We start from the raw sequence: 56212 nt of genomic DNA, 5'->3' as shown, positions 1-56212 counted from the left end.
AGGGCCGCTGGGACAAGACGACGTACGGCAAGGCCGAGGGCCTGCTCGGCTCCACCCTGGGCATCGTCGGGCTCGGCTCGATCGGCTTCCTGGTCGCGGAGCGGGCCGCGGCGTTCGGCATCCGGCTCCAGTCGGTCGCCCGCGAGGGACGCTCGGCGGCCTCCCTCGCCCGGGCCGAGGAGCTCGGCATCACGATGTGCGACTCGCTCGAGGAGCTCGCGGCCACCTCCGACATCGTCTCGCTGCACGTGCCCTCCAACGCGGGCACGAAGCACCTGGTCGACGAGGCCTTCCTGGCACGGATGCGCCGGGGCGCGATCCTCCTGAACACCTCGCGCGGCGACGTCGTCGACGAGGACGCCCTGCTGGCAGCCCTCGACGAGGGCCGGGTGCGGGCGGGGCTCGACGTGTTCGAGGACGAGCCCGGCTCGGGCCGTGCGGAGTGGAGCTCCCCGCTCGCCCAGCACCCGGCGGTCGTCGCGACCCACCACATCGGTGCGTCCACCACCCAGGCCCAGATGGCCATCGCTCGGGGCGTCACCGAGATCGTCGACGCGTTCACCGCGGGCGAGGCGCGGCACTGCGTCAACCTCGACCCCGACCGCCTCGGCTCGCACGCGATCAAGGTCCGTCACCTCGACCGGGTGGGCGTGCTCGCCCGGGTGCTCGACCGGCTCAGCAACGCCGGGCTCAACGTGCAGCACATGACCAACCGCGTCTTCCGCGGCGGCGAGGCGGCCGTCGCGTCCATCGACGTCGAGGGAGACGTCTCGGCGGAGCTGCTCGACTCGCTCGCCAGGACGCCGCACGTGCTGGGCGTCGCGGTGGTGACGATGGACGACGGCGCCGGGACGTCCCCGTGAGCGACGTCCGACCGTTCCCCGCGCACGTCGTCCGTCAGGCCTCAGCCCGGCGCACCGTCACCGCGATGACCGAGTCGCAGGACGACTCCGGAGTCGACCTCTACGGCGTCGCGCCCGACCTCCAGCACTACGACGCGGCTCCACCCGCGCTCTACGTGTACCGCCAGACGCGGGCGGACGGCGAGGCCTACACGGGGGTCGTCTGCGACGTCGCCGTCCACGCGATCGCCGCGGGACGGGTGCGCGCCCACGAGGCCGTGGATCCGATGCGGCTCGAGGCGCTGCTGTGGCACCACGCCCGCAGCAAGGCCGCTCCCGCCCTCGTGATGCTCCTGCACCGCGCGGGCCCGGTGTACGCGCAGGCCGTCGCCGAGACCCAGACCGGCGAGCCGGTCGTGGACTTCGACGGTCCGGGCGGCTACTGGCAGACGGTGTGGCGCGTCCCCGACTCGTGGACAGCGGCCCTGGCCGACGAGCTCGGCGGGACCGAGCTCTACATCGCCGACGGACACCACCGCACCGCCGCGGCGCTCGAGGAGTGGCGTCGCGCGGGTGAGCCGCCGTCGGCCGGGCTGCTCTGCCTGGTGCACCCCATCGACGGGCTCAGCCTGTCGGCGTTCCACCGCCGGATCTCGGGCCCGATCGAGCCCGAGCAGCTGCTCGGGCTGCTCGACGGCCGGTTGGCCGTGCGCCTGGCGTCGGGGCCGTCGTCGCTGCCGGTCGGCTCGATGAACCTCTACGTCGGGTCGCGCTGGTACGACGTCGACCTCCCGGCCGACCGCCCGCCCGGCGTCGCCGGCCTCGACGTGTCGATCCTCCAGTCGGTCGTGCTCGACCGGCTCCCGCCGGCACCGCCCGGCCGGATCCGCACCGTCGACACGGTCCCCGCCGCCGAGCCGCTGGACGTCCTGGTCACGCGGTGCGACATCGACCGGGGAGCGCTCTTCACGCTGGCGCCCCCGCCGCCGGAGGCGCTGTTCGAGATCTCCGACGCCGGCGAGGTCACCCCGCCGAAGGCGACGTACTTCGAGCCGAAGCCCGCCGCCGGCATCTTCCTGCGGCGCTGAGCGAGCCACGACGTCGTCCGGGGGGCGTCCGATGCCGCGGCGTTCCCGAGTCGCCTCAGCCGTCGTCGTGCTCGCTCATGACTGCAGGAACGCGCCGATACCGTCGAGGACCCGGTCCACGTCGTCGTCGTCGACATAGGGCGCGAGGCCGAGCCGCAGGCCGTTCTCGTCGTCGAGGCCGAGGCGGCGGAAGGGCTCGTAGGCGTAGAAGCTGCCGGCCGGGGCGAGCACGTCGCGGGCGGCGAGGAACGCGTAGGCGTCCCAGGTCTTGCGCCCGGGCATCGTGAGCAGCAGCGTGGGCGTGCGGTCCGCGGCGCGCGAGTGCAGCACCACCCGGTCGCCGAGTGCGGCCAGCCCGTCCTCGATGCGGCGCCGCAGCCGCTGCTCGTGCTCGTCGACGGCGTGCAGCCCGGCCCGCAGCCGCTCGCGGCGGTCGCCGCCCGCTGACCCCGCGATGCCGGCGAGGAAGTCCACGGCCGCCGCGGCGCCGGCGAGCGCCTCGTAGGGCAGCGTCCCGAGCTCGAACCGCTCGGGCACCACCTCGGTGGACGGCAGGAGCTTGTCGGGATGGAGGGTCTCGAGCAGCTCGGGCGAGGCGCCGAGCACGCCGCAGTGCGGGCCGAGGAACTTGTACGGCGAGCACACGAACAGGTCAGCGCCCAGCGCCTCGAGGTCGACCAGCTCGTGAGCCGCGTAGTGGACGCCGTCGACCCACACGAGCGCACCGACGGCGTGGGCCGCGTCGGCGATGCGGCGGACCGGCGGCTTGGTGCCGAGCAGGTTCGAGGCGCCGGTGACCGCGACGAGCCGGGTGCGGGGGGTGATCGCTGCCTCGACGCTCTCCCACAGCGCCTCGGAGGTCGCGGGGTCGAAGTCGATCCAGCGCACCGCGAGGCCGTGCGCCTCGGCCGCCTGCACCCAGGGCCGCACGTTGCAGTCGTGGTCGAGCCGGCTCACGACCACCTCGTCACCGGCCCGCCAGGTCTTGGCCAGGGCCCGGGAGAAGTCGTAGGTGAGCTGGGTGGCGCTGCGGCCGTGCACGACGCCGGTCGGCGGGACGCCGAGCAGGTCGGCGTACGCCGAGCGGAAGGCCGCGATCGCCTCCTCCGCCGCCCGCTCCGAGGCCACGGCCGCCCCGCCGAGGTTGGACAGCGGGCCGGTGAGCGTGGCGGCCATCGCCTGCCCGACCTCGCGCGGCGTCTGGGTGCCGCCGGGGCCGTCGAAGTGGGCGATGCCCGAGCGCAGCGACGGGAAGTGGCTGCGCAGGGCGGCGACGTCGTAGGTCATCGGCCGATCCTGTCGCCCGGACCGGCCGGATTCAACCGTGTCGGCGCGCCGCGGGAGGATGAGCGGGTGACTCGGGGGACGGACGCGACGGAGACCGGCTTCCGGCTGCGCGACATCGCGCTGCCCGCCTACGGCCCCACGGTGGTCAACTGCATCGGTCAGGGCGCGGTGCTGCCGGTCCTCGCGATCCGGGCCGTCGACCTCGGCGCGGACGCCAGCACGGCGGCGCTGGTGGTCGCGGTGCTGGGCGTCGGCACCCTGCTCGCGTCGCTGCCCGCGGGCGCCGCCGTGGCGCGGGTGGGCGAGCGGCGGGCGCTCTTCGTCGCCGGACTGGTCGAGGCCACGGCCCTGGTCGCGTCGGCGGCGACCGACTCGGTGGTCGGCCTCGCGCTGGCGACCGCGACGGCCGGCGCGGCGTGGGCTGTCTTCCTGATCGCCCGGCAGGCCTTCATCATCGACGCGGTGCCGCCCGCCTACCGGGCCCGCGCCCTGTCGACCCTCGGCGGCAGCGCCCGGGTCGGGGTGTTCGTGGGGCCGATCGTCGGTGCGGGGCTGATCCACCTCAGCGGGCTGCCGGCGGTCTTCGTGCTGGCCGCCGGGTGCTCGGTCGCCTCGGCCCTCCTCGCCCTGGCGATGCCCGACCTCTCCTCGGAGTCCCGCCTCGAGCAGGGCCGCGCCGGGCACGCGTCGGTGTGGTCGGTGCTGGGCCGGCACCGGCGTACGCTCCTCACGCTCGGCACCGCCGTCGTGGTGATCAGCGGGTCACGGTCGGTCCGCGTCGGCCTGCTGCCGCTCTGGGCCCACCACGTGGGCCTCTCGGCGAGCACGACCTCGCTGATCTTCGGTCTGGCGGCCGCCATCGAGATCGTCTTCTTCTACCCCGGCGGCTGGCTGATGGACCACCACGGACGGGCGCTCGTCGCCGTACCGGTGGTGCTCGCGGTGGCGGTCGGCTGCCTGGTGCTGCCACTGACCTCCTCCGCCGTCGGCGTCGCCGGCGTGATGGCGCTGATCGCGATCGGCAACGGCCTGGGGGCAGGGATCGTGATGACGCTCGGCGCCGACACCGCGCCGAGCGTGGGCCGCGCCCAGTACCTCGGCGGCTGGCGGCTGTGCGGGGACGTCGGCGGGACCAGCGGTCCGCTGCTGGTGGGAGCCCTGGCCGCCGCAGCGCCGCTCGCGGTCGCGAGCGTGGTGGTCGGCGTGCTCGGCCTGTTCGGCTCGGCGTGGGTCGGCCTGTGGACCCACCGCCTCGACGTCGCCCGCGCCCGGTCCCTCAGCCGACGGTGACGCGGACGGCGTTCGAGGCCAGGTCGGTGTCGGTGTCGACGACGCGGAACTTGTTCACGCCCGTCTGACCGGTCTGGATGTAGGTCGAGAAGGTCTGGTTGCTGACGTTCGCGGTGATCTGGGCGAAGTCGACCCACTGCCCGCCGGTGAAGCGCTCCACGCGCAGGATCGCGCCCTCGCCGCCGGGGTAGGTGCCGGTGAGGTCGATCTGCTCCATCGGCGCCACCGCGGTCTGCGAGGCGGAGAGCGAGATCTTGGACTCCGGCTTCTTGTCCTTGGTGGTCTCCTCCTCCGACGGCTCGACGGTCTCGCCGTCAGTCGGGGTCGGCTCCTGGGCCAGGGTCAGCAGCGGTCCGCTCTCGGCCGTGGTCTTGTGGAACTTGGGGATGTAGAGGGTCCCGTCGGCCGTGTTCTCCGCCGTGGCGGCGTCGCCGTCGAGGCCGAGCACCCGGGTGGCGCCGAGCACCGTGAGACCCGCGATCAGGCCGACCACCAGGCCGACGCCGACGAGCGCGATCAGGCCGGCGGCGATGGGGTGGTCCTCACCCGTGAGCTGCTCGCGGTCGGGCACGGGCGGTGCACCCCCTCGGTCGGTGACATGCCGGAATGCCGCCATTGTTCACGACGGCCGCCGGGATCCCCAATCCGGCTCGGCGTGCGTCTATCGCGGCGACAGGACCACGACCGGGATCTCGCGGTCGGTCCAGCGCGCGTAGTTGGCGAAGTCGGCGTAGAGGTCGACCAGCAGGGGCCACAACCGGGCCCGCTCCTCGGGCGAGGCGGTCCGGGCGTGGACCTCGCGCACCTCCGAGCGGATCTGCACCCGCGTGTCGGGGTGGGCCTGCAGGTTGCGGTACCACTGCGGGTCGTGCGGCAGCCCGCCCTGCGAGGCGACGACCACGACGTCGGGGCCGTCGAGCAGGTAGAGCAGCGGGGTGGTGTAGAGCCGGCCCGACGTGCGGCCCACGTGGTCGAGGAGCAGGGTCGGCACCGGGTCGAACAGCGCCGAGCCGATCCGCCACCGGCCGCCGATGCGACCCCCGGTGCGGCGGTAGGCCCACACGTGGGCCCTCGCGGCGTGCTTCATCACCTTCGGCACCAGCGGGGAGTCGAGGCCCTGCGGCCGCTCCTTGACCTTCACGCGCTGCGCCATCACAGGCCCCGCTTCCAGACCAGCTCCTCGACGAGACGCCGGCTCCGCCAGCCGTCGGGGGTGCGCACCAGGTCGTGGTGGTAGACGCCGCCGATCTCCACGATCAGCTCGCCGTCGGGGGTCGCCATCACCATCGGGTTGTCGAAGTACGCCGCGACGCGCGCGGCGTCGTCCCCCTCCCACGCGATCTCGACCTGGCCGAGCAGGTGCATGCGCCGCGGGAAGAGCGGGAGCATCTCGGCCAGCCAGGCCTTGACCTCGGGGAAGGTGCCCTCGACGCCGCCGGACTGCGTGTAGTCGATCGCGGCGTCCGGGGTGAAGACGGTGTCGAGCCGGTCCCAGTCGCCGGTGTCGATGGCGCGGGTGTAGCGGATGAGCACGTCCTCGATCTCGAGGCGGTCGGAGATCTGCTGGAGGTCCACGGGCGCACTCTTCCACAGAACTGAAACACGTTCTAGTCTGTCCGCCATGAGGTTCACCTACGCCGAGGCGATGACGCGCGCGACCTACTACGCGCCGCTCGCCCAGGCCGCCGAGGCGGCCGGCTACACGAGCATGACCGTGGCCGACAGCCTCATCTACCCGCAGGAGTCCGACTCGAAGTACCCCTACACCGACACCGGTGACCGGGAGTTCCTCGAGGACAAGGAGTTCATCGAGACGATGGTGCTCACCGCGCACCTCGCCGCGGTGACGCGGACGCTGCGGTTCACGCCGTTCGTGCTCAAGCTGCCGGTGCGCCCGCCGGTGCTCGTGGCCAAGCAGGCGTCCTCGATCGCCTACCTCAGCGGCAACCGGCTCGGGCTCGGCGTCGGGCTGTCGCCGTGGCCCGAGGACTTCGCGGCGCTCGGCGTCCCGTGGCAGCGCCGCGGCAAGCGGATGGACGAGTGCATGGACATCCTGCGCGGGCTGACGTCCGGCGACTTCTTCGGGTACGACGGGGAGTTCTACTCCTTCGAGCCGCTCAAGCAGTGCCCGGCCCCGACCGAGCCGATCCCCCTGCTCGTGGGCGGTCACAGCGACGCGGCGCTGCGGCGCGCGGTGCTCAAGGGCGACGGCTGGATGCACGCCGGCGGTGACGGCGAGGAGCTCGACCGGCTCCTCGCGCGGCTCGCCGAGATCCGCCAGGCCGAGGGCGACGACCGCGACGACTTCGAGGTGCACGTCATCTCCTACGACGCCTACGACCCCGACGGCGTGCAGCGGCTCGCCGACAAGGGGGTCACCGACTGCATCGTCGGCTTCCGCGTGCCCTACATCGTCGGCCCCGACACCGAGCCGCTGGAGAAGAAGGTCGAGCACCTCGAGCGCTACGCCGAGAGCGTGATCAGCAAGGTCTCCGCGTGACCACCGAGGCCTTCCAGAAGGCGGTGGCGGAGGCGGAGGAGATGATCCGCAACCCGCCCTTCGAGATCTCGGACCAGGACCTCGCCGAGGGCCTCGACTACCTCGCCGGGTCGATCCGGTCCGCGCTGCAGATGGCCTTCGACTACGACCTCGAGCACCCGGTGCTGATCAACCCGACGCACCAGTACGCCCGCCAGGGCCTCGACAACCCCGACGCCGTCTACTTCAACGCCTACCTCACCGAGGGGGCGTCGTACCTCGTGTCCGGCAGGCGGGGCACCACCGTGGACCTCTCCTTCCAGATCATGGACGGCACCTACTCCGACGCCGGGGCGCCGAACACCCTGGCGGCCTTCGACGACCGGGAGCTCGACGTCGCAGTGGACGGCACGTTCGAGTGGCGCTTCGGCCCGGAGCTGGGGCTGCGCAAGGGCAGCACGCTCATCGTCCGCGAGGTGTACGACGACTGGAACGCCGAGGAGCGTGGCACCCTGCGGATCCAGCGGCTCGACACCGCCGGGCGACCCCGCCCGGCGGTGACTCCGGAGCGGGTCGAGAAGCGGTTCGGCGTCGCGGCGAAGATGCTGACGGGCCGGATCCGGACCTGGTTCGCCTTCCCCGAGTGGTTCACCTACAAGGAACCGGTCAACACCCTGACGGTGCCCGCCTCGACGCCCGGCGGCCTGGCGTCGCAGTTCTCCTCGATCGGGCACTACTCGCTCGGCGACGACGAGGCGCTGGTCGTGACCGTGCCGGTGTGCGACGCGGCGCCGTACCAGGCCATCCAGATCGGCAGCCGGTGGTACGTCTCGACGGACTACGAGCACCACCAGACGTCGCTCACGCGGGCACAGTCGGTCGCCGATCCCGACGGCTTCCTGCGCTACATCGTCAGCGAGCGCGACCCGGGCGTGGCCAACTGGCTCGAGACCTGCGGCCACCCGCAGGGCGTGATGATGCTGCGCTGGCAGCGCGTCTCGCGCGACCTGGGTGAGGCCGACGGGCCGCGCGTCGAGGTCGTGCCCGTGGACGACCTGCCCGCCCGCCTGCCGTTCCACGCCGACAACCAGCTCACCCCGTCCGCCCGCGCGGACCGCATCGAAGCCCGCCAGGTCGGCGTGGCCAGAAGGATGATCTCGTGACCGTTCCGCTGCTGCAGGACAAGGTGGTCGTGCTCTCCGGGGTCGGGCCCGGGCTCGGGCGCGCGCTCGGCGAGGAGGCCGCGAGGATGGGCGCGGACCTCGTGCTCGTCTCCCGCACCGAGCGTCGGCTGGAGAAGATGGCCGAGGTCGTGCGGTCGCACGGGCGGCGTGCGCTCGTCGTCCCGACCGACATCACCGACGAGGACGCCCGGGTGCGCCTCCTGGAGCGGTCGCTCGAGGAGTTCGGGCGGGTCGACTGCCTGCTCAACAACGCCTTCGGCATCCCGCCGATGGACCCGCTCACGACCCTCGACCTCGAGGGACTGCGCACCGCCAACGAGACCAACGTGTTCGCGCCGCTGCGGCTGACCGCGCTGTTCGCCGACGCGCTCGCCGCGACGCCCGGGAGGCCCGGCGGCTCGGTGATCATGCTCAACTCCTGCGTGCTCTACAGCTCGCAGCCGGAGTACGCCGGCTACAAGCTCTCCAAGGGCGCGCTCGCCCACCTCGCCTCCTCGCTCGCGACCGAGCTCGGGCCGCGCGGGATCCGCGTCAACAGCGTGGCGCCGTCGTACATCTACGAGGACGTGAACAAGGCCTACTTCGACTGGCTGGCCTCGGAGAAGGGCGTCACCCACGAGGACATCTACCGCGAGAAGGCTGCCCCGACCGACCTCAAGCGGCTGGCCACGCCCGACGAGGTGGCGCGGGCGACGCTGTTCCTCGCCAGCGACCTGGCCTCCGCGGTGACCGGGCAGGTGCTCAACGTCGACTGCGGGGAGTTCCACGCCCGATGACACGCCCCCGCGACGACCTCGGGTCGTACGACGACATCGCCGCGGCCGCCGTACGGACGACCGGGCTCGACGACTTCGGCGGCACCGCCCACGAGGAGGGGCTGCGGCTCCTGGTCGACGACCTCGCCTCGCCCGAGGCCGGTCTGACGCCGCTGGGCAACGGCTTCCACCGGCGCGAGGTGAAGAGCGCGCTGGTCGGGCGGCTGCTCACGCAGCTGCGCTTCGCCGAGCACCCGGAGCACGTCGACGTGCCGGTCGAGCGACCGATCTTCGTGGTCGGGCTGCCGCGGACCGGCACCACCGCGCTGCACCGGCTGCTGCACGCCGACCCGGCGCACCAGGGGCTCGAGCTGTGGCTCACGGAGTTCCCGCAGCCGCGCCCGCCGCGCGAGGCCTGGGAGAGCGACCCGGTCTTCTCCGCGATGCAGGCCGCCTTCAGCGAGCACCACGTCGAGTTCCCCGAGTTCATGGGGATCCACTACATGGACGCCACCTCGGTCGAGGAGTGCTGGCGGCTGCTGCGGCAGACCGGCAAGTCGATCAGCTACGAGTCGCTGGCGAACGTGCCCCGCTACTCCGCGTGGCTGGCCGGCCAGGACTGGACCGACGCCTACCAGCGGCACCGCGAGAACCTCCAGCTGATCGGGCTCCACGACGCCGACAAGCGCTGGGTGCTGAAGAACCCCTCGCACCTCTACGCGCTCGACGCCCTGATGACCGTCTACCCCGACGCGCTGGTCGTGTGCACCCACCGCGACCCGGTCACCTCGGTCGCGTCGGCGTGCTCGCTCTCGGCCGAGGCCACCGCCGGCACCTCGACCACCTTCGTCGGCGAGACCGTCGGCCGCACGCAGCTCGACATGCTGGCCCGCTCGTGGCAGCGGTTCGTCGCCGCCCGCCCGTCGTACGACCCGGCGCAGTTCGTCGACGTCGAGTACGACGCGTTCGTCACCGACCCGGTCGGCACGACCCGCCGCATCTACGCGTCGTTCGGGCTCGACTGGACGCCGGCCGCAGCAGCCGCCATCGGCGAGATCGACGCCGAGTCGCGCCGGGGCGGCAAGCGCCCCTCGCACCGCTACTCCCTCGACGACTACGGGCTGACCGAGGACGAGGTGCGCGCGGCCTTCGCCTGAGCTGCGCCGGGGGTGGTCACGGTCCGTGCGCGCCCGGGATCGCCATGCTGACCACGGGTGAGACCGTGATGCCCACCGCCGCGCGACCGACCGAGGAGAGGTCGGGCCCGAGCATCGTCTCCATCACGGCACGGAAGTCCGACTCGGTCCGCCACGCCGACGTGCACCGGAAGCCGGTCTCGGTGGGCATCGTGGCGAAGAACATGCAGCCGACGTACGGGGGGCGTCCCGCGGCCTCGCCGCGGGCCCGGGTCAGAGCCTCGACCGCGTAGGCCTGCTCGAGGGTGGCCTCGGGCACCTCGAACTCCACGATCACCGCCATGGCGAACCCCCTGTCCTGGTGTGGTTGCTGGTCCCGGCAGTGCCCCGGTGCGGGCGTGAGATCAGGGTCGCGCGAACGACCACACCGGACTCGTCGCGGCCCGGACGCATCCTCCCGGACACCCGACCCTTCACGCACCGGATTTCGGTGGGGGCCTGCCCACTACGTCGGCACCACCGATGTCGAAGAGCCGTGGCCGGCTGCGTCTCCGGGGTGGAGGTGCCGAGAATGGGCACCACGCACACCGAGGAGATGACCGATGGCGAAGTACCTGCTGCTGAAGCACTACCGGGGCGGCCCCGAGCCGATGCCGGGCTCCCGGACACCGATGGACCAGTGGACGCCGGAGGAGATCTCGGCGCACATGGCGTTCATGGACCACGTGGCCGACACGCTCCGCGAGCGCGGTGAGTACGTGCGCGGGGAGGCGGTGTCGCCCGAGGGCACGTTCGTGCGGTTCGACGGCGACGGCCGGCCGCCGGTGACGGACGGTCCGTTCGCGGAGACCAAGGACCTGATCGCCGGCTGGATGATCATCGACGTCGACTCGGTCGAGCGCGCGCACGAGGCGGCCGCGCTGCTGTCGTCGGCCCCCGGCGCCGGCGGCCGGCCGCTGCAGGAGTGGATCGAGGTCCGCGAGTTCCTCGAGTACGAGCCCTCGGCCTCGGAGTGACCCCGGAGTGACTCCCGAGCAGCCGGCGCCGCTCGAGGCGGCGGTGCGCGACGTCGCACCGCAGGTGCTCGGCATCCTCGTCCGCCGCGGAGCCGACTTCGCGGCGGCCGAGGACGCCGTCCAGGAGGCGCTGGTCGAGGCGGTACGGCGCTGGCCCGACGACCCGCCCGACGACCCGAAGCCGTGGCTGGTGACGGTCGCCTGGCGCAAGCTGGTCGACGACGCACGACGCGACAGGGCGCGCCGCAACCGCGAGGTACGGCTCGAGGAGCAGCCCGAGCCCGGCCCGGCCGAGGAGCACGACGACACGCTGCTGCTGCTCTTCCTGTGCTGCCACCCCGCGCTGACGCCGTCCTCGGCGGTCGCGCTCACCCTCCGCGCGGTGGGCGGGCTGACGACGCGCCAGATCGCCGACGCCTACCTCGTGCCCGAGTCGACCATGGGCCAGCGGATCAGCCGCGCGAAGCGCACGGTGAAGGAGGCGGGCGTCGGCGAGCCCGGCGACCTGCGGCGCGTGCTGACCGTGCTCTACCTCGTCTTCAACGAGGGCTACTCCGGCGACGTCGACCTGTCGGCCGAGGCGATCCGGCTCACCCGGATGCTGCGGCGGGCCAGTGACGAGCCCGAGGTCGACGGGCTGCTCGCGCTGATGCTGCTCCACCACGCCCGCCGGGCAGCGCGCTGGTCGGCGGACGGGTCGCTGGTCGCCCTGCCCGAGCAGGACCGGTCGCGCTGGGACACCGCCCTGATCACCGAGGGCGTCGACGTGCTGCAGGGCGCGCTGGCCCGCGACCGGATCGGCGAGTACCAGTGCCAGGCCGCGATCGCCGCCCTCCACTGCGACGCCCCGTCGGCCGACGAGACCGACTGGCCGCAGGTCCTCGAGTGGTACGACGAGCTGCTGCGGCTCACCGGCTCACCGGTCGTCGCGCTCAACCGGGTCGTGGCGCTGGCCGAGGTCGACGGCCCGCTCGTCGGGCTGCGCGCGCTCGACGCCGTGCCAGCGCAGGTGCCCCGGCGTACCGCCGTGGCGGCCTGGCTGCACGAGCAGGCCGGCGACACCGCGACCGCCCGGACGCTGTACGTCGAGGCAGCCGCGGCCGCCGGCAACCTCGCCGAGCGCGACCACCTCACCCGCCAGGCCGCCCGGCTCGGCGCGGCCGACGGGTCCCGTGGTCGGGATCAGCCGGGCGAGGCGTAGGCCGCCACGCCGGTGTCGAGGATGACGCAGGGCTCGTCGCCGAGCGTCCAGGCGTCGTGCCCGGGCGCGAGGTCGACGACGTCGCCGGGTCCGACGGTCATCTCCTCGCCGTCGTCGTACCTCACCGTCATCGAGCCCGAGAGGCAGATCCCGGTGTGGTGGGTCTGGCAGGAGTCGGTGCCGGCGATCGGCTTCACGTCCTCGGACCAGCGCCAGCCGGGCTCGAAGACCCCGCGGCCGAGGGTGAAGTCGCCGACGGTGACCACGTCCAAGTGGCCGTGCGCCCGGAACGGGCGCCGTTCGTGCGGTGTGTCGATGCTGTGCTTCCCACTCATGGTGTCACCCCTTGTCCTCCCCGCGCACCCACCACCGTGCGCCTCGATCCGCCCCACGGCAATGGCCCGCCGAGACGGTCTGGGCCGGCCCCGGGCGGGCCCGCCTCATCCGCGGCGGACCATGTGGCGCACGACCGCCGGGCCCTAGGTTGCGCGCATGGTCGACATCCTCCTGGGCCTGCTCGCGATCCTCGCCGGCGGCTTCATGCTCATCGCGGGCCGGTTCGTGCTGCGGTTCGCCCTCGTCATCTGGGGCTTCTTCGCCGGGTTCGCCTTCGGCGCCGGGCTGGTCTCCAACCTCGCGGACGAGAGGTTCCTCGGCACGGTGCTCGGCTGGGCACTGGGGCTGCTCTTCGCCCTGGTCTTCGCGATCTTCGCCTACCTCTACTACGCGGTCGCCGTGATCCTGGTGATGGCGGCGTTCGGCTTCGCGATCGGCTCGGGCCTGGTGGTCGCGCTCGGCATCGACTGGAACTGGCTGGCGATCCTCGTCGGCGTGGTGGTCGGGGCGGCCGTGGGCGTGCTCTCCGTGCTCGGCAACATGCCGATGGCGGTGCTGATCTTCCTCGGCTCCGTCGCCGGGGCGCTCAGCGTGGTCGGTGGCCTGATGCTGGTCTTCGGCTCGCTGAACTCGGCCGACTTCACCCGCGGTGACGTCTCCACGGCCATCGACGACAGCTGGTTCTGGTGGCTGCTCGCGGTGGCGCTGACCGTGTTCGGCATCGTCGTCCAGGCGGCCGGTGCTGCGGCCTCGCGCCGCAGCGTCCGGGCAGCCTGGTACGCCGAGCCGGTCTCGCCCTCCTGATCCCTCCGACGCCCTGCCCGGCCGGGTAGTACGTCACGAAACGCCCCGTTCCCCTCATGGGAGTGGGGCGTTTCGTGACGTACTACCCGACACGGTCAGTCGGAGACCTCGCCGAACTGGGCGCGGGCCTCGCGTTCGGCGACGGCGTGCACGTCGGTGCGGTCGTCGTAGGACCAGAAGTCGTGGAGCCAGGCGGCGGTCATCGCGACGCCGGCGACGCACGCGAAGCCGCCGCTGACGATCGAGGCGCGCACCCCCCACACGTCGGCGGTGATGCCGGCGCGGACCTGGCCGGCGAGCGGGCCGACGGAGTACGACAGCATCTCGATGCCGGCGAGGCGGCCGCGCATGTTCTCGGGGATGGTCTGGTTCCACACCGTGCCGCGGAAGATGCCGGAGATCATGTCGGCCGAGCCGGAGAGCATGAAGAAGAGGAGCACCAGCCAGATGTTGGGCATCAGGCCGGCGACGCCGACGCAGGCGCCGTACGCCATCGCCGCGATCACGATCGCCCGGCCGTGGTGGTGGACGCGCGCGGTCCAGCCGCTGAGCGCGGTGGCGATCAGCGCACCGACCGTCTCGGCGGAGTAGAGCAGGCCCAGCAGCTGCGGCTGCCCGAAGACCTGCTCGGCCAGCGCGGGGAAGACCACGACCGGCATCGCCAGCATCATCGCGGCGATGTCGACGAGGTAGGTGCCGAGCAGGTCGCGGCGCCGGAAGGCGTAGCGCAGGCCCTCGCCGATGCCGGCCAGGCTCGGCGGGGTCGTCTCGGCGCGGTGCGGGTAGGGCCGCATCGCGACGTACATGAGCGTGGCGATGGCGAGGCCCGTGACGTCGACGACGAAGCACCAGCCGATGCCGACGTAGGCGACCATCAGGCCGCCGATGAGCGGGCCCCCGAGCACACCGATCTGCATGCCGAGGCTGGTCAGCCCCTGGCCGGCCATCAGCTTGTCGTGGGGCACCGTGCGCGGCATCAGCGCCTCCCGCGAGGGCCGTTGCAGCGATGAGGTCGCGGCCAGCAGGCCGGCGAGCACGAAGACCACCCACACGTCGGGGTCGTCGCGGAACGCGTTGAGCGCGAGCGCCACCGTGACCGCAGCCTGCGCGACACCGGTGAGGATCAGCAGCTTGCGCCGGTCGACGTGGTCGGCCAGCGCGCCACCGTAGAGGCCGAAGACGACGAGGGGCACGAGCTCGACGAGACCGATCGCGCCGACCGCGAAGTTGGAGCCGGTCAGCGTGTAGATCTGGTAGGGGATCGCGACGTAGCTGACCATGCCGCCGAGGTAGAACACGGTGCCGGCCACGAAGAGCAGCCGGAAGTCTCGGTAGCGCAGCGGGCTGGTGTCGATGCGCAGCGCCCGCAGTCGTTCACGCCAGGTCACAAGCGCAGATCGTGACACGCGCGCGAGCCGGCGCACCACGCATTTCTGCGTGGTCGTGCGGACCGCTCAGCGGCGGGTGACCCGCACCCGCGAGCCGTGCCGCGGCACGCTGGTGATGTTGCGGACCTGCGGCTCGTCGTCGCCCACGGCCTCGACGTCGTACGACGTGAGCACCTCGCGGAGCACCGCGACGCCCTCCATCAGCGAGAAGCCGGCGCCGATGCAGCGGCGCACGCCGCCGCCGAACGGGATCCAGGTGTTGGGTGCGGGGTTCTGGCCCACGAAGCGCTCGGGCCGGAACGCCCCGGCCTGCGGGAAGTTCTCCTCACGGGCGTGGGACAGGAGGATCGACGGCGCCACCGTGACGCCCGCGGGCAGGTCCCAGCCGCCCACCGTGGTGGGCCTCATCAGCGTGCGCACCACCATCGGGATGATCGGGTGCAGCCGCATCGACTCCTTGAGCACGGCCTCCAGCCAGGCGTCGCCGTCGGCGTCGCCCGCGTCGGCGGCGGCCAGCGCGCGCCGGCGCTGCCCGGGGTCGCGGCCGATCTCGTGCAGGGCCCACGCCAGCGCGGACGCCGTGGTCTCGTGGCCGGCCAGCAGCAGCGTCACCAGCTGGTCGCGGAGCTCCTCGTCGCGCAACGGCTCGTGCTCGGCGTCCCCGGGCGTGCGGATCAGCCGCGAGAGGACGTCGGTGCGCTGCGCGAGGTCGGGAGCGGTACGGCGCTCGGCGATCTCGGCGTAGATCAGCCGGTCGAGCTCGCGCTGGTTCTCGACGGTGCGCTTCCACGGGCCGAACCGCTGCAGGCGCGGCCAGCCCCAGCCGAGCAGGATCGCCGGGCTGATCTCGACCGTGGCCGTCACCCGCGGACGCAGCGCCGCGAGCCGCGCCTCGTCGGTGACGCCGAACACGACGCGCAGGATCACCTCGAGCGTGAGCGCGTTCATCCGTTGCAGCGCCCGGAACTCCTCGCCGTCGCGCCACCGGTCCACCTCGGCACGGGCCACCTCGGCGACGAGACCCTCGTAGCTGCGCAGGGCCGCGCCGTTGAAGGCCGGCATCAGCAGCTTGCGGGCGCGCTGGTGCTCGGCGCCGTCCTGGAGGAGGAGCGAGTGCTCGCCCATGACCGGTCCGAGGATGCCGTTGCCCTTGCCCGCGTGGAAGAACTCGGGGTCACCGGCGAAGATCTCGCGCGCGTGCTCGGGCCGGGTGAACAGCACCAGCGGCCGGCCCTCGGGGATCAGGTGGATGGTGAAGACGTCGCCGTAGCGGCGGTGCAGCCACGGCACGAACGAGTGCCGCAGGCGCATCAGCGCCGCGCTCTGCACGATCGCCGGCCAGTGCGGCCCCGGCGGGAGCCCGCGCGTGTCGATCTTCGGCAGCCGCTGCCCCGAGCGGGGCCGCATCCGCGCGAAGCGCTGCTCGGTGAGCTGGGCCGTGCGGTCGTCGGTCGTCGTCATCGGGGTCCTCACGCCGGGAGGGCTCCCATACTAGGAGTACGGCGACGGCCCGCCCAGACCAGTCGGCCCACGCCCGCCCCGGGCCGGGCGTACTGTCGCGAGCAGACCCACCGACCCCTGGAGCACGCGTTGTCCTCTCCGCAGCCCGACCGTCCCTCCCGCCGCGCGCTCCACCGCCGGCTCCGTCGCCCGATCCGTGGCTGGGTGCCGGTCGTGGCGACGCTCGGGCTCACGGCAGCGCTGCTGCCCGCCGCCGGACCGGCCGCGGCCACGCTGGGCGACACGCTCTTCCCCGGACAGGGCAACGCCGGCTACGAGGTGCGCCACTACGACGTGGACCTCACCTACGCCCCCGACACCAACCACCTCGACGCGGTGACCCACCTCCGGGCCCGGGCCTTCACCGAGCTCGCGTCGTTCCACCTCGACCTCGAGGGGCTGACCGTCGAGGCCGTCACGGTGGACGGCACCGACGCGACGTGGACCCGCCAGGGCCACGAGCTGGTCGTCACCCCGGCGACCGCGGTGGCCCGGGGCCGCTTCGACGTCACGGTCACCTACTCCGGCACGCCGCTCGAGCACACCGACCCCGACGGGTCGACCGAGGGGTGGGTGCGCTCCGACACCGGGGACGGCGCCACGGCCCTCGGCGAGCCGGTCGGCACCATGACCTGGGTGCCGTCGGACAACACCCCCGGCGACAAGGCGACCTGGACCTTCGACATCACCGTGCCCGACGGCACCGAGGCCGCGGCCAACGGCGACCTGGTCAGCCACGACAGCGACGGGGCGAGCACCACGTGGACGTGGGTGCAGGACGTCCCGATGGCGACCTACCTCGCCACGGTCGCGATCGGGCAGTTCGACATGGCCGAGACGACGATGACGTCGATCAGGGGAGGCGAGATCCCGATCTGGTCGTTCGTCGACCCGACCGTCGGCTCCACGGCGGACGCCCAGGCGCTGCTGCCGAAGGTGATCCGCTTCGAGGAGCGCAGGTTCGGCCCCTACCCCGGCACCTCCGCGGGCATGATCGTCGACGACGTGGACGTCGGCTACGCGCTCGAGACGCAGGACCGACCGTTCTACCCCTACGGCCTCGGCACCGGCGCGCTCGTGCACGAGACCGCGCACCAGTGGTACGGCGACTCGGTCACGCTGACCGACTGGCACGACATCTGGCTGGCCGAGGGCTTCGCGACGTACGCCCAGTGGCTGTGGGACTCCGCGCACGGCGGCGCCAGCCCGGCGGCACGGTTCCGCGCGCTCTACGCCAAGCCCGCGAGCTCGAGCCTGTGGCACCCCGCACCCGTGAAGTTCACCGACCCCGCGGACCTCTTCGGCGCGCCGAGCTACCAGCGCGGCGCGATGACGCTGCAGGCCCTGCGCGCGCGCGTGGGCGGCGAGGACTTCTCCCGGATCCTGCGGCGCTGGGCCACCGAGCACCGCGACGGCAACGTCCGCACGCACCAGTTCGAGGCGCTGGCCGAGCAGGTGTCGGGACGTCGCCACCTCGACGGTCTCTTCGACGACTGGCTGCGCCTGGACGGCAAGCCGCGGGGCTACTGAGGCAGCAGCCGCACCGACTCCAGCCGGTGCTCCGGCGCGGCGTTCTCGCGCACGGCCCGGCAGGTCAGCAGGTGGCGCTCCTCGCCGGGGCGCGTGTCGACCACGACCTCCCACTCCTGCGCGGCGACCCGGAGCACCGCACGGGTCCGGGAGCCCTCGACGCGCGCGCCGACGAGACGGACCGCGTCGAGCCGGGTCTCACCGAGCTCGCGGCGCAGCGCGACCTCGGCGTACTGCACCGGCATCGCCCAGCCGCTGCGGCCGCGCAGGTGGTCGAGGTCGACCTGCCCGGCGAGGTGCGCGCCCGCGGCGGTGAGCGCCGCGACCCGGTCGAGGCGGCCGAAGTAGAGGCCGTGCGGCAGCACGAGCAGGTTGCCGGCGAACCGGTCTCCTCCGATGTGCGAGACCTCCCAGGTCTGCTCGGGGTGGGCGGCGGTCAGCGCCGCGGCGACCGGGCGGCCGGTCTCGGCGCAGCAGGCGTCGTGGCGGCCGTGGGTGCACACCGCCAGCACCGGGCCGGCGGCCTCGGGCCAGCCCAGGGTGCCCTCGGCGCGCAGCGCGGCGAGGTCCACGTCGAGGAGCGCGCGCACGTCGTCGAGCGTGGTCGCCTCGAGCCGCGGGCGGTGCGGGTGGGCGTGGGCGGCGAACACCCGGGTGCCGCCCTCCCCGGGATCGGCGCTGCGCCGGCCGTGGCGCCGCACCAGCAGCACCCGCACCCCGCCGGCCCGCGACCGCTCGCGCAGCGCGGCGCCGAGGCCGTCGGGCAGCCGGGCGTCCCGGAGGGCGTCCACGCCCCAGGGCCCGGCGTGCTCCACGAGCAGGAAGGCGCGCACGGTCGATGCGGTCCCGGCGAGCACGTCGTCGCGGAGGCCGCTCGCGACCGCGCAGCGGTACGGCGCGTCGGGCGCGGGGCCCGCCGTCACCGCACCACCTCGAGCAGGCCCTCGCGGACCAGGCGGCGGCAGAGCACCAGGCGGCTCTGCGGGTCCAGCAGGTCGGCGAGGTCGGCCGGGCGCAGGTCCGGGCGGCGGCGTACCTCCTCGAGCGCCGGGCGCAGCCGCGCCGGCACGTCGAGCGACCGGTCGCCGAGCAGCACCTCGAGCCGCTCGCCGCGGTCGAGCAGCACGCAGGGGTGACCCGCGCGCCGCCGCAGCACGGTGTCGTCGTCGACCTCGGGCAGGGCGAGCACGTCGTGCAGGCCACCCGGCAGCCGCGGGCTGCGGGAGGTGAGGAAGCGGCGCACCTCGGCCTCGACGGCCGCGTCGGTGTCGAGCTCGCGCAGCCGGTCGGCCAGCGCCGTGAGGTGCTCGGCCAGCCCGGCCGCCAGCGGGGCGCGGTCGTCGAGGTAGCCGGCGGGGAGGTGGGAGTCGGGCACCTCGGCGAGGGCCGCGCGCACGGTCCGCTCGACGAGGCCGCGCCAGGTGAGCTGGTTGATGCCGACGGTGACGTGCAGCGACACCGTCTCCTGTGCACGGGCCGCGTGCGGGGTGCCGGCGGGCAGGTACATCGAGAGGCCGGGCTCGAGCAGCACCTGCTCGACGCCGTCCTGGCCGTGCACCTCCCACTGCTTGGTGCCGGCGGTCTGGAAGACGAAGACGTCGTGGCTGTCACGGTGCACCGCGAAGCCCTGCGACCCCGGCGGGGTCAGGTAGGCGTTGGCCTGGCACGGGTGGCCCAGCTCGAGCTCGAGCTCCGCGACCAGCCGGGTCAGCGGCGGCCAGGAGCGGTGCAGGCCCTGGAAGACCACCGTCGCGCCTTCGGCGAACGCCGCCAGCGCCTTGCGGGCGTCGACGAGACCGCTCAGCGGCTGGCCGGCCAGCGTCGCGCTGCGCGTGAAGGACGACGACGGGAGCACCGCGCCGTCGCGGGCGAGCCGGATCGACGGCGTGCGGATCGCGCTGCCGGTCAGCAGCAGGTCGGCGTCGTCGAGGGAGAGCAACCCCACCAGGGCGGCCGGGTCGGTGCGGTGGAGGTGCGTGCGGGACGCCCAGACCTTGTCCCGGAAGGTCTGGGCGTCACCGCTCAGCAGGTCGAGCGCCACGTCGGCCTCGGCTCAGGACGCGTCGCCGTCGGTGGTGTCGGTGGCGTCACCGTCGGCGCCGTCGGCGTCCGTCCCGTCGGCGTCGTGGCTGTCGCTGTCGGCGGTGTCGGTGGCGTCGCCGTCGGTGCCGTCCGCGTCGGTGCCGTCCGCGTCGGTGCCGTCCGCGTCCCCCCCGTCCGTGCCGTCGGCGTCGCCGCCGTCCGTGCCGTCCGCGTCCGCAGGCGACGGCGTCGAGCTCGCGGTCGGGGTGGTGGTCATGTCGTCGTCGTCGAGCGGCTCGTCGGCCATCGGGTCCTCCTGGGTGAGAGTCACGGGCGGAAACGCACGGGTGACCGGCGGCCGGTCACCCGTCAGACGGTACCCACGGCGTCCACCCGGTACGCCGGCGTCGGCTTCGCCGGGCCGTCACCGCAGCTCTGCCGGCGCGCCCGCCCGCCCTCGCGGACGACGACCGCCCGCCAGGCGCGGCCGTCGGCCTCGAGCAGCACGTCGTCGCCGTCGTGACCGGCCACCCGCACCTCGTCGAGCCCGGTCAGCCCGAGCGCCCGGCGCAGGTGGAGCTCGGCGACCTGGGCGCGGGGGTCGAGGCCGCTGCGGCCGCGGACGTGGTCGAGCGGCACCCGGCCCTCGACCAGCGCGCGGCACGAGGCGACCGCCGTCTCGGCGTCGAGGCGCCCGAGGGTGATGCCGGTGGGCAGGGCGACCAGGGTGCCGGCGAACCGGTGCCCCCCGAGGTGGGTGGTCTCCCAGGTGGCACCGGGCCAGCTGGCGGCGAGCGCCGCGGCGACCGGGCGGCCGAGCTCGGCGCAGCAGCGGTCGCGACGGCCGTTGGTGCACACCAGCCACAGCGGCCCGACGTACGGCGCCCAGTCGCGCGGTCGCAGGGCCGGCAGGTCGTCGGGACGGGCGAGCACGGCGGTGCGCAGCTCGCCGGTCTCCGGGCGCGCCGAGAACACGCGGATGCCCGGGCCGTCGGGGGCGCCCCCGTGCCGGCGCACCAGGTGCACGCGGGTGTCGGGGAGGCCGGCGAGGTGCTCGCGCACGGCCGGGGGCAGCGTGCTGTCGGCGACCGCGTCGCGCCCCCACGGCCCGGGGTGCTCGACGAGGAGGTACGACGCGTCGGTCGGCGCCGTCCCGGCCATCGGCTCGCCGTCGGTCAGGCTGGCGGCGGAGCAGCGGAACGAGTCGGTCACGCGGAGGATTGTCGCGGGCCCACGCGCGGCACCCGGCAGGGGGTCGGCCGGGTGGCCCTCAGTCGAGGAGCCCCCGGCGCCGCGCGATCGCGGCCGCCTCGGTGCGCCCGGCGGCGTCGAGCTTGCCGAGGATGTTGGAGACGTGGACGCTCACGGTCTTGGCCGAGATGAACAGCTGCCGGCCGATCTCGCCGTTGGACCGGCCCTCGGCGACCAGCGCCAGGATCTCGCGCTCGCGCGGTGTCAGCGCGTCGGGCGCGGTGGCCGTGGCGCGGACGGGCGTGCTGCCGAGCTCGCGCAGCGTCGCGAGCAGCGGCTCGGCGCCGAGCCGGTGGGCGGCCTCGCGGGCCAGGTCGCCCTGGGCGCGGGCGCCGGCCGTGTCGCCGGCCGCGCGCAGGATCGAGGCGAGCGCCGCGCGGACGCGGGCCAGCTCGTGCACGTGCCCGAAGTCCTCGAAGAGCTGGACCGCCTCGTGCCACACCGCGAGCAGGTCGTCGAGCCCGGGGGCGTCGACGCCGGCGAGCCAGCGGGCCCGCACGGTCTCGGCGTCGAGGCGCTTGACCCACGCCTGGCCCTCGGGACCCCAGTGGCCGGAGGGGTGGTGGTAGCGCTCCAGCACGTGCAGGCCCTCGGCGTGCAGGCGGTCGACCTCGGCGGCCAGCGCGATCCGCTCCGCGGAGGGCTGCTTGGCCAGGCCGTCGGCCACGACCGCGGCGGTCACCGCGGCCAGCCGGATCTTGGCGCTGAAGTGGGGGTGCCAGATGCGGGAGAGCTCGGTGACGACCTCGTCGTAGAGACGCACCGCGCCACGCAGGTCGCCCGCGCGGCCGGCCGCGACGATCTCGACCTCGGCGGAGTGGATCGCCACCACGCCCTCGCGGGCCCAGAACTTGCGCAGCGCCCGGGCCTTGAGGCCCACGTCGGCGCCGCGGCCCTGCTCGACCAGCAGGCGCACCGAGGCCAGCATCGCGCCCGGGACCGGCGGGGCGGGGCCGTCGACGGTGGTGAGCTCGAGTGCGGTGTCCCAGTCGCCGCGGACGTGCTCGACCCACGCCAGCTGCCAGCGCGCCTCGAAGGCGTACGGCGCCCACGGGATGCCGGCCTCGGCACCCCGGGCGATCGCGCTGCGGAACCAGCGCTCGGCCTCGGCGAAGTCGACGTGGTCCTGGTAGGAACGGCCGAGGAAGAACCGCCCGCGCAGCTCGGCCTGGAGCGACCCGGTCTCCTCGGCGCGCTCGACGGCCTCGACCAGGGCGGCCCGCAGGCCGTCGAGCGGCCCGGACTGCTTGAGGTTGCTGAGCGTGGTGATGACCTCGGCGGCGAGCTGCTGGAGGTCGAGCCGCTCGGCGAGGGCGAGCGCGTCGAGGCCGACGCCCTCCGCCTCGGAGTACTGGCCCCACGAGGCGAGGATCCGGGCGTGGTTGGCGAGGATCCGCGCGCGCAGCGGGGTGTCGCCGGTGGGCGCGAGCGCGACCGCCTCGGCGGAGACGGCGACGGGGTCGTCCTCGGTCTCGATGATGATCAGCACGCTCGCGAGCGCCGAGAGCAGCCGGGCGCGGGAGGTGTCGGGGGCGTCGGCCGGCAGGCGGTCGAGCTGCTCGCGCATCACCGCGGCCGCGCGCTGCACCTCGCCCGCCGCGGTGAGCGCCTCGCCGGCGCTGACCGCGACCTTGGAGACCTCGACGTCGGGCTGGGGGCTGCGGCGGGGGTCGGCGAGCAGCTCGAGGGCCTGCTGGAAGTGGTAGGCGGCCTCGTCGGGACCGCCGACGTTGCTGGCCTCCTGGCCCGCGCGCACGCTGGCGGTCAGGGCGGTGTCGAGGTCGTTGGCCAGCCGGGCGTGGCGGGCGAGCTCGGCCGCCGTGCCGGTGGCGCGGCCGTCGCGCAGCGCCGCGACGTACGCCGCGTGCAGCCGGACCCGCTCGCCGGGCAGGAGGTCGTCGTAGACCGCCTCGCCGAGCAGGGCGTGGCGGAAGCGGTAGTGGCGCTCGTGCGCGACGAGGACGTTGCGCTCGACGGCGCCCCGCACGCCCTCCTCGAGGCGGGCCTCGGGGAGACCGGCGACCTCGTGGAGCAGCTCGTGGGAGACGCGGCGCCCGGCCACGCTGGCCGCGCGGACGACCTGGCGGGCGTCGTCGCCGAGCTGGTCGAGGCGGACGAGCAGCACGTCGGCGAGCTCCTCGGGCACCCAGCGGCCGGGGCCCGACGCGGCGCCCACGAGCTCCTCGACGAAGAACGCGTTGCCCTCGGCGCGGTCGACGATGCCGGTGACCTCGCGCTCGGGCAGGGGCTCGGGGTGGAGCTCGTGGATCAGGCTCCGGACGTCGGGCGCCGACAGAGGCTGGAGCTGGAGGCGCTCGACGCCCTGGAGCCTGGCCCACTCCGCGACCTGGGTGCGGAGGGGGTGCCGTCGGTGCAGGTCGTCGGAGCGGTACGACGCGACGACGGCGACCGGCCCGAGGAAGGGCCGGGTGAACAGGAAGGAGAGGAGGTCACGGGTCGACTGGTCGGCCCAGTGGGTGTCCTCGACGACGACGAGGAGCGGCCCCTTCTCGGCCGCGGCGTCGAGGAGCGCGTGCACCGCCTCGAAGAGGTCGGCCCGCTCGAGCGTGGAGCCGTCGACGCTCGCGGTGTCGGTGGGCAGGCCGCCGCCCTGCGGGGCGGAGGCGAGGACCCGGCGTCCCGGCTGGAGGCGGGCCAGGGCGGGGTGGCGACCGGCGACGGTGTCGACGACGTCGGGCAGCTCGGTGGCGAGGCGGCCGAGCACCTCGGAGAAGGGGAGGTAGGGCAGCGCGCTGTCGCCGAAGTCGAGACAGTGGCCGGCGACGACCTGCCAGCCGTCCGCGACGGCGACGTCGCGCAGCTCGGTGAGCAGCCGGGTCTTCCCGACGCCGGCGTCGCCGGCGAGCAGGACCGCCGAGCCGGTCGTGCCGGTCGGGTCGGGCGTGACACCGAGGAGCGAGGCGAGCTCGCGGAGCTCGGCGTCACGCCCGACGAGGGTCCGGCTGGTGGGGGTGGCCACGACGTCCATCATGTCGTGGACCGCCGACAGGGTGCTCACTGTCTTGTCGACCGGTGTGTGCGTGGTCGAGGCGGGCGCGCCGGCGGTCAGCGGCTGGAGGTGGGGGTCTCGCGGCGTACCAGGCTGCGGCGCCGGCGTGCCTTGGCGTGGCGGCGGGCGACACCCGCGCGGATGCGCTCCTGGCGGTAGTCGATCTCGGACTGCAGGTAGGGGGTGGTGGTCTCGTACATGGTGGGTGCTCCTCAGACGGTTCCTGTGCTGTTCGACGAGGACGACTGTGCTCGTCTGAGGTACCTGCGCACATCGGGAGAGTGCCCTATCTGAGGTGCCGGCGACCCTGAGGTGGCCCGGTCGATCTGAGGCGGGGTGGGTGCCTCCTGAGTCACAGGGGCCCCTCTGGCCACTCAATTCACGGGGCAACCCGCGAATTGGTCACTGCCGGACCGAAATGACCGTCCGACCAGGCGCACTCCGGTCCGGGAGTCCGACCAGTGGGGCTGGTGTGACTCGCCTGCGCCACCTCCTCAGACCGGCCGGCCGCCCTGCCAGACCCCGGCGACGAGCGGCACGCCGGGCCGGTAGGCCAGGTGGAGGTACGACGGCGCGTCGAGCAGCACCAGGTCGGCCCGCGCCCCGACCGTCAGCCGCCCCACGTCGGTCAGCCCGAGGGCTGCGGCGCCGCCGGCCGTGGCGGCGTGGAGCGCCTCGGCCGGGGTCATCCCCATCTCGCGCACGGCCAGCGCGATGCACAGCGGCAGCGAGCTGGTGAAGCACGACCCGGGGTTGCAGTCGCTCGCCAGCGCCACGCGCACGCCGGCGTCGAGCAGCGCCCGCGCGTCGGGGTAGGGCTGCCGCGTCGAGAACTCCACGCCCGGCAGCAGGGTCGCGATCGTCCCCGAGTCGCGCAGCGCGGCCACGTCGTCGTCGGAGAGGTAGGTGCAGTGGTCGACGGCGAGCAGCCCGAGCTCGCAGGCCAGCGCGACGCCCGGCCCCGGCCCGAGCTGGTTGGCGTGCAGCCGCCCGCGCAGGCCGGCCGCGGCTCCCGCCGTCAGCACCGCCCGCGCCTGGTCGGCGTCGAAGGCCCCGCGCTCGCAGAAGGCGTCGACCCACCGGGCGTGCGGCGCGCAGGCCTCGAGCATCGGGCCCGTCACCAGGTCGACGTACGCCGCGGCGTCCGTGTCGGCCGGCACCACGTGGGCGCCCAGGAAGGTCGTCTCCTCGGTGAACTGCCGCGCCACCGCCAGGCTCCGCGCCTCGTCGTGGACGCTGAGCCCGTAGCCGCTCTTGATCTCGACGGTCGTCGTGCCCTGCCGCAGCATCTCCGCGACCAGCCGCGCCACGTGGCTGGTGAGCTGCTCGTCGGTGGCGGCCCGCGTCGCGGCGACGGTCGTCCGGATCCCGCCGGCGGCGTACGGCGTGCCGGCCATCCGCGCCGCGAACTCCTCGGCCCGGTCACCCGCGAACACCAGGTGCGAGTGGCTGTCCACGAACCCGGGGACCACCGCCCGTCCTCCGGCGTCGACGACCTCGTCGGCGGCGGGCGCCGACGCCGCCGGCCCGATCCACGCGACGCGCGACCCCTCGACCACCAGGGCCGCGTCGCGGCGTACGCCCAGCGGGTCGTCGGACCGCTCGTCGGGCCGGTCGTTGGTCACCAGCTCACCGATGCCGGTCAGCAGGGTGCTGGTCACGACGGCGTCACCTCCACAGCCCTCCGATCACCGCGTCGAGCTCGCGCCCGACCTCCGCGCGGTCACCCTCCCGCACCACGACCCGGCCGTCGACCACGACCCGCACGACGTCCTCGGCCGTCGCCGCGAACACCGCCGTGTGCTCGTCGGCCCCGGTCCCCGCCGTGCGCACCGAGCGGGTGTCGACGGTGACCAGGTCGGCACGCTGCCCGACCGCGATCCCGCCGACGTCGGGCAGGCCGAGGCTGGCGTGGCCGACGTGCGTGCCCGCGTCGAGCAGCTCGGCCGCCGTCCAGTGGCCGCGCGCCAGCGAGGCGAGCCGCTCGTCGAGCTCGACGGCCCGCATCTCCTCGAAGAGGTCGACCACCGCGTGGCTGTCGCTGCCCAGCGTCAGGGGCGATCCGGCCGCCAGCAGCTCGCGCGAGGGGCCGATGCCGTCGCCGAGGTCGCGCTCGGTCGTCGGGCAGAAGCAGGCGTGCGTGCCGCTCGACCCCAGGTGCCCGAGGTCGTCGGCGGTCAGGTGGGTCGCGTGCACGGCCGTGGTGGCCGGTCCGAGCAGGCCGTGGTCGGCGAGGAGCTGCGCGGGGGTGGCGCCGTACGCCGCGACGCAGGCGTCGTTCTCGGCCGGCTGCTCCGAGAGGTGCACGTGCAGCGGCCGGCCGGCCGCCGCGTCGCGGACCACCCCGAGCTGGTCGTCGGGCACCGCCCGCACGGAGTGCACCGCGGCGCCGTGCCCGGGCGGCAGGTCGGCGACCCGGCCGGCCCAGGCCTCGGCGTCGCGATCGGCGTAGCGCACCTGCACGCCCTCCGGCGGCTCCCCGAAGCCCGAGCTGAGGTAGCAGGTGTCGAGCAGGACCACCCGGATCCCCGCCTCGCGGCCCGCCTCGAGCAGGGCCAGCCCCATCGCGTTGGGCTCGTCGTACGGCGTGCCGTCGGGCTGGTGGTGCAGGTAGTGGAACTCCCCGACGGTCGTGATCCCGGTAGCGACCATCTCGCGGTAGACCGCCCGCGCCAGCGCGCCGTAGGAGTCGGGGTCGAGCCGCGCGGCCACGCCGTACATCTGCTCGCGCCAGGTCCAGAACGTCCCGCGCTCGCGCTGGGTGCGCCCCCGCAGGGCGCGGTGGAAGGCGTGGCTGTGGCAGTTCGCCAGGCCGGGCAGCGTGAGGCCGGCGACCCGCTCGTGAGCTTCACCGCCCAGGCGGTGAAACTCACGGTTCTGTCGCGAAGCTTCGCTCGCAGACCGAGAGTTTCCTCCCTCCGGTGTGACGGAAGTGAACCGACCGTCGGCGATCTCGACCAGCACGTCGTCGCGGACGGCGCCGTCGACCCAGGCGCGCTCGAGGAGGTACGACGTCGGGCCGCTCACCCGGCCAGCCTCGCGAGGGTGTCGGCGAGGGCGGAGACACCGACCAGGCAGTCGGGGAGCTCGGCGTGCTCGTCGGGCGAGTGCGAGATGCCGGTCGGGTTGCGCACGAAGATCATCGCGGTCGGGACCCCGGCCGTCGCCAGGATGCCGGCGTCGTGACCCGCCTGGGTGGGCAGCAGCGGCCAGTCGCCGCCCTCGTGGTCGGTGGCGACCCGGGCGGCCAGGGCCGGGTCGAAGTCGACCGCGCCCGACACCGACTCCGGAGTCACCGTCAGCGAGGTGCCGTCACGACCGGCCCGCTCGGTGCCGAGTCGCGTCACCTCGTCGACCAGCGCGGCCAGCGCCTCCGGCGACTCGGACCGCGCGTCGAGCCACGCCGTGACCCGGGAGGGGACGGCGTTGGTGCCGTTGGGCTCGACCTCGATCCGCCCGAAGGTCGCCCGCGACCCGCCGAGCCGGGCCTGCTTGTTGGCGGCCAGCGCGGTCATCGCGTAGCCGAGCATCGGGTCGTGGCGGTCCTCCATGCGCGTGGTGCCGGCGTGGTTGGCCTCGCCGGTGAAGTCGAAGCGGTAGCGACCGTGCGGCCAGATCCCGCTGGCCACGCCGACCGGGGCGTCGCGGTCGACGAGCCACCTCCCCTGCTCGACGTGCAGCTCGACGAAGCAACCGACCCGGTCGAGCAGCCGCATCGGCGTCCCGTCGAACCCGGCGCCCTCGACCGCGTCGCCGAACCTGACGCCGTCGCGGTCGCGCAGCTCGCGCGCCTGCTCCCAGGTGGTCGCGCCGGCCACCAGCCGCGAGCCGAGGCAGGCCAGCCCGAAGCGCGACCCCTCCTCCTCCACGAAGACCGCCACCCCGATCGGCCGCGCCGGGCGGACGCCGCGCTCGCGCATCAGGTCGACCGCGGCGAACGCGGAGACCACGCCCAGCGGGCCGTCGTACGCCCCGCCGTCGAGCACCGAGTCGAGGTGCGAGCCGGTGAGCACGGCGTCCGTGGCGGGGACGTCGGTCGAGCCCGTCGAGGCCACGTCCCACCATCCGACGAGGTTGCCCAGCCCGTCGGACTCGACGCGGAGCCCCCGCGCCGTCGCCGCCTCGGTGAACCACGCGCGCAGCTCGGTCTCCGCCGCGCCGTACGGCTGCCGGAAGTAGCCGCCGCTGCTCGCCGACCGCCCGACGGGCTGGAGGTCGCGCCACATCTGCTCAAAGGACAAGATCGGCTCCATGGAGTTCAGGGACGTCGTGCGCCGCCGCCGGATGATCAGGAGGTACGACGACCGGCCGGTCGACCCGGCCCTCGTCGACCGCATGCTCGAGCACGCGATCCGCGCGCCGAGCGCCGGCTTCAGCCAGGGCTGGGCGTTCCTGCGGCTCGAGCAGCCCGACGACCTCGCGCGGTTCTGGCACGCCACCACCCCGGGAGGCCCCGCCGCGCCGGAGGACGCCGAGGAGTCCGCGTGGCTGCGCGGCATGCGGACCGCACCCGTCGTCATCGTGCCGCTGTCGAACCGCTCGGCGTACCTCGACCGGTACGCCGAGCCCGACAAGGGCTGGACCGACCGCGACGAGGCACGCTGGCCGGTGCCCTACTGGCACATCGACACCGGCATGGCCTCGCTGCTCGTGCTGCTGACCGCGGTGGACGAGGGACTCGGCGCCTGCTTCTTCGGCATCCCGCCGGAGCGGATCGACGCCTTTCGCGCGGAGTTCGGCGTGCCCGGGGACTACCTCCCGATCGGCGCGATCACCGTCGGCCACCGCGTGCCGGACACCGGCGCGGCCGGCTCGGCGGCGCGGCGCCCGCGCCGGGGCGTCGACGAGGTCGTGCACCGCGGACGCTGGGGAGGCTGAGGCACCGGGCACGCCCCCCAGTCCACCGGCCGCGACCACCCGGGTCAACGCGGCGGGCCGACGGGCGGTCTCGGATCCGAGACCACCGACGTCGTCGGTCGGTGCCGAGTAGGTTGCGGCCATGACCGATCCGGCCGTCGCCAGGCTGCAGGCGCTGGTGCGGATCCCGACGATCTCCCACCGCGACCCCGACCAGGTCGACGTCGCCGCGTTCGACGCGTTCCTCGCCGAGCTCGAGCGCTCCTTCCCGCTGCTGCACCAACGGCTCGAGCTCACGCGCATCCACACCCATGGGCTCCTCTTCCACTGGCCCGGCCGCACCGCGGACAAGCCGGTGGTGCTGATGGCGCACCTCGACGTCGTGCCCGTCGACGAGGACGCGCCGTGGCAGCACCCCCCGTTCTCCGCCGACCTCGCCGACGGAAAGGTCTGGGGGCGCGGCACCCTCGACGACAAGGGCTGCCTGGTCGGGATCTGCGAGGCCGTCGAGCGTCTGCTCGCCGACGACCACGTGCCGGCGCAGGACGTGTGGCTGTCGTTCGGGTGCGACGAGGAGGTCTTCGGCGTCGCTGCCTCGATGGCCGCCGACGTGCTCGAGCAGCGCGGCGTGCGCCCGTGGTTCGTCGTCGACGAGGGCGGCGCGGTCGCCGGCAAGGCGTTCCCGGGGGTGAAGCCGCCCGTCGCGGTGGTCGGGGTGACCGAGAAGGGCGCCACGTCGCTGCGCCTCGTGGTCGAGGGCCGCGGCGGCCACGCCTCGACCCCGGTGCGCAACGGGCCGACCGCCCGGCTGGCCAAGGCGATCCTGGCCCTCGAACGTTCGCCGATGCCGGCGAGCACCCCCGAGCCGACGCTGGAGCTCTTCCGCCGGCTCGCACCGCACGTCCCCCTGCCGCTGCGGCCGGTGCTCGGCAACGCCGACCGGATCCGACCGCTCGTGACCCGGGCGATGCTCGCCGTCGGCGCCGAGACCGCGGCGATGACCCGGACGACGTTCGCGGTCACCACGCTCGAGGGGTCCCCCGCCCTCAACGTGATCGCCTCCCGCGCCGTCGCCGGCGTCAACATCCGCACCATGCCCGGCGACACCGTCGACGCGGTGGTCGAGCACGTGCGCCGCGCCATCGGCGACGACCAGGTGCGGATCGAGGTGGTCGAGCGCGGCGAGGCGAGCCCGGTCTCGCCGGTCGACGACGACGCGTTCCGGCTGATCGAGCACACGATCGCGGAGGTCTTCCCGGAGGCCGTCCCCGCGCCGTACGTGATGATGGCCGCGACCGACGCGCGCCAGTTCACGCGGATCTGCGAGCGGGTCTACCGCTTCGCCCCGTACCGCATGTCGCGCGCACAGCGCGAGGCGATCCACTCCTACGACGAGTGCCTCGGCGTCGACGACTTCCTCGACGGTGTGCGCTGGTACCGGCGGCTGATCGAGCGGCTCCCCCGGTGAGCGACCGGTGAGCGACCCCGTGAGCGACCCGGTGCGCACTCCTGCTGCGCCGCACCGCCCCCACCCGGCCCACGGCCTGGCGGTGATCGTCGGCTTCCTGGTCTGCGTCGAGATCGCCAGCGGCGTGCTGCAGGGCTTCTACACGCCGATCTTCAGCGACATCGCCGACCACCTCGAGATCGCGGACGCCGACGTCAACTGGTTCGAGGCGGCCCAGCTGATCGTGTCGGCGCTGTGCGTGCCGCTGCTTGCCCGCCTCGGCGACCTGGCCGGCCACAAGAAGGTGCTGCTCCTCTCCACCGCCGTCACCGCGCTCGGCTCGTGGATCCTCGTGTTCGCCCCGTCGTTCACGACGTTCCTCATCGGCTGGGCGATCCAGGGGGCGTACGTCGTGTGGCTGCCGCTCGAGGTCGCGATCGCCTACCGGCGCACGGCCGGGTCCGGGCACCAGGCCCGGCTCACCCGGCGCGCGGCGGCGATCCTGGTGGGGGCGCTCGAGCTCTCGGTGATCGTCGGCGCCCTGACCAGCGGCGCCCTGGTCACCACGCTGTCGATCCCGGCCCTGCTCTCGCTGCCGGCGATCGTGGTGACGGTGGTGCTCGTCGTGATCTGGTTCGGCATCGAGGACGCGCCGGGCATCGCGACCGGTGGCGTCGACTGGCCGGGCTTCGGCCTGATCACGCTCGCGCTGGGGCTGCTCATGGGCGGCCTGGTCGTGATGCGGCTCGAGGGGCCGGGCGCCCTGTCGCCGTGGCTGCTCGTGCTCGCCGGCCTGCTGGCGCTGTGGCCCTTCGCCCGCTACGAGCTCGCGCACCCCGAGCCGCTCGTCGACGTACGCCTCCTCGCCGAGCACCGCCAGTGGCCGGTGCAGCTGACGGCGTTCCTCTTCGGGATGTCGGTGCTCGGCGCGCAGATCCCGTTGTCGACCTTCGCCCGCACCGACCCCGACGTCCACGGCTACGGCCTCGGCGCCGACGCGTCGTTCGTCTCCACGCTGATCGGCGTGTACGTCGTGTTCCTCGCGATCGGCGCGTTCACCCTGCCGCTGACCGCGCGGCTGCTCGGCGCCCGCGGTTCGCTGGTGCTGGCGGCGCTGCTGGTCTCGCTCGGCTACGGCCTGTGGCTGCCCTTCCACGACTCGACCTCCCAGGCGCTCCTCAACATGGCGATCGCGGGGCTCGGCTCCGGCGCGCTGGTCGCGGCCCTGCCCGCCGCGGCTGCCGCCGCGGCACCTCCCGACCGCACCGGCTTCGCCACCGGCATGACCAACGCGACCAAGACCGTCGGCGGCGCCCTGGCCTCCTCGATCTTCGCGATCGCGCTCTCCTCGACCGGCTCCCTCGAGGGCCCGGAGAAGGGCGCGGCCCCCCTCGGCGGCTACCTCACGGTCTGGGCCGTCTGCTCCGCCGCCGCCCTCCTCGCCGCCCTCGCCCTCCTCACCGCCCCGAAGCACGCCTTCTCCGACCGCTCCGACACCGGGCCCCGGGGGTAGTACGTCACGAAAAGCCCCACTCCCGTCAGCGAGACGGGGCGTTTCGTGACGTACTACCGATCTGCCTAGGCTGGTGCGGGGTGATCTGCGATGACCGACCAGGACCACGAGCGACCCGAGCGCCGCACCGACACCGAGCCCGCTGACGGCGCCGGGGCGCAGGAGCAGCCCGACCGGCACCGGCTGCTCGACGAGCGCACCGGCCGCGCCGCGGCAGCGCAGCGGATCCAGCACCAGGCCCAGTGGGTCGACCTGCAGATCCAGCAGGCGATGGCGCGCGGCGAGTTCGACGACCTGCCCGGCACGGGCAAGCCGATCGAGGGGCTCGGCGCCACCCACGACCCCGACTGGTGGCTGAAGAAGCTCGTCGAGCGCGAGCAGGTCTCCGGCGTGCTGCCGCCCAGCCTGCAGCTGCGCAAGGACGACGCCGAGCTCGACGCCCGGCTCGACCGGCTGGCGGTCGAGAAGGAGGTGCGCGCGGAGGTCGAGGAGTTCAACGCCCGCGTGCTGCGCGCCCGCTACACCCCGGTCGACGGGCCGCCGCTGATCACGCAGCCCCGCGACGTCGACGCCACCGTCGCCGCCTGGCGCGCCCGCAGGGTCGCGGCCGCCCGCGCCGCCCGCGCCGCTGCCGCCGCCGTACGCCGCACACCCGAGGCCCCACGGCCGCCACGGCGACGCCGGTGGTTCAGGCGTGAAAGGCGTCATACCGACGGGTAGCGGCCCGCTGCTACGTTCCGCCCATGACCGGTCAGCGCAGCCCCAAGGACTTCTTCCGCCCCCTCGCCGTGGGGGCACCCGAGCCGCTCCGGGAGGTGCCGGCGCGACCGAGCCGGGCGATCCACTTCTTCGACCCGAGCAACGCCAAGATGGCCGCGAAGGTGCCGCAGATGGTGGGCACCGTCGACGTCCTGCTCGGCAACCTCGAGGACGCCGTCAAGGCCGACAACAAGGAGGCCGCGCGGCACGGGCTGGTGCAGATCGCGCGCGACACCGCCAACCTCGGCGGTGGCAGCGGCCCGACCCAGCTCTGGACCCGCATCAACGCCCTCGACAGCCCCTGGGTGCTCGACGACCTGACCACCCTGGTCGCGGAGATCGGCGACCAGCTCGACGTGGTCATGGTGCCCAAGGTGCAGGGCGCCGAGGACATCCACTACGTCGACCGCCTGCTCGCCCAGCTCGAGGCCCGGGCCGGCCTGACCCGCCCGATCCTGGTGCACGCGATCCTCGAGACCGCCCGCGGCGTGGTGAACATCGAGGAGATCTGCGGCGCCTCCCCGCGCATGCAGGGCCTCTCGCTCGGCCCGGCCGACCTCGCCGCCGACCGCCGGATGAAGACCACCCGCGTCGGCGGGGGCCACCCGGGCTACGTCGTCCGCGAGGACCCCGTGCTCACCAGCGACAACGTCGAGACGAGCCAGCGCCGCACCTACCAGCAGGACCTCTGGCACTACACGATCGCGCGCATGGTCGACGCGTGCGCGATGCACGGCATCTACCCCTACTACGGGCCCTTCGGCGACATCTCCGACCCGGTCGCGTGCGAGGACCAGTTCCGCAACGCCTTCCTCCTCGGCTGCGTCGGCACCTGGACGCTGCACCCCTCGCAGATCGACATCGCGCGCCGGGTGTTCAGCCCGTCGGTCGACGACGTCCGCCACGCCCGCCGCGTCGTCGCGGCCATGGGTGACGGCACCGGCGCGGTGATGCTCGACGGCAAGATGGAGGACGACGCCTCCCTCAAGCAGTGCCTGGTGATGGTGGAGCTCGCCGAGCAGCTGGCCGGGATCGACCCGGAGCTCAAGGAGCAGTACGACGCGATCGAGGTGGACGCCTGATGAGCACCACCGCGGGCTTCACGCCGCTGCGCAGCGTCCTGTACATGCCGAGCTCCAACGAGCGCGCGCTGGAGAAGGCGAAGACGATCCCCTGCGACGGCCTGATCCTCGACCTCGAGGACGCCGTCGCCCCCGACGCCAAGCCGGCGGCCCGCGAGTCCGCCTGCGCGGCCGCCGCCAGCGGCGAGTACGGGCGCCGTACGGTCACGATCCGGGTCAACGGGATCGGCACGGAGTGGCACGACGCCGACCTCGAGGCCGCCGCCGCGGCGGGTCCTGACGCCGTCGTGGTGCCGAAGGTCGGCAGCGCCGCCGAGGTGGCGCAGCTGGTCGAGGCGCTCGAGCGGTACGGCGCACCCGACCGCACCACGCTGTGGGCGATGGTCGAGACGCCGGGCGCGATCCTCGACGCCCTCGCGATCGCCCGCGCCTCGCAGCGGCTGAGCACCCTGGTCATGGGCACCAACGACCTCGTCAAGGAGCTGTACGCCGAGCACGTGCCGGGCCGCGCGCCGATCCTGCCGTCCCTGCACACGGCGCTCCTCGCCGCCCGTGCCGCCGGCATCGCGATCGTCGACGGCGTGTACAACGACGTGAGGGACACCGAGGGCTTCGCGGCGGAGTGCCGGCAGGGGCGCGAGATGGGCTTCGACGGCAAGACGCTGATCCACCCCGGGCAGGTCGAGGAGGCCAACCGCGCCTTCGCGCCGTCGGCGCAGGCGGTCGAGGACGCGCGTGGCATCCTGCAGGCCTGGGAGGACGGCCGCGGCTCGGGCGTGGTGACCTTCAACGGCCGGATGGTCGAGAACCTCCACGTCGAGTCGGCGCAACGCACCCTCGCCATCCACGAAGCGATCACGGCGCTGGGCTAGTCCAGCCGGACGTCTTCCCCCCGCCTCGAGGTTTGGCCGGAGTCCCTGCAGGGCAGGAACTTCCTGCATCACTACTTCGAGGGAGGGAAATCTGCCGTGGTCATCCTCGGTCTCATCCTGCTCATCCTGGGCCTGGTCATCTCCATGACCCTGCTCGTCTGGCTCGGCCTGATCCTGATCGTGGTCGGGCTCGTGCTCAACTTCGTCCCGGTCGGCGGCACCCGCCGACGGGTCTTCTAGCGCCGACCCACTGACGTCCCGCGGGGCCCGACCGACACCGGTCGGGCCCCGCGGCACGTTCCGGACGCGGCCCGTCCGCAAGCCCGCGTACGTTCGGCGGCATGCCGATCGCCAGATACCCCAGCATCGTCCTCGACTGCCCCGACGCGACCCGCCTCGCGGAGTTCTACAACGCGGTGCTCGAGTGGAAGCTCGAGCCCCAGGACGGGTGGGTCGACCTCAAGGCCGACTTCGGGATGTGCCTCTCCTTCCAGAGCGTCGAGGACTACCGGGCACCGTCGTGGCCGACCCAGGACGTGCCCCAGCAGATGCACCTCGACGTCGTCGTCGACGACCTCGACACCGCCGAGCGCGAGGTCGTGGCACTGGGCGCCACCCGGGCGGAGCACCAGCCCGGGACGTCGTTCCGCGTGTTCCTCGACCCGGCCGGGCACCCGTTCTGCCTCTGCCTCGGCTGAGGCACTACAGCACCGACCAGCCCGGCGGCAGGCCCTTGCGCCCGGTCGCGGCCAGCAGCAGCGCGCCGGCCGTCCCGTCGCCGACCGCCAGGTCGGTGACGACCATCAGCGCCTGGGCGGCCGCCGCCGCGGGCGGGTCGGCCGGCTCGCCGAGCGCCGTGGCGAGGTCCGCGGTGTGCACCACGAGCTCGAAGGTCCGCGTCGGCAGGTAGTCGGCCAGCCGCATCCCGCCCACGATCGAGGTGAGCAGCTCGGTGCCGGCACAGGTCGCCACCAGGGAGGTCACCCTCCCGGCGAGCTCCGTGACCGAGGCGACCGGGTCGTCGCCCAGCGCCCGCCCGGCGTCCCGCGCGCGCTGGACCACGGCCGGCCCGGACGCGATCGACCGGGTCGCCCGGTAGTAGTCGGCCGTCGTCCCCACCTCCACGGCGGCAGGCGGGCGCTGCAGGTACTCCTCGACCGTCGTGTACGACCGACAGGTGTGCCCGACCAGCGCGCGCACGTCCCACTCGCCGAGGCCGGGCGTCTCCCACCGGTCGCCGACCCGACCCGCCGTCCGTACGAACCACGCGCTCGCCTCGGCGAAGGCCCGCTGAGACTGCTCCCAGGTGCTGTCCACGGGGTCGAGGCTAGGCGCCCTCGCCTCGCGGTCGCACGTGCGACCACGAGGCGAGGCGCCATGCCTCGCGGGGAGGACCCGAGGTCAGCGGCCCGAGGCGAAGCTGCTCACGCAGTCGCCCTGGTTGCGGAAGACGGGGTCGGTGCTGGTGGCCCAGCCGCCGTTCTTGCAGTCCTGCTTGCCGGCGAGGACCACGGCCTGGGCGAACGTGTAGCGCGTGCCGTTGTAGTTGAGCGCCTCGAGGACACCGTCACCCAGCACGCCGGAGCCCAGCGAGAAGCCGATGAAGTCCACCTGGGCCTCGGGGAACGCCGCGCGCCACGCGTCCAGGGTGCCGTGGTTGTCGCTCCCGGAGCCGCCGGTGTGACTGGGCGCGCCGTCCTTGACGAACTGCGCCGAGGAGTTGCTCAGCCACCAGTCGCCCCCGTACACCGGCTCGCCGACGAGGATGCCGTCGATCGCACCGTCGTTGTCGAAGTCCACGACGAGCTGGAAGCCGGGCGGGATCGTGCCGGTGGTCGGCGCGTAGTCCAGGCTCGGCTCTCCGACGACCGCGAGCGGCGCCGGTGCCGCGACGTACTCGGCGACCTTGTCGGTCGAGGTGCTGCCCTCGGTCCAGATGTGCAGGCCGGTGCCGACGACCTCGTAGTGGCCGGTGGCGCGGGTGTCCGACAAGGTCGGGTCGAAGTCCGTCGGCACGACGATGGTGGCGGTGGCCGCCGAGGCCGGCGCCGCTGCGGCGACGGTGACGACGATTCCGGCGGCGAGGCCGGCGAGGCCGGCGAGCGCGCGGTGGTTCATGATGGTCTCCCCCTCTGCTCCCCCCTGCCCGGGCAGCGCGGGTTGCGCGCCGGCGGGTGAAGTCGGCACACGGTAGCCCGCGCGACCCCGACCGGACGGCGACGCCGCCTCAAGGTCGCGGCAAGAAACCCGGTCCACTCACTCCTCGCGCATCGGGATCCGCACGCCGGTCGCCTCGGCGACCTCGACCGCCCGGTCGTAGCCGGCGTCGACGTGGCGGATCACGCCCATGCCCGGGTCGTTGGTGAGCACCCGCTCGATCTTCTGCGCGGCGAGGTCGGTGCCGTCGGCGACACAGACCTGGCCGGCGTGGATCGAGCGGCCCATGCCGACGCCGCCCCCGTGGTGGATCGAGACCCACGAGGCGCCCGAGGCGGTGTTGACCAGGGCGTTGAGCAGCGCCCAGTCCGCGATCGCGTCGGAGCCGTCGAGCATGGCCTCGGTCTCGCGGTAGGGCGAGGCGACCGAGCCGCAGTCGAGGTGGTCGCGGCCGATCACGACCGGCGCCTTGAGCTCGCCCGAGGCGACCATCTCGTTGAACTTCAGGCCCGCGAGGTGGCGCTCGCCGTACCCCAGCCAGCAGATGCGCGCCGGCAGGCCCTGGAACTGCACCCGCTCGCCGGCCATGGTGATCCACTTGCGGAGCCGCTCGTTGTCGGGGAAGAGCTCGAGGATCGCGCGGTCGGTGGCGGCGATGTCGGCGGGGTCGCCCGAGAGCGCGGCCCAGCGGAAGGGGCCCTTGCCCTCGCAGAAGAGCGGCCGGATGTACGCCGGCACGAAGCCGGGGAACTCGAAGGCGCGGTCGTAGCCGCCCTTGCGGGCCTCGTCGCGGATCGAGTTGCCGTAGTCGAAGACCTCCGCACCGCGGTCCTGCAGCTCGACCATCGCCCGCACGTGCACGGCCATCGACTCCCGCGCGCGCTTGGTGAAGCCGACGGGGTCCTCGGTGCGCTCGCGCTCCCAGTCCTCGAACGCCGTGCCGAGCGGCAGGTAGAACAGCGGGTCGTGCGCCGAGGTCTGGTCGGTGACGATGTCGATCGGCGCGTCCTGCTCGACGAGCCGCGGCAGCAGGTCGGCCGCGTTGCCGAGCACGCCGATCGAGAGCGGCCGGCGCTCGTCGCGGGCCGCGATCGCCAGCTCGAGGGCGTGGTCGAGCGAGTCGGCCTGGGTGTCGAGGTAACGGGTCTCGAGGCGACGGTCGATGCGGTGCTGGTCGCACTCGATGCAGATCACGACGCCGTCGTTCATGGTGACCGCGAGCGGCTGGGCGCCACCCATGCCGCCGAGGCCGGCGGTGACCGTGATGGTGCCGGCCAGCGTGCCGTCGAAGCGCTTGTCGGCCACGGCCGCGAAGGTCTCGAAGGTGCCCTGCAGGATGCCCTGGGTGCCGATGTAGATCCACGAGCCCGCGGTCATCTGGCCGTACATGGTGAGCCCGAGGTCCTCGAGCCTGCGGAACTCCTCCCAGTTGGCCCAGTCGCCCACGAGGTTGGAGTTGGCGATCAGGACGCGCGGGGCCCACGGGTGGGTCCTCATCACCCCGACCGGCTTGCCCGACTGCACGAGCATGGTCTCGTCGTCGCCGAGCGTGGTCAGCGTGCGCACGAGCGCGTCGTACGCCTCCCAGCTGCGGGCCGCACGCCCGGTGCCGCCGTACACGACGAGGTCCTCGGGACGCTCGGCGTTGTCGGGGTCGAGGTTGTTCATCAGCATCCGCAGCGGGGCCTCGGTCTGCCACGACCGGGCCGTGAGCTCGGTGCCGTGGGCAGCGTGGATCGGCAGGCGGGGGTTCTCGGCGCTGGCGCTCATCGGCGGGCTCCTGCTCGGGTGGGTCGCGGTCGGTGACCCCATTCAACGTCCGCAGGGGGACCCGCGGCAGTCCCGGCAACACCGATGCCGTCTCGGATCCGAGACCGGCACTGGCTCCCGAGCACGATTGCGAGCACCGTGGGCGGGTCCTACCGTGGGCAGGCGAGGTGACCCCGTGCCCGACGTGACGCTGACCGAGTCGCAGCAGGCGGCGCTGCGCCTCCTCGCCGCCGCGCGGCCGGTCCCGGGCACACCACTGCTGCCCGCCGACGTCCTCGAGGCCGTGGCACGCCTCGTGCCCTGTGACAGTCTGGTCGTGGGTCGCGCCAACGACACCGGCCTGATCGAGGAGATGACCGGGCTCGGTCACACGCCGTTCGAGGACCCCCAGGTGTGCGACGGACCACTTGTCCTGGGCATCAGGCACGTCGGAGTCACGCCGAGCGAGCACGCGAGGCTGCGCGCGCGTGGGCTGCAGGACTCCCTCTGGCTGGGCTGTCGCAACGGGCCCGACCACGTGGTGCAGCTCGACCTGATGCGCCGGAACCGGTACTTCACCGGACAGGACGTCGCCCTGCTCCGGCTCGTGACGCCCTGGCTGCTGCACCTGATGCGCGAACGCCCCACGCCCGCGCTGCCGGCGTCGCTGACCGTGCAGGAGCGCCGGGTCCTGGTGCGGGTGGCGGCCGGGCACTCCAACGCCCAGGTCGCCGAGTTCCTCGGCGTCGAGGTCAGCACGGTGCGCAAGCACCTCGAGCACGCCTACCGCAAGCTCGGGGTCGGCAGCCGTACGGCCGCGGTGGCGCGGATGCAGGGTCGCGACGAGGTCGACCTCGACCTCGCCGGGCGGCTCGAAAGATTCGCCTGACGGCGAATGTCCCCCGGCCGACGGGGCTGCCGAGACTGGCGGGCAGACCCATCCGCTCACCAAGGGGGCCCCACATGAGGGGAACACGCTCCACCCGCCTGACCAGCCTCGCCACCGTCGCCCTGCTCGCCGGGGTGGCCGCCGTCACCGCCGCTGCCCCGCCCGTCGCGGGAGCCGCGCAGCGCCACGCCTGCCGCGCAACGACCGGGGGTGCTGCGGCGCCCGCGGTCCTCTTGTCGTGGCAGACCACCGCGATCCGCACGATCTACACCGAGAACGCCCAACCGGTGCCCGTCGGGGCGCTCTACCTCGGCTTCACCTCGCTCGCCGTCCTCGACGCCGTCCGGCACGCACCCCAGGGCCCGGCGCCGCAGGCGCGCGCCGCCGCCGTCGCCGCGCACGACGTGCTGGCCGCCAGCTTCCCGGCCTCGCAGGGCGCGCTCGACGCCGACCTCGCCACCACCCTCGGCACCCTCCCCCCGACGTCGTGCGACCAGGCCGCGACCGGCGCCGGTCAGCTCGCTGCGTCGAGCATGCTGGCCGCGCGTGCCGACGACGGCCGCGGCGACCCGTCGTACGTCTACTCGCGACCGGCGGCGCCGGGAGTCTGGCAGCCGCCGGCGACCGGGATGCTCGCCCCCTGGCTGGGCTTCGTGCGGCCACTCGTCCTGTGCCACGTCCTGACCGCGCCCGGACCGGACGCGCTGACCTCGCGTGCGTACGCCGCGGACTACGACGAGGTGCGCCGGCTCGGGGCCGCCGACTCGACCGAGCGGACGGCGGCGCAGACCGCGACCTCGCTCTTCTTCAACAGCAACTCGGCGACGATGCTCACCGAGGCGCTCGTCCGCCGATTGGCCGACCACCCGCTGTCGGTGGGGCGCACGGCGTTCCTCTTCGGCGCAGGACACGGCGCGATGGCCGACGCGATCATCGCCGTGTGGCGGCTGAAGTACGAAGTCGGCTTCTGGCGCCCGGTCCAGGCAGTCGCGGGGGCGGCCGACGACGGCAACCCGGCGACCCAGCCCCAGGCGGGGTGGACCTCGCTTCTCCCCACGCCGCCGTACTCCGACTACGTCAGCGGGCACGCGGGGCTCACCGGTCCCATGGCCCAGGTGATCAGGCGGCTGCTCGGCAACGACACGCCCCTGGTGCTGCACTCGTACAACACCGGCACCGACCGGGCCTACGCCACGATCTCGGCGATCGAGGCAGATGCGAAGGAATCGCGGATCTGGGGCGGGCTCCACTTCCGTAGGGCCATGGACGACGGGTACTCGATCGCCCACCGGACGGCGAACGCCGTTCTGGCACGCCTGCCCTGAGGTGCGGCTCCGGCGGCCCGGACCGGGAGAGGGTCCGGGCCGTCAGGCCAGGTCGCCGACCGCAGACTCCGCAGCCGCGAGGACGGCACCCGACGCGACGAGCGCGACGGCGGCCTCGATCTCGGGCGAGAGGTGGCGGTCGGGGCCGGGGCCGGCGACGCCGTTCGCACGCAGCAGGCGTACGACGGCGCCGGTGGCGGGCGACGGCTCGAGCGGGGCACGCAGGTCGAGCGCGCGGGCGGCGGTGAGCACCTCGATCGCGACCACCCGGGTGAGGCCGTCGACGGCCCGGCGGAGCTTGCGGGCGGCCGACCAGCCCATCGAGACGTGGTCCTCCTGCATCGCGCTGGAGGGGATCGAGTCCACCGACGCCGGCACCGCGAGACGCTTGAGCTCGGAGACGATCGCGGCCTGGGTGTACTGCACGATCATCAGGCCGCTGTCGACGCCGGGGTCGTCGGCGAGGAACGGCGGGAGCCCGTGGCTGCGGGACTTGTCGAGGAAGCGGTCGGTGCGGCGCTCGCTCATCGAGGCGACGTCGGCCACCGCGATCGCGAGGAAGTCGAGCACGTAGGCGACGGGAGCGCCGTGGAAGTTGCCGTTGCTCTCCACCCGGTCGTCCACGACCACCGGGTTGTCGACCGCGGAGGCGAGCTCGCGCTCGGCCACGGCCAGGGCGTGGGCGACCGTGTCGCGCGCGGCGCCGTGCACCTGGGGCGAGCAGCGCAGCGAGTAGGCGTCCTGGACGCGGTTGCAGTCGGGGCCACGGTGCGAGGCGACGACGCCGGAGTCCGCGAGCAGCCGCACGAGGTTGGCCGCGGAGTCGGCCTGGCCGGGGTGCGGACGCACCGCCATCAGCTCGGCGGCGAAGACCCGGTCGGTGCCGAGCTGGCCCTCGACCGACATCGCCGCGGAGATGTCGGCCGTGCGCAGCAGGCGGCGCAGGTCGTGGAGGGCCAGGGCGAGCATGCCGAGCATGCCGTCGGTGCCGTTGATCAGCGCCAGCCCCTCCTTCTCCGCGAGGTCGACCGGCTCGAGTCCCGCGGCGGCCAGTGCCTCGGCCGCGGGCTGGAGACGACCGCCGGCGTCGCGGACCTCGCCCTCGCCCATCAGCGCCAGCGCGCAGTGGGCCAGCGGGGCGAGGTCACCCGAGCAGCCGAGCGATCCGTACTCGCGCACGACCGGGGTGATCCCGTGCGAGATCAGGTCGGCGAGCAGCTGGGCGGTCGCGGGACGGACGCCGGTGCGCCCGGTCGCGAGCGTCGAGAGGCGCAGCAGCATCAGCCCGCGCACCACCTCGCGCTCGACCTCGGGGCCCGAGCCGGCGGCGTGCGACCGGACCAGCGAGCGCTGCAGCTGCGCGCGCAGCTCGGTGGGGATGTGTCGGGTGGCCAGGGCACCGAAGCCCGTCGAGACGCCGTACGCCGGGGTGGGCGCGGCCGCCAGCGCGGCGACCACCTCGCGCGCCCGCACGATCGCGGAGCGGGCCTCCTCGGAGAGACGGACGGCCGCCCCGTCGCGGGCGACGGCGACGACCTCGTCGACGGAGAGGGGGCCGGTGCCGACGACGACGTCGGGGACCTCACCGACCTCGGGCAGCGGAGGAGCCTGCGTGACCATGCGCCCATCCAACTCCCGGCGGGGCGGCGCGGACAGGCCCGGCGACGTGGCGTGGTCTCGGATCCGAGACACACGGCCACGACGGGGACGTCATGCGCGGGCACCTGCGGGGGTACGTCAACGGCCGACGCGGCCGGGAAGGCCGCAGAGGGAGGGTCCGATGTCCGACACCGCCGTCATCATCCTGGTCGTCGTGGGGGTGCTCGCCGTCGTGGCGATCATCGCCGCGGTCGTCATGGCCGGCAACAAGAAGAAGACCCGGCGCCGCAAGGCCGAGGCCCACCAGCTGCGCGAGCACGCCTCGGCGAGCTCCGAGGCGCGGACGCACGAGAGCCACCGCGCCCGCGAGGCGGAGGAGGAGGCCGAGCGCCACCGTCGCGAGGCCCGGCGTGCGGAGCACGAGGCCGAGCGGGCCCGCCAGGGCGCGCAGGTCGAGGAGGCCCGCTTCGAGGACCGCCTGCGCGACGCCGACCGGATCGACCCCGAGGTCGACCACCGGTCCGACGACTACGCGCCCGACCCGGCGCGGGCCGACGAGGCGCGGGCCGACGAGGCGCGGGCCGACGAGGCGCGGGCCGACGAGGCGCGGGCGACCGAGAGTGAGGAGCCGACGCACCGCGGGCGCCGTTGACCACTCCTTGAGCAGGAGCAGATGGTTACTTGCCGGTACAGACAGGCGTGACCTCGCCTGGGACACGTCGTTGAGGACGGCGTACCCCGAACCGCGGGTACGCCGTCCGGGCCACCCGGTCCAACCACGAGTTGCTCCCTCGGGACGGCTTCCACCGCGGTCGAGATGAACGACGACCGGGGGGCGCGCTGACGCGCAGTTCATGGGGCTGCCGGGCCGACCCGCCAGAAGGCGAGCAACATCGTGCGACGTACCACTGCCCTCCTGCTGCTGTCGGCGCTGGCCGCCGCCAGCATCACCGCCACGGGGCCGGCCGCCGGCTCCGTGGCCACCGCCCGGCCGGCGTCCACCGCCGAGCGCTCCGCGACCAGCTCCTCCACGCCGTTCGCCCTGTCGGCGCGGGGCTTCGGCAGTCGTGTCGAGGGTGAGCAGGTGCCGGTCGGGTCCTCGACCACCGGCTTCACCGCCCTCGGCTGCACCAACGAGACCGGCCGCACCCAGCGCAACCACGTGGCCGAGGCCGAGGTGCCGGGCCTCGGCACCCTGTCGGGCGTGGCCACCCGGGTGACCACCCGCAAGCACGGCGGTGCGGTCTCCTCGTTGTCACGGCACAAGATCGCCGGCCTGGTGATCGGCCAGGACGGCCTCGGCAGCGTCGCGATCAACGGGATCGACTCCCGGGCCCGCGCCTGGCACGACGCCGACGGCTTCCACGCCGACACCCTCACCGAGATCGGCTCTATCACCTTCACCGCGCCGGGCATGCCGCCCCAGGAGCTGCCGGCCCCGACCCCCGACCGGCCGGTCGAGATCCCCGGCCTGGTCACCATCGAGGCCGCCCGCAGCGTCAGGAACGTGACCCACGAGGGCGCCATGGCCAAGGCGATGGTCCTCAAGATCACCGTCGTCCCCACCGGCACCCGCGCCCGGGTCGCGTTCAGTGCGGCCAAGATCAGCAGCGGCATCAAGAGCGGGCTGTTCCGTGGCGCCGCCTCGGGCGTGCACGGCTCGGGCCTCGACGGGATGCTCTCGGTCGGCCAGCTGCCCCTGAGCCTGCTGCCCTGCCAGGGCACCGGCGGCGAGGTCGTCACCAAGTCGCTCACGTCGGTGGACCTCGCCGACCAGGTCGTCGTGGGTGCGGTCTCGAGCAGCCAGCGGGCCTGGCAGACCCGGCGCAGGGCGGTCGCCTGGATGCAGGGCGACGCCGCGTCGATCGATCTCGGCGGCGGCGCGCTGCACGTCGACGGCATCGTCGGCCGGGTGAAGATGACCAAGGTCGGCCGGCACGTCCGCTACTCCACCGCGGGCACCACCGTCGGCCGGGTGATCGCCGACGGCGAGCCGCAGACCTTCCCCGACACCGGGGTGCTGGAGATCCCGGGCGTCGCCCGGCTCGAGCCCGGCGTCGTCATCGAGCACGGCCGCCGCGGCGTCAAGGTGATCGGCCTGCGGATCACCCTGCTCGACGGCACCGGCGCCGTGATCGACCTCGGCAACGCCAAGGTCGGCGTGCGCGACCCCAGCTGACCCTCGGCCGACCCTCCCGAGCCGCCGTCCGCCTCCTGCGGGCGGCGGCTGGGGCCGTCCCAGGGGTCACAGGAGGTGTACCAATTCACGGGTCAACCCGTGAAATGGTCCTTGCCGCACCGAAACAACCATCAGACAGTCGCCAATTCGGTCCTAGAGTCCCGAGCGTGTCCCGACCGGTTCCCGCCGCCACCCGCGCGCTGCGGGTGCTGCGCTTCCTGGCGAGCCAGCCCGACCCGGTGCCGATCGACCGGATCATGCGGGCCTGCGGCCTGCCGCGCAGCACGGCGTACCACCTCCTCGGCGCGATGGCCGACGAGGGCTTCGTGGTGCACCTGCCCGACGACCACCGCTACGGGCTGGGGGTCGCGGCGTTCGAGGTCGGCAGCGGCTACTCGCGCCAGGAGCCGCTGCAGCGCATCGCCCGCCGTCCGCTCGCCGCGCTCGTGGACGCCACCGGCCAGACTGCTCACCTCGCGGTCCTCCACGGCCGCGACGTGCTGTACGTCGTGGAGGAGCGCGCGCCGGGACGACCCCCGCTCGTCACCGACGTCGGCGTGCGGCTGCCCGCGCACCTGACGGCCAGCGGGCGCGCCATCCTGGCCGCGCTCCCGGCGGCGCAGGTGCGGGCGCTCTACCCCGACAAGGTTGCCTTCGCCGACCGCCACGGCACCGGCCCGTCCGGACCGAGCGCCCTGCGGACGCTGCTCTCCGACACCCGCCAGCGCGGCTACGCGACCGAGGAGGGCGAGGTGACGCCGGGGTTCGCCAGCATCGCCGCGCCCGTGCTCGACCACAACGGCCACCCGGTGGCGGGGCTTGCCGTCACCTGGGAGGTCGGCCGGGGCGACGAGCCCCCCGTCGACGCCGTACGACGCACCGCCGACGCCCTCACCCGCCGGCTGGCCGGCCGTCCCGCGGCGCTCCGTCCGCCCTGACCTCGCCCCCGGCCCGGTGGCCCTCCCAGAGCCGCCCGCCCGCCCCGTCGAGCACGGCGGTCGCCGCCGCGGTCAGCCAGGTGCGGTCGCCGGACAGGGCGGCCCGCAGGCCCGAGTCCAGCCGGGCCGCGTACGACGTGCCGTCGCGAGCGTCGCAGGCCCGCAGCTCGCGCACCAGCCACTTGCCGCTGCCCCACCACCCGCCAGCCGACAGCAGTCTCAGCTCGGCCGCCGCCTGCCAGACCGCGACCGCGCTCGCGGTGCGCAGCTCCGGGTCGGGCGCGTCGGCGAGGTCGTCGAGCAGGTCGCTCAGCGCGTAGCGCGCCGCCGCGAGCTCCTCCTCCGTGGCCGGCCCCGGACCCGCCTCGAGGAACGCCCGGCACTCCGCCTCCGGACCCTCCGCCGCCCCGTCGACGTCCAGGACCCGCACGCCCCCGGCGACCAGCCGGGCGAGGCTGGGTCGACGCCGCGCCCGGTCCTTGCCGAGCCACCAGCCGATGGTCGCCGGCGTGTGGACGAACAGCTCGACCGGCCACCCGTCGTAGCGCAGCGACTCCCTGTACGGCGCCGGCTCGCCCGCCAGCAGCACCGTCACGTCGAGGTCGGACGACGCCGTCGCGGTCCCGGCGACGACGCTGCCGGCCAGCCACGCGGCCCGGGCCTCCGGGAAGTGCTCGGCCACGAGCCGTCGGGCGGTGGCCACCGCGTCGTCGACGTCCATGCGCCCATCATGGCCGGTGGGTCGGGTGACCTCGTCGCCAGCGGCCAGGCGCCCGTCCCCGTGGGCAGAACCCCAGGGAAGTTGCAGGTCCGTGCAACGCAGAAAGATGAGCCCTACGGGTCTTGTCCCCGACCACCCCGGGTGTTGTAGTCACCCAGCGGCCCCGGGCAGGCCGGGCCGCCCACAGCGAAGGGCACACCCACATGAAGAAGACCGTGGTGTCCGCCGCGACCACCGGCTGCCTGACCGCAGCCGCGCTGGTCGCTCTCGGGACCCCCCAGGCCGCGACCTCGGCGCCGGCCACCCGCACCGCCGCCGCGCAGGCCGACGCCCGCGCCAATGCCCGCGCCCACGCCGGTGTCAGCGGCGACCAGGGCGTCGTGGTCCGGGACACCGTCCTCGACCGTGACGGCGGCAGCCACGTCCGGTTCGAGCGCACCTACCGCGGCCTCGAGGTGGTCGGCGGCGACTTCGTCGTCCACCAGGGCGCCGGCGGCAGCTTCGACTCCGTCTCCGGCCGCACGTTCCCGGCCGGCATCTCGCTGGCCACCTCCCCGACCGTCTCGGCCCGTGCCGCGGCGCGCACCGCCGGCGACGCCGTGCGCTTCACCAAGCGCACCGCCGCGCCGGAGCTGGTGGTGCTCGCGGTCGAGCGCAAGCCCGCCCTGGCCTGGCGGGTCGACGTCACCGGGCGCCGCGCGAACGGCGCCCCCGCCGGCATGTACGAGTTCGTGAGCGCACGGTCCGGCCGGGTCCTCGACCACTGGCCCTCGGTCCTGAACGACACCGGCAGCGGCACCGGCCTCTACGTCGGCACCGTCCCGCTCGAGACCACCCTGTCCGGCAGCACCTACCAGATGGTCGACGGCACCCGCGGCGGCAACGCCACCTACAACGGGCCGGCCACCAGCGCCCCGCTCTTCACCGACGCCGACAACGTCTGGGGCAACGGGTCGACCAGCAACGCGCAGACCGCCGCCGTCGACGCGCACTTCGGCATCGCGAAGACCTGGGACTACTACAAGTCCACGTTCAACCGCTCCGGCATCGCGAACGACGGCAAGGGGGCCCGGTCGTACGTCCACGACGGCGCCTACGTCAACGCGTCCTGGAGCGACTCCTGCTTCTGCATGCGGTACGGCGACGGCGACGGCACGACGTACCTGCCGCTGGTCGAGCTCGACATCGCGGGCCACGAGATGAGCCACGGCGTCACCAGCCGCACCGCGGGCCTCACCTACCGCGGGGAGAGCGGCGGCCTGAACGAGGCGACGTCCGACATCATGGGCACCAACGTGGAGTTCTACGCCGCCAACGCCGGCGACCCGGCCGACTACGTGATCGGCGAGGAGATCTTCAGGAGCTACAACCCGGCGACCAACTTCATCCGCCGGATGGACCGTCCCTCCGCCGACGGCGCCAGCCTCGACTGCTACAACCGGCGCGCCAAGTCGGTCGACGTCCACTACTCCTCGGGCATCGCCAACCACTTCTTCTACCTGCTGTCCGAGGGCACCGGGGCGAAGACCATCAACGGCATCGCGCACAGCAGCACCACGTGCAACGGGACCACACTGACGGGCATCGGCCGCGACGCCGCCCAGCAGATCTGGTACCGCGCCCTCACGGTCTACATGACCTCCGGCACGGTGTACGCCGGTGCGCGCACCGCCACGATCAGCGCGGCGACCGACCTCTACGGCGCCACCTCCACGCAGACCAACGCGGTCAAGGCCGCCTGGTCGGGGGTGTCCGTCAAGTGACGCGCTGAACCCTGCTCCACCTGTCCCACCCGCCGACGGCCGGTCCCGCACCCGGGGCCGGCCGTCGGTGTTCTCCGGCCCGGGGAGGGCCGGAGTTACCCACCAGTAGGATGATCCTCACAGCCCGCAGGCGCTGACGCGGCCGGTCCGGTCGCCCTAGGCTCACGGAGCGCCCGTGCGCAGTCCTCACAACCCTCGCGACCTGGGAGTCCACAGGTGACCCTGACCTTGCTGATCGGACTGGCGATGCTCGCGATCGCCGCCCCCTTCGTGATCCGGCGGGTGCTGTTCCTCTACCGCCTGATCACCAGCGGCCAGCCCGCCCCCGATCGCGTCGCGGGCGTCACCGGCCGGATCGGGCGGGCGGTGACCACCCAGCTCGTCGAGGTGTTCGGCCAGCGCAAGCTGCTGAAGTGGAGCGTCCCGGGCTTCGCGCACTTCTTCGTCTTCTGGGCGTTCGTCATCCTCGGCACCGTCTACCTCGAGGCGTTCGCGATCCTCTTCACCCGCAACCGCGAGTGGTCGATCCCGCTGGTCGGCGAGTGGGACCTCCTCGGCTTCGCCCAGGACTTCATCGCCGTGATGGCGCTGGTCGGCATCGTGATCTTCGCCGTGATCCGCCTGCGCAACGCCCCGGAGCGGCTGGGCCGCCGGTCGCGCTTCAGCGGCTCGCACCTCGGCGGCGCGTGGTTCGTGCTGTTCATGATCTTCAACGTCATCTGGACGATGTTCCTGTTCCGCGGTGCCGCCGCGGCCGCCGGGAACCTGCCGTACGGCGACGGCGCGTTCATGTCGCAGGCCGTCGGCAACCTCTTCGACGGCCTCTCCGAGCACCAGCTCGAGGTGCTCGAGAGCGTCGGCCTGCTGCTGCACATCGGCGTCATGCTGGTCTTCCTCATCGACGTGCTGCACAGCAAGCACCTGCACATCTTCCTGGCCCCGCTCAACGTGCTCTTCTCGCGCCGCCCGGTCGCCCTCGGTGCGGTCAAGCCGCTGATCAACGCCGGCAAGCCCGTCACGCTCGACGACATCGACGACCTCGACGAGGACGCCAGGCTCGGCGTCGGCTCCATCGAGGACTTCAGCTGGAAGGGCCTGCTCGACTTCTCCACCTGCACCGAGTGCGGCCGCTGCCAGTCGCAGTGCCCGGCGTGGAACACCGAGAAGCCGCTGTCGCCGAAGCTGCTGATCATGGCGATGCGTGACGCCGCGATGGCCAAGGCGCCGTACCTGCTCGCCGACGAGGACAAGCGCGCCCGGCTGCTCGAGGGCAGCGACACCCTGGTCAAGGAGGTCGAGCGGCCGCTGGTCGGCGACACCGGCGACGACTGGTTCTACAACCCCGAGAGCGGCGCGGGCGTGATCGACCCCGACGTCCTCTGGTCGTGCGTCACCTGCGGCGCCTGCGTGCAGCAGTGCCCGGTCGACATCGAGCACGTCGACCACATCGTCGACATGCGGCGCTACCAGGTACTGGTCGAGTCGAACTTCCCCGCCGAGCTCAATCAGCTCTTCAAGGGCATGGAGAACAAGGGCAACCCCTGGAACATGTCGGCCACGGCCCGCATGGACTGGGCGAAGGGCCTCGACTTCGAGGTCAAGGTGGTCGGGGAGGACATCGAGTCGCTCGACGAGGTCGAATGGCTGTTCTGGGTCGGCTGCGCCGGCGCCTACGAGGACCGTGCCAAGAAGACGACCCGCGCGGTGGCCGAGCTGCTCCACCTCGCCGACGTCTCCTTCGGCGTGCTCGGCAACGGCGAGACCTGCACCGGCGACCAGGCCCGCCGCGCCGGCAACGAGTTCGTCTTCCAGGGCCTCGCCCAGCAGAACGTCGAGACCTTCCAGGAGTACAAGGTCAAGAAGGTCGTCTCGACCTGCGCCCACTGCTTCAACACCCTGAAGAACGAGTACCAGGAGTTCGGCATCGAGCTGGAGGTCGTCCACCACACCCAGCTGCTCAACCGCCTCGTCCGCGAGGGGAGGCTGACGCCGGTCGCCGACGGCGCCGGGGCCTCGAAGCGGACGATCACCTACCACGACCCGTGCTACATCGGCCGCCACAACCAGGTGTACGAGCCGCCGCGCGAGCTGCTGCAGGTGCTGCCGGGTGCGGAGCTCCGCGAGATGCCGCGCAACTCCGAGCGCTCCTTCTGCTGCGGCGCCGGCGGCGCCCGGATGTGGATGGAGGAGAACATCGGTGAGCGGATCAACCTCAACCGCACGCAGGAGGCCGTCGCCACCGGCGCGGACCAGATCGCGGTCGGCTGCCCGTTCTGCCGCGTGATGCTCTCGGACGGCCTCACCGCCGTGCAGGCGCAGGGGCAGGCGCGCGAGGAGGTCGAGGTGCTCGACGTCGCGCAGATGCTGCTGGCCTCGGTCAAGGGCGAGTCGGCGACCCGGGCGCCGGCCGGCCCGTCCGCCAAGGCTGCCCCGGCGGCGGCGGCGGCCGCGACCGACGTGGCCACCCGGTCGGAGCCGGAGGCCGGCGACGTCACGCAGACCGAGGACACCGTGACCGCGACCGAGGAGGTCGGCCCGGCCGCCCGGGCGTCGGGCGGCGGCTCGTCGCTGTTCGACCTGGGCTCCGAGCCGACGCCGGTCAGCCCGGAGGCGAAGGCCGAGCCCGCCGAGGCCGCGCCGACCGCGGGCGGGTCGCTGTTCGACCTGGGCGGCGAGAAGCCCGCGGAGCCGGCGAAGGCTGCCGAGCCGGAGAAGGCTGCGGAACCCACCTCGAGCGGCTCGCTGTTCGACGTCGCCGCCCCCGAGCCCGCGAAGGCGGAGCCGGCGAAGACGGAGCCCGCGGCCGGAGGATCGCTCTTCGACATCGCCGAGCCCGCCCCGCAGGCGGCCCCGGCGAAGCCTGCGCCCGCCAAGCCTGCGCCCGCCAAGCCCGCGCCCGCCAAGGCGGCGCCGGTCGAGGGGGGCTCGCTGTTCGACATCGCGCCGCCCGAGCCCGAGCCGGAGCCTTCAGCCGAGCCGGAGCCTGCAGCCGAGCCGGAGCCTGCAGCCGAGCCGGAGGGGGAGCCGACGCCGGAGGCCGAGGCGACGGAGCCCGGGCCGGCGAAGGACGAGCCGACCCAGGACGAGCCGAAGAAGGACATCGGCGGCGGGTCGCTCTTCGACCTCTGAGGTCACCCGCGCGCGCTGGAGCGATAGGTACACATGCACCTATCGCTCCAGCAGTGCCCGGGGGCCCTTCGGGTCCCGGCTACCGTGGCGGCGAGGAGCGTGCCCCCATGGACTTCGCTGCGTACGTCGAGGCCCGCCGGACCTCGCTGGTCCGGGCTGCCGCGCTGCTCGGACACCCGCCGACCCGGGCCGTCGCTGCCGTCGACACGGTCCTCGTCGCCCGCGGCCGGGCGATCGGCCGCAGCGACCACCCCGACCCCGAGGTCCACGCCGCCCTGGCCCGCGAGCTCGGCCCGCCGCCGGCACACCCCGAGCCCGCGCCCGCGGGTGACGGCGCCGAGGTGCGCGACGCGCTGCTCCACCTCGACCCCACCTCCCGCGCGGTCGGCGTCCTCGTCCTGCACGCCGACCTGACCGCCCGCGAGGTCGCCGCCGCCCTCGGCCTCAAGCCCGCCGAGGTCGCCGAGCCCCTGGCCCGGGCCGTCGCCGCGCTCGGCGTCACCGAGGAGATCGACGCCCGCGAGCAGGTCGCGCTGTCCGCCGACACCATCGCCGTCCCGCCCCTCACCGCGCCGCTCGAGCCCGCAGCCACCGACCGACGGCCGTGGCTGGCCGCGGTCGCCGTCCTCGTCGTGGTCGGCCTCGCCACCGCCCTGCTGGCCCGTGGGGCCGACGACGCCGAGACCCCCGACCCGGCGCCCGGCGGGGCCCGGATCCCGTCGCTCTTCGCCTACGACATCACCAGCGCCCGCCAGCTCCTCGAGAGCCAGGGGCTGGTCGTCAGCGAGGAGCGGGTCCAGGTCTGCGAGCCGGCCGACCACGTCGTCGGCACCAAGCCGCCCACGGGTGCGCGGCTGCCCGTCGGCAGCACCGTCACGGTCCTCACCGCGTTCCCCGAGAACTCCTGCCTGCCGCGCTACTTCGACCGCGAGGACGCCTGGGCGTTCATCGACTTCGCCACCGGACGCGGCCCGGCGCCGCCGTTCACCGGCCGGATCGACGTCATCGTCGACGACCGGGCGCCGCTCGCGCTGACCAACGGCGAGGCCGCGGTGCGCTCCACCTGGGGCGACCCCTCGGTGCTCAGCGACGTCGCCAACGTGACCGAGCAGGTCGCCGAGACCACCGAGAGCACCTACGTCACCCCGGTGCTGAGCGTCGAGCCGCAGGTGCCGCCGCGCACCACCTGCGGCGTGGACCGGCCCTCAGCCGTGGGACGGCGCGAGGCCCTGCGCATCACCATCGGCCTACCGGCGGCGCCGGTGCTGTGCCCGCTCGTGCTCGACCTCTACCGCACCGAGGGTGCGATCGACACCGTGGTCCTCTACACCCAGAAGTCGCCGCGCTGAGCCCGGCCGGCGGAGGGGCCGGTCAGCGCGGCGCAGGATGCTCGAGGTCCCTGGCGTCCTCGTTCGGCGGCACGACCACGATCGGGCGCCACCTCGCCCAGCCGAGGAAGCCCACCGAGAGCACCACCAGCCCCATCCCTGCGTAGAGGTTGGCGTTGACGCCGCCGGTCTTGTCTGCCGCCTCGTCGCCGAAGAGGCCCATCAGCAGCAGGATGACGGCGTAGATCCCCATCAGCGACCCCACGACGACGCGGACGTCGAAGGCGCCGGCGACCTTCTTGCCGGACTCGGGTGCGTCGTTCACAGCAGCCTCCTCAGAACACGATGTTCAGGATGATGACGAGGACCAACGCGATGCCGGCCAGGGGGACGGTGCGCCGGTACCACGGGTAGGACGCCTCGTGGGGGTCGGTGCGCTCCTCGACCGGTGTCTCCGAGTACACCAGCCCCCGCAGCTGCTCGACCGGCTTGGGCTTCGACACGAACGAGACCACGATGCTCAGTGCGACGTCGACCACGAACGCCGTGGAGGCCGCCACGAACGCCGCGCCCTGCCCGCTGATCGGGATCGCACCGGTGCTCCAGGAACCGAAGGCGTCCTCGCTGAGGAAGGCCACGGTCACCGCCGACAGCGTGCCGGCGACCAGGCCGACCCAGCCGGCCGTCGGCGTCATCCGCTTCCAGAACATGCCGAGGATGAACGTCGCGAACAGCGGGGCGTTGAAGAACCCGAAGAGCGTCTGCAGGTAGTTCATGATGTTGCTGAAGTTGGACGCCAGCCCGGCGGTGAAGATCGCGATGGCGACCGCGGCCACCGTGGCGATCCGCCCCACCTTCAGGTAGTAGACGTCCTCGCGGTCCTTGACCACGTAGTCCTGCCACAGGTCGTAGCTGAAGACGGTGTTGAAGGCCGAGACGTTCGCGGCCATGCCGGCCATGAACGCGGCCAGCAGCCCGGTGATCGCCAGGCCGAGCAGGCCGTTGGGCAGCAGGTCACGCATCAGGTAGAGCAGGGAGTCGTTGTAGGTGACGCCCTCCCCCGAGGCACCGCCAGCGACCGTCTCGCCGGCCTTGACGCGGGCGATCTCGCTGACCAGCACCGCCGCGATCATGCCGGGGATGATCGTGATGAAGGGGACGAACATCTTCGGGTAGGCGCCGATGATCGGGGTCTTGCGCGCCGAGGAGATCGAGTCGGTCGCCATCGCGCGCTGCACCTCGACGAAGTTCGTCGTCCAGTAGCCGAAGGAGAGGACGAAGCCCAGACCGAAGACGATGCCGATCACCGACAGCAGCGGCGAGTCGAAGCCGGTCAGCGCCTGGCCCGGCCAGCTCTCGAGCTGCTGCTCGGCGGGCGGGCCGTGGCCGGCGTCCGCGGCCTGGGTGATCTTGTCGGTGAGGCCGGACCACCCGCCGACGCGGTGCAGGCCGATCAGCGTCAACGGCAGCAGCGACGCCACGATCACGAAGAACTGCAGCACCTCGTTGTAGATCGCCGCCGACAGGCCGCCGAGCGTGATGTAGGACAGCACGATCACGGCCGAGACGATCAACGAGAGCAGCAGCGACCACCCGAGCATCGCGTGCAGGATCGTGCCGAGCAGGTAGAGGTTGATGCCGGCGATCAGCAGCTGGGCGATCGCGAAGGAGATCGCGTTGACCAGGTGCGCGCCCGGGCCGAACCGGCGCAGCATGAACTCCGGAACCGACCGGACCTTCGACCCGTAGTAGAAGGGCATCATCACGACGCCCAGGAAGAGCATGGCCGGGATCGCGCCGACCCAGAAGTAGTGGACCGTCGGCAGCCCGATCTCCGCACCGTTCGCCGACATGCCCATGATCTCGACCGCGCCGAGGTTGGCCGAGATGAAGGCGAGGCCGGCCACCCACGCTGGCAGCCGGCGCCCGGACAGGAAGAAGTCGACCGAGTCCGAGATGCCACGTCTCGCGAGCAGCCCGATCCCGAGCACGAAGGCGAAGTAGGTGGCGAGGATCAGGTAGTCGACCCACGTCGCGTCGATGATCGTCGCGAGCGGCGTCACGTGCGGCATGGCAGGCTTCTCCGTTCACCAGGTGGACCCCGACGGGCAGCCCTCGCGCCCGCGCACCACTGAGCCCTGTTCCCACCTGCGACACCCGTCACACCTCCGCCCACCGGACCGCCACCGGTCGGAGCTCGGCCTGACGCCGCCCTGACACCACTGCGACACCATCTGACGTCATCAGATGCTTGACATGACGTCATTGTGATGTCATCATGGTGCACATGGACATCACCCCCTACGTCGACCACCTCCGTCGCGACCTCGTGGCCGCGGCCGAGGCCGGGGGCGAGGAGGTCCGGGCGGCGGCCGAGCGGCTGACCATGGCCCTCGACTCCTCCGCCCGTCTCGCCCTCATGGAGGCGATCTCGCAGGCCGCTGCCGAGATCACCGCCGAGATGCCCGCCGGCGGTGTCGACGTCCGGCTCGACGGTCGCGACCTCGCGTTCGTCGTCGACGCGGCGCCGCTGGCCCCGCCCGCACCCCCCGCCCCGCCGGCGCCCCCGGCCCCCGAGGACGTCGAGGAGGGCGGGATGGCCCGGATCACCCTGCGCCTCCCCGAGGGTGTCAAGACCCGCGCCGAGGAGCTCGCTGCACGCTCGGGCCACTCGCTCAACACCTGGTTGGTCAACGTCGTCCGCGCCGCGAGCCGCGAGTCGGCGATCAACGTCGACATCGACCTCTCCAGCCTCCCCTTCATGGGCGGCGACGACCCCTTCGGCGGCCGTCGGGGCCCCAAGCGCATGACCGGCTGGGTCTGACCGGACCCGGACGAGGCAAACCACGTCAAGCACCCACCCCGGGTCCGGCCGCAGGCTGGTCCCGCGGACCACCACACCCTGGAGGACCCCATGCCCGACTACCGCTTCGAGACCCACGAACCCGTGCACCTCTACGTCGAGGTCGGCCGCGGCACCGTCGAGGTCCACGCCGAGGACACCACCGAGACGCTCGTCGAGATCTCCGGGCGCGACGCCGACGACGTCGTCGTCGAGCAGTCCGGGAGGCAGGTCAGCGTCGTGGCACCCCGCCAGCGCGGCCTCTTCGGCGGCGACAAGGAGCTCGACGTCCGGGTGCGCCTGCCCCTCGGGTCCGAGCTGGCCATCAAGACCGGCTCGGCCGACGTCACCGTCGAGGGCACCGTCGGCCCCAGCAAGATCCGCACCGGCTCTGGCGACCTCCGCATGGACGACGTGACGGGGCCGCTGCTCTTCGAGACCGGCTCGGGGGACCTGGTCGTGGACGTGGTCAGCGGCGAGCTGCGCGCCAAGAGCGGCTCGGGCGACATCACGATCCGCCGCACCGCCGCCGCGGTCGCCGTCTCGACCGGTTCGGGCGACGTCCACCTCGGCAGCTGCGAGGGGCCGACGCACGCGAAGACGGGCTCGGGCGACATCCGGGTCACCGCCGCCACCGGCGACCTGTCGCTGGTCACCGGCAGCGGCGACCTCGTCGTCGGGAGCGCCACCCGCGGCCGGCTCACCTTCCAGGGCGCCAGCGGCGACGTCCGCGTCGGCATCCCGGCCGGTACGCCGGTGTGGACCGACATCTCCACCGTCTCCGGCTCCCTGCGCTCCGACCTGCAGGGCGTCGGCCAGCCCGAGGACGGCGCCGACCACGTCGAGCTCCGCGCCACCACCGTGAGCGGCGACGTCGTCCTCAGCCAGGTCTGACCCGTCACCCACCCCACCGCAGCAGCCACCCACCCACCCACCCGCCCACC

General features: G+C 73.7%; 53 protein-coding genes (1 of these 53 cut by a window edge). 29 read left to right on the top strand and 24 right to left on the bottom strand.

Annotation, left to right across the window (positions count from 1 at the left end; genetic code table 11):
• Together ACFPGP_RS15480 and ACFPGP_RS15475 are read left to right on the top strand one after the other, a co-directional pair.
• Positions 1–863 carry the 3' portion of an NAD(P)-dependent oxidoreductase gene (locus ACFPGP_RS15480; protein WP_378591608.1) on the top strand. The gene continues 367 nt to the left of window position 1, outside the view, so the window shows 863 of its 1230 coding nt (coding positions 368–1230); the start codon falls outside the window, past its left edge; it ends in the stop codon at positions 861–863.
• 65 nt (positions 864–928) lie between these two features.
• On the top strand, positions 929–1930 hold the full coding sequence (locus ACFPGP_RS15475; RefSeq protein WP_378591607.1) for a DUF1015 family protein: 1002 nt from the start codon (positions 929–931) through the stop codon (positions 1928–1930).
• A 75-nt stretch (positions 1931–2005) separates the two neighbouring features.
• On the opposite strand, the gene ACFPGP_RS15470 is transcribed toward ACFPGP_RS15475, so the two are convergent.
• Positions 2006–3217 carry a cysteine desulfurase-like protein gene (locus ACFPGP_RS15470; RefSeq protein ID WP_378591605.1) on the bottom strand — a complete coding sequence of 404 codons (1212 nt, stop codon included), beginning with the start codon at positions 3215–3217 and terminating at the stop codon, positions 2006–2008.
• Between the two features lie 66 nt (positions 3218–3283).
• Between ACFPGP_RS15470 and ACFPGP_RS15465 the strand changes: the two genes are divergently transcribed.
• Complete coding sequence (locus tag ACFPGP_RS15465) at positions 3284–4507, top strand: MFS transporter (protein ID WP_378591604.1); 1224 nt, start codon at positions 3284–3286, stop codon at positions 4505–4507.
• Here ACFPGP_RS15465 and ACFPGP_RS15460 read toward each other — a convergent pair.
• The 3 genes from ACFPGP_RS15460 to ACFPGP_RS15450 form a co-directional block, all read right to left on the bottom strand.
• A complete protein-coding gene (locus ACFPGP_RS15460) occupies positions 4494–5078 on the bottom strand; it encodes a hypothetical protein (RefSeq protein ID WP_378591602.1) in 585 nt (194 codons plus the stop codon). The two genes, ACFPGP_RS15465 and ACFPGP_RS15460, sit on opposite strands and share 14 nt — an antisense overlap.
• A 90-nt stretch (positions 5079–5168) precedes the next feature.
• Positions 5169–5660 carry a nitroreductase/quinone reductase family protein gene (locus ACFPGP_RS15455; RefSeq protein WP_378591601.1) on the bottom strand — a complete coding sequence of 164 codons (492 nt, stop codon included), beginning with the start codon at positions 5658–5660 and terminating at the stop codon, positions 5169–5171.
• Positions 5660–6082: a nuclear transport factor 2 family protein gene (locus tag ACFPGP_RS15450; RefSeq protein WP_378591599.1), complete on the bottom strand. Its 423-nt coding sequence runs from the start codon at positions 6080–6082 to the stop codon at positions 5660–5662. The genes ACFPGP_RS15455 and ACFPGP_RS15450 overlap by 1 nt, the downstream gene beginning before the upstream one ends.
• 46 nt (positions 6083–6128) lie before the next feature.
• Here ACFPGP_RS15450 and ACFPGP_RS15445 point away from each other — a divergent pair, with 46 nt between their 5' ends.
• From ACFPGP_RS15445 to ACFPGP_RS15430, 4 genes are read left to right on the top strand one after another with little or no spacing between them, the layout of a single operon-like run.
• Entirely contained in the window at positions 6129–7007 is an 879-nt protein-coding gene (locus ACFPGP_RS15445; protein WP_378591597.1) for a TIGR03619 family F420-dependent LLM class oxidoreductase, read from the top strand.
• Entirely contained in the window at positions 7004–8149 is a 1146-nt protein-coding gene (locus ACFPGP_RS15440) for a hypothetical protein (RefSeq protein ID WP_378591596.1), read from the top strand. The genes ACFPGP_RS15445 and ACFPGP_RS15440 overlap by 4 nt, the downstream gene beginning before the upstream one ends.
• On the top strand, positions 8146–8946 hold the full coding sequence (locus tag ACFPGP_RS15435) for an SDR family oxidoreductase (protein ID WP_378591594.1): 801 nt from the start codon (positions 8146–8148) through the stop codon (positions 8944–8946). Before ACFPGP_RS15440 ends, ACFPGP_RS15435 begins: the two co-directional genes overlap by 4 nt.
• Positions 8943–10082 (top strand): sulfotransferase family protein, encoded by a 1140-nt coding sequence (locus ACFPGP_RS15430; protein WP_378591593.1) that lies wholly within the window; start codon positions 8943–8945, stop codon positions 10080–10082. The genes ACFPGP_RS15435 and ACFPGP_RS15430 overlap by 4 nt, the downstream gene beginning before the upstream one ends.
• A gap of 16 nt (positions 10083–10098) precedes the next feature.
• On the opposite strand, the gene ACFPGP_RS15425 is transcribed toward ACFPGP_RS15430, so the two are convergent.
• Positions 10099–10404 (bottom strand): hypothetical protein, encoded by a 306-nt coding sequence (locus ACFPGP_RS15425; protein WP_378591591.1) that lies wholly within the window; start codon positions 10402–10404, stop codon positions 10099–10101.
• Between the two features lie 259 nt (positions 10405–10663).
• Here ACFPGP_RS15425 and ACFPGP_RS15420 point away from each other — a divergent pair, with 259 nt between their 5' ends.
• Positions 10664–11077, top strand: a complete 414-nt coding sequence (locus ACFPGP_RS15420) for a YciI family protein (protein WP_378591590.1) — start codon at positions 10664–10666, stop codon at positions 11075–11077.
• A 7-nt stretch (positions 11078–11084) separates the two neighbouring features.
• Positions 11085–12278, top strand: a complete 1194-nt coding sequence (locus ACFPGP_RS15415; RefSeq protein ID WP_378591588.1) for an RNA polymerase sigma factor — start codon at positions 11085–11087, stop codon at positions 12276–12278.
• Here the strand turns inward: ACFPGP_RS15415 and ACFPGP_RS15410 are convergent.
• Entirely contained in the window at positions 12260–12613 is a 354-nt protein-coding gene (locus ACFPGP_RS15410) for a cupin domain-containing protein (RefSeq protein ID WP_378591586.1), read from the bottom strand. The genes ACFPGP_RS15415 and ACFPGP_RS15410 overlap by 19 nt on opposite strands.
• A 157-nt stretch (positions 12614–12770) precedes the next feature.
• Here ACFPGP_RS15410 and ACFPGP_RS15405 point away from each other — a divergent pair, with 157 nt between their 5' ends.
• Complete coding sequence (locus ACFPGP_RS15405; RefSeq protein WP_378591585.1) at positions 12771–13418, top strand: hypothetical protein; 648 nt, start codon at positions 12771–12773, stop codon at positions 13416–13418.
• A 95-nt stretch (positions 13419–13513) separates the two neighbouring features.
• Here the strand turns inward: ACFPGP_RS15405 and ACFPGP_RS15400 are convergent, their stop codons facing one another.
• On the bottom strand, positions 13514–14806 hold the full coding sequence (locus ACFPGP_RS15400; RefSeq protein WP_378591583.1) for an MFS transporter: 1293 nt from the start codon (positions 14804–14806) through the stop codon (positions 13514–13516).
• A gap of 66 nt (positions 14807–14872) precedes the next feature.
• A complete protein-coding gene (locus ACFPGP_RS15395) occupies positions 14873–16267 on the bottom strand; it encodes a cytochrome P450 (RefSeq protein ID WP_378591582.1) in 1395 nt (464 codons plus the stop codon).
• A 129-nt stretch (positions 16268–16396) separates the two neighbouring features.
• On the opposite strand from ACFPGP_RS15395, the gene ACFPGP_RS15390 reads away from it, so the two are divergent.
• On the top strand, positions 16397–17836 hold the full coding sequence (locus ACFPGP_RS15390; protein WP_378591580.1) for a M1 family metallopeptidase: 1440 nt from the start codon (positions 16397–16399) through the stop codon (positions 17834–17836).
• Here ACFPGP_RS15390 and ACFPGP_RS15385 read toward each other — a convergent pair.
• From ACFPGP_RS15385 to ACFPGP_RS15345, 9 genes are all read right to left on the bottom strand, one after another.
• Positions 17830–18759, bottom strand: coding sequence for a sucrase ferredoxin (locus tag ACFPGP_RS15385; RefSeq protein WP_378591578.1), 930 nt, complete (start codon positions 18757–18759; stop codon positions 17830–17832). The genes ACFPGP_RS15390 and ACFPGP_RS15385 overlap by 7 nt on opposite strands.
• Complete coding sequence (locus tag ACFPGP_RS15380; RefSeq protein WP_378591577.1) at positions 18756–19877, bottom strand: cupin domain-containing protein; 1122 nt, start codon at positions 19875–19877, stop codon at positions 18756–18758. Before ACFPGP_RS15380 ends, ACFPGP_RS15385 begins: the two co-directional genes overlap by 4 nt.
• A gap of 12 nt (positions 19878–19889) precedes the next feature.
• Positions 19890–20189 (bottom strand): hypothetical protein, encoded by a 300-nt coding sequence (locus ACFPGP_RS15375; protein ID WP_378591575.1) that lies wholly within the window; start codon positions 20187–20189, stop codon positions 19890–19892.
• A gap of 38 nt (positions 20190–20227) precedes the next feature.
• Positions 20228–21070 carry a sucrase ferredoxin gene (locus ACFPGP_RS15370; RefSeq protein WP_378591574.1) on the bottom strand — a complete coding sequence of 281 codons (843 nt, stop codon included), beginning with the start codon at positions 21068–21070 and terminating at the stop codon, positions 20228–20230.
• A 58-nt stretch (positions 21071–21128) separates the two neighbouring features.
• Positions 21129–24128: a helix-turn-helix transcriptional regulator gene (locus tag ACFPGP_RS15365; protein WP_378591572.1), complete on the bottom strand. Its 3000-nt coding sequence runs from the start codon at positions 24126–24128 to the stop codon at positions 21129–21131.
• 47 nt (positions 24129–24175) lie between these two features.
• Positions 24176–24319 carry a hypothetical protein gene (locus tag ACFPGP_RS15360; RefSeq protein WP_378591571.1) on the bottom strand — a complete coding sequence of 48 codons (144 nt, stop codon included), beginning with the start codon at positions 24317–24319 and terminating at the stop codon, positions 24176–24178.
• A gap of 294 nt (positions 24320–24613) precedes the next feature.
• Positions 24614–25780: an imidazolonepropionase gene (gene hutI, locus ACFPGP_RS15355; protein WP_378591569.1), complete on the bottom strand. Its 1167-nt coding sequence runs from the start codon at positions 25778–25780 to the stop codon at positions 24614–24616.
• A 7-nt stretch (positions 25781–25787) separates the two neighbouring features.
• A complete protein-coding gene (locus ACFPGP_RS15350) occupies positions 25788–27146 on the bottom strand; it encodes a formimidoylglutamate deiminase (RefSeq protein ID WP_378591568.1) in 1359 nt (452 codons plus the stop codon).
• On the bottom strand, positions 27143–28360 hold the full coding sequence (locus ACFPGP_RS15345) for an allantoate amidohydrolase (protein WP_378591566.1): 1218 nt from the start codon (positions 28358–28360) through the stop codon (positions 27143–27145). Before ACFPGP_RS15345 ends, ACFPGP_RS15350 begins: the two co-directional genes overlap by 4 nt.
• A 10-nt stretch (positions 28361–28370) precedes the next feature.
• Between ACFPGP_RS15345 and ACFPGP_RS15340 the strand changes: the two genes are divergently transcribed.
• The 8 genes from ACFPGP_RS15340 (at position 28371) to ACFPGP_RS15305 (ending at position 35347) form a co-directional block, all read left to right on the top strand.
• Complete coding sequence (locus ACFPGP_RS15340) at positions 28371–28997, top strand: nitroreductase family protein (protein WP_378591565.1); 627 nt, start codon at positions 28371–28373, stop codon at positions 28995–28997.
• 121 nt (positions 28998–29118) lie between these two features.
• Entirely contained in the window at positions 29119–30444 is a 1326-nt protein-coding gene (locus ACFPGP_RS15335; RefSeq protein WP_378591563.1) for a M20/M25/M40 family metallo-hydrolase, read from the top strand.
• Between the two features lie 7 nt (positions 30445–30451).
• Positions 30452–31936, top strand: a complete 1485-nt coding sequence (locus tag ACFPGP_RS15330; protein WP_378591562.1) for an MFS transporter — start codon at positions 30452–30454, stop codon at positions 31934–31936.
• 90 nt (positions 31937–32026) lie between these two features.
• Positions 32027–32656, top strand: a complete 630-nt coding sequence (locus ACFPGP_RS15325; protein ID WP_378591560.1) for a DnaJ family domain-containing protein — start codon at positions 32027–32029, stop codon at positions 32654–32656.
• Between the two features lie 23 nt (positions 32657–32679).
• Positions 32680–33777 carry an HpcH/HpaI aldolase/citrate lyase family protein gene (locus ACFPGP_RS15320; protein ID WP_378591558.1) on the top strand — a complete coding sequence of 366 codons (1098 nt, stop codon included), beginning with the start codon at positions 32680–32682 and terminating at the stop codon, positions 33775–33777.
• Positions 33777–34649 (top strand): HpcH/HpaI aldolase/citrate lyase family protein, encoded by an 873-nt coding sequence (locus ACFPGP_RS15315; protein ID WP_378591557.1) that lies wholly within the window; start codon positions 33777–33779, stop codon positions 34647–34649. The genes ACFPGP_RS15320 and ACFPGP_RS15315 overlap by 1 nt, the downstream gene beginning before the upstream one ends.
• A gap of 96 nt (positions 34650–34745) precedes the next feature.
• Positions 34746–34889, top strand: a complete 144-nt coding sequence (locus ACFPGP_RS15310; RefSeq protein ID WP_378591556.1) for a hypothetical protein — start codon at positions 34746–34748, stop codon at positions 34887–34889.
• A gap of 101 nt (positions 34890–34990) precedes the next feature.
• Complete coding sequence (locus ACFPGP_RS15305; RefSeq protein WP_378591554.1) at positions 34991–35347, top strand: VOC family protein; 357 nt, start codon at positions 34991–34993, stop codon at positions 35345–35347.
• Between the two features lie 4 nt (positions 35348–35351).
• Here the strand turns inward: ACFPGP_RS15305 and ACFPGP_RS15300 are convergent, their stop codons facing one another.
• The 3 genes from ACFPGP_RS15300 to hutU form a co-directional block, all read right to left on the bottom strand.
• Positions 35352–35966: a maleylpyruvate isomerase N-terminal domain-containing protein gene (locus ACFPGP_RS15300; RefSeq protein ID WP_378591553.1), complete on the bottom strand. Its 615-nt coding sequence runs from the start codon at positions 35964–35966 to the stop codon at positions 35352–35354.
• An 84-nt stretch (positions 35967–36050) separates the two neighbouring features.
• Positions 36051–36767, bottom strand: a complete 717-nt coding sequence (locus ACFPGP_RS15295) for a hypothetical protein (RefSeq protein ID WP_378591552.1) — start codon at positions 36765–36767, stop codon at positions 36051–36053.
• 138 nt (positions 36768–36905) lie between these two features.
• Complete coding sequence (hutU, locus tag ACFPGP_RS15290; RefSeq protein ID WP_378591551.1) at positions 36906–38576, bottom strand: urocanate hydratase; 1671 nt, start codon at positions 38574–38576, stop codon at positions 36906–36908.
• A gap of 175 nt (positions 38577–38751) precedes the next feature.
• Here hutU and ACFPGP_RS15285 point away from each other — a divergent pair, with 175 nt between their 5' ends.
• Both ACFPGP_RS15285 and ACFPGP_RS15280 read left to right on the top strand, forming a co-directional pair.
• Complete coding sequence (locus ACFPGP_RS15285; protein ID WP_378591549.1) at positions 38752–39444, top strand: helix-turn-helix transcriptional regulator; 693 nt, start codon at positions 38752–38754, stop codon at positions 39442–39444.
• 74 nt (positions 39445–39518) lie between these two features.
• Entirely contained in the window at positions 39519–40769 is a 1251-nt protein-coding gene (locus ACFPGP_RS15280; RefSeq protein WP_378591548.1) for a vanadium-dependent haloperoxidase, read from the top strand.
• A gap of 42 nt (positions 40770–40811) precedes the next feature.
• On the opposite strand, the gene hutH is transcribed toward ACFPGP_RS15280, so the two are convergent.
• Positions 40812–42389 (bottom strand): histidine ammonia-lyase, encoded by a 1578-nt coding sequence (gene hutH / locus ACFPGP_RS15275; RefSeq protein ID WP_378591546.1) that lies wholly within the window; start codon positions 42387–42389, stop codon positions 40812–40814.
• Between the two features lie 160 nt (positions 42390–42549).
• On the opposite strand from hutH, the gene ACFPGP_RS15270 reads away from it, so the two are divergent.
• The 3 genes from ACFPGP_RS15270 (at position 42550) to ACFPGP_RS15260 (ending at position 45485) form a co-directional block, all read left to right on the top strand.
• Positions 42550–43020: a hypothetical protein gene (locus ACFPGP_RS15270; RefSeq protein WP_378591545.1), complete on the top strand. Its 471-nt coding sequence runs from the start codon at positions 42550–42552 to the stop codon at positions 43018–43020.
• Between the two features lie 243 nt (positions 43021–43263).
• Complete coding sequence (locus ACFPGP_RS15265) at positions 43264–44547, top strand: choice-of-anchor P family protein (protein ID WP_378591544.1); 1284 nt, start codon at positions 43264–43266, stop codon at positions 44545–44547.
• 167 nt (positions 44548–44714) lie between these two features.
• Positions 44715–45485 carry an IclR family transcriptional regulator gene (locus tag ACFPGP_RS15260; RefSeq protein WP_378591543.1) on the top strand — a complete coding sequence of 257 codons (771 nt, stop codon included), beginning with the start codon at positions 44715–44717 and terminating at the stop codon, positions 45483–45485.
• Here ACFPGP_RS15260 and ACFPGP_RS15255 read toward each other — a convergent pair.
• The gene (locus ACFPGP_RS15255; protein WP_378591542.1) at positions 45439–46206 is read right to left on the bottom strand and encodes a nucleotidyltransferase domain-containing protein; all 768 of its coding nucleotides are present in this window, start codon (positions 46204–46206) and stop codon (positions 45439–45441) included. The genes ACFPGP_RS15260 and ACFPGP_RS15255 overlap by 47 nt on opposite strands.
• 203 nt (positions 46207–46409) lie before the next feature.
• Here ACFPGP_RS15255 and ACFPGP_RS15250 point away from each other — a divergent pair, with 203 nt between their 5' ends.
• The 3 genes from ACFPGP_RS15250 (at position 46410) to ACFPGP_RS15240 (ending at position 52447) form a co-directional block, all read left to right on the top strand.
• Positions 46410–47969, top strand: a complete 1560-nt coding sequence (locus tag ACFPGP_RS15250; RefSeq protein WP_378591541.1) for a M4 family metallopeptidase — start codon at positions 46410–46412, stop codon at positions 47967–47969.
• 216 nt (positions 47970–48185) lie between these two features.
• Positions 48186–51098 (top strand): (Fe-S)-binding protein, encoded by a 2913-nt coding sequence (locus ACFPGP_RS15245; protein ID WP_378591540.1) that lies wholly within the window; start codon positions 48186–48188, stop codon positions 51096–51098.
• 107 nt (positions 51099–51205) lie between these two features.
• A complete protein-coding gene (locus ACFPGP_RS15240; protein WP_378591539.1) occupies positions 51206–52447 on the top strand; it encodes a PASTA domain-containing protein in 1242 nt (413 codons plus the stop codon).
• A 22-nt stretch (positions 52448–52469) separates the two neighbouring features.
• On the opposite strand, the gene ACFPGP_RS15235 is transcribed toward ACFPGP_RS15240, so the two are convergent.
• Together ACFPGP_RS15235 and ACFPGP_RS15230 are read right to left on the bottom strand one after the other, a co-directional pair.
• Positions 52470–52751 (bottom strand): hypothetical protein, encoded by a 282-nt coding sequence (locus ACFPGP_RS15235; RefSeq protein ID WP_378591538.1) that lies wholly within the window; start codon positions 52749–52751, stop codon positions 52470–52472.
• A 10-nt stretch (positions 52752–52761) separates the two neighbouring features.
• Complete coding sequence (locus ACFPGP_RS15230; protein WP_378591536.1) at positions 52762–54498, bottom strand: sodium:solute symporter family protein; 1737 nt, start codon at positions 54496–54498, stop codon at positions 52762–52764.
• 215 nt (positions 54499–54713) lie between these two features.
• Here ACFPGP_RS15230 and ACFPGP_RS15225 point away from each other — a divergent pair, with 215 nt between their 5' ends.
• Together ACFPGP_RS15225 and ACFPGP_RS15220 are read left to right on the top strand one after the other, a co-directional pair.
• Positions 54714–55250 carry a pilus assembly protein HicB gene (locus ACFPGP_RS15225; protein WP_378591535.1) on the top strand — a complete coding sequence of 179 codons (537 nt, stop codon included), beginning with the start codon at positions 54714–54716 and terminating at the stop codon, positions 55248–55250.
• A 90-nt stretch (positions 55251–55340) separates the two neighbouring features.
• Positions 55341–56162 (top strand): DUF4097 family beta strand repeat-containing protein, encoded by an 822-nt coding sequence (locus ACFPGP_RS15220; RefSeq protein ID WP_378591533.1) that lies wholly within the window; start codon positions 55341–55343, stop codon positions 56160–56162.
• Positions 56163–56212 lie beyond the last annotated feature (50 nt).

It is taken from the genome of Nocardioides taihuensis, assembly GCF_042657275.1.
GTDB lineage: Bacteria > Actinomycetota > Actinomycetes > Propionibacteriales > Nocardioidaceae > Nocardioides > Nocardioides taihuensis.
The sequence above is the reverse complement of the archived record's forward strand: the minus strand, read 5'-3'. Positions and strand labels throughout refer to the sequence as shown.

What these genes read in the sequence shown, in the direction of transcription:
- ACFPGP_RS15405 (WP_378591585.1), top strand. Translation starts at nt 12,771, where the DNA reads ATGGTCGACATCCTCCTGGGCCTGCTCGCGATCCTCGCCGGCGGCTTC.
- ACFPGP_RS15360 (WP_378591571.1), bottom strand. Translation starts at nt 24,319, where the DNA reads ATGTACGAGACCACCACCCCCTACCTGCAGTCCGAGATCGACTACCGC.
- ACFPGP_RS15445 (WP_378591597.1), top strand. Translation starts at nt 6,129, where the DNA reads ATGAGGTTCACCTACGCCGAGGCGATGACGCGCGCGACCTACTACGCG.
- ACFPGP_RS15295 (WP_378591552.1), bottom strand. Translation starts at nt 36,767, where the DNA reads ATGAACCACCGCGCGCTCGCCGGCCTCGCCGGCCTCGCCGCCGGAATC.
- ACFPGP_RS15225 (WP_378591535.1), top strand. Translation starts at nt 54,714, where the DNA reads ATGGACATCACCCCCTACGTCGACCACCTCCGTCGCGACCTCGTGGCC.
- ACFPGP_RS15395 (WP_378591582.1), bottom strand. Translation starts at nt 16,267, where the DNA reads ATGACGACGACCGACGACCGCACGGCCCAGCTCACCGAGCAGCGCTTC.
- ACFPGP_RS15320 (WP_378591558.1), top strand. Translation starts at nt 32,680, where the DNA reads ATGACCGGTCAGCGCAGCCCCAAGGACTTCTTCCGCCCCCTCGCCGTG.
- hutH (WP_378591546.1), bottom strand. Translation starts at nt 42,389, where the DNA reads ATGGTCACGCAGGCTCCTCCGCTGCCCGAGGTCGGTGAGGTCCCCGAC.
- ACFPGP_RS15240 (WP_378591539.1), top strand. Translation starts at nt 51,206, where the DNA reads ATGGACTTCGCTGCGTACGTCGAGGCCCGCCGGACCTCGCTGGTCCGG.
- hutU (WP_378591551.1), bottom strand. Translation starts at nt 38,576, where the DNA reads ATGAGCGCCAGCGCCGAGAACCCCCGCCTGCCGATCCACGCTGCCCAC.
- ACFPGP_RS15425 (WP_378591591.1), bottom strand. Translation starts at nt 10,404, where the DNA reads ATGGCGGTGATCGTGGAGTTCGAGGTGCCCGAGGCCACCCTCGAGCAG.
- ACFPGP_RS15430 (WP_378591593.1), top strand. Translation starts at nt 8,943, where the DNA reads ATGACACGCCCCCGCGACGACCTCGGGTCGTACGACGACATCGCCGCG.
- ACFPGP_RS15420 (WP_378591590.1), top strand. Translation starts at nt 10,664, where the DNA reads ATGGCGAAGTACCTGCTGCTGAAGCACTACCGGGGCGGCCCCGAGCCG.
- ACFPGP_RS15255 (WP_378591542.1), bottom strand. Translation starts at nt 46,206, where the DNA reads ATGGACGTCGACGACGCGGTGGCCACCGCCCGACGGCTCGTGGCCGAG.
- ACFPGP_RS15325 (WP_378591560.1), top strand. Translation starts at nt 32,027, where the DNA reads ATGACCGACCAGGACCACGAGCGACCCGAGCGCCGCACCGACACCGAG.
- ACFPGP_RS15220 (WP_378591533.1), top strand. Translation starts at nt 55,341, where the DNA reads ATGCCCGACTACCGCTTCGAGACCCACGAACCCGTGCACCTCTACGTC.
- ACFPGP_RS15410 (WP_378591586.1), bottom strand. Translation starts at nt 12,613, where the DNA reads ATGAGTGGGAAGCACAGCATCGACACACCGCACGAACGGCGCCCGTTC.
- ACFPGP_RS15280 (WP_378591548.1), top strand. Translation starts at nt 39,519, where the DNA reads ATGAGGGGAACACGCTCCACCCGCCTGACCAGCCTCGCCACCGTCGCC.
- ACFPGP_RS15335 (WP_378591563.1), top strand. Translation starts at nt 29,119, where the DNA reads ATGACCGATCCGGCCGTCGCCAGGCTGCAGGCGCTGGTGCGGATCCCG.
- ACFPGP_RS15230 (WP_378591536.1), bottom strand. Translation starts at nt 54,498, where the DNA reads ATGCCGCACGTGACGCCGCTCGCGACGATCATCGACGCGACGTGGGTC.
- ACFPGP_RS15475 (WP_378591607.1), top strand. Translation starts at nt 929, where the DNA reads ATGACCGAGTCGCAGGACGACTCCGGAGTCGACCTCTACGGCGTCGCG.
- ACFPGP_RS15340 (WP_378591565.1), top strand. Translation starts at nt 28,371, where the DNA reads ATGGAGTTCAGGGACGTCGTGCGCCGCCGCCGGATGATCAGGAGGTAC.
- ACFPGP_RS15315 (WP_378591557.1), top strand. Translation starts at nt 33,777, where the DNA reads ATGAGCACCACCGCGGGCTTCACGCCGCTGCGCAGCGTCCTGTACATG.
- ACFPGP_RS15455 (WP_378591601.1), bottom strand. Translation starts at nt 5,660, where the DNA reads ATGGCGCAGCGCGTGAAGGTCAAGGAGCGGCCGCAGGGCCTCGACTCC.
- ACFPGP_RS15270 (WP_378591545.1), top strand. Translation starts at nt 42,550, where the DNA reads ATGTCCGACACCGCCGTCATCATCCTGGTCGTCGTGGGGGTGCTCGCC.
- ACFPGP_RS15250 (WP_378591541.1), top strand. Translation starts at nt 46,410, where the DNA reads ATGAAGAAGACCGTGGTGTCCGCCGCGACCACCGGCTGCCTGACCGCA.
- ACFPGP_RS15305 (WP_378591554.1), top strand. Translation starts at nt 34,991, where the DNA reads ATGCCGATCGCCAGATACCCCAGCATCGTCCTCGACTGCCCCGACGCG.
- ACFPGP_RS15470 (WP_378591605.1), bottom strand. Translation starts at nt 3,217, where the DNA reads ATGACCTACGACGTCGCCGCCCTGCGCAGCCACTTCCCGTCGCTGCGC.